The organism is Enterobacteriaceae endosymbiont of Donacia simplex, assembly GCF_012568645.1.
GTDB lineage: Bacteria > Pseudomonadota > Gammaproteobacteria > Enterobacterales > Enterobacteriaceae.
On sequence record NZ_CP046192.1, the window covers coordinates 412125 to 461708 of the forward strand.

Sequence of the window (49584 nt, forward strand, 5' to 3'; positions counted from 1 at the left end):
AATGAATTCCATTTTCATTAGCAATATGAATATTCATTTCTGATACTTCTCCTGTAATAAAAACGTCTACATTAAATTTTATAACTTCTTCAAAAAATTTTTGGCCGGCTCCACTACACCAAGCTATTTTATAAATTTTTTTGGGAGCATTTTCTCCAAAATGTAATGGTATTCTATTTAGTTTTTTTTTTATTTTAAAAAGAAAGTTTTTTATATTGATTTTATTTTTTAAATACCCGTAAAAAATAAAAGGATTAATTTTTCCTATAATATTTATATTTAATAATTTAGCTAAATAAATATTATTTCCTATTTCTTGATTAATATCTAAAGGAAGATGCCAACTATATAAATTAATATTATTTTTTAAAATTGTAGATATTCTTTTTTTTTTAAATCCTCTAATTATTGGAGATTCATGATACCAAAAATATCCATGATGGACTATAACAGCATCTGTTTTAAATTTTACAGCAATATCTAGTAATTTTTGACAAGCACTTACACCCATTATAATATTTTTTATATATTTTTTACCTTCTATTTGTAATCCATTAGGTATATAATCTTTTATATCAGTATTAGTGTTTAATTTATTATTAATAATAATTTCTAATTTTTTATTTTTTATCATATTATGTTATTAATATTTATTTTATTTATAAAATAAATTTATATTTTTTTTTTAATTTTAGGAAATTAATAATTCATTTTTTTAGATAAAAAAAGATTTTTTTAGAAAAAATAAAATTTATTTGAGGAATTTAAATGTTTGAAAATTTAAGTAATAAATTATCTAAAATATTATTAAAAATTAGAAACTATGGGCGTTTAACAGAAAAAAATATTAAAGATACTTTAAATGAAATTTATATTAATTTATTAGAATCAGATGTTGCTTTAGAAGTAATTAAAGATTTAATCAATAAAATTAAAAAAGAAGCTATTGGTAAAAAAATTAATAATAATTTTACTCCAGGACAAGAATTTATAAAATTAATACATGAAAATTTAATTAAATTAATGGATTCTTCTAATAAGAATATTAATATAGCAACTCAACCTCCAGCTATAATATTATTTGTTGGATTACAAGGAGTAGGAAAAACAACTAGTGTTGTAAAATTAGCATATTTTTTAAAAAAGAAATATAAAAAAAAAATTTTAGTAGCATCAACAGATATATATAGACCTGCTGCTATACAACAATTAAAAATTTTAGCACAAAGTGTCAAAATTAATTTTTTTAATATAGATTCAGATATTTCTCCACTAGAAATAGCTAAAAAAGCATTTTATTATGCTAAAAAAAATTTTTATGATGTATTAATTATAGATACGGCAGGTAGATTACATATTAATGATAAAATGATGGAAGAAATAAAAAATATTTCTAACTTATTATGTCCTATAGAAACTTTTTTTGTTATAGATGCAATGACTGGACAAGACTCTATTAATAGTGCTAAAAAATTTAATGAATTGTTATCAATAACAGGAATTTTTTTAACTAAAACTGATAGTGATACTAGAGGTGGTGCTGTTTTATCTGTAAAATATATAATTAAAAAACCTATAAAATTTATTGGTAATGGAGAAAAAATAAATAATATTGCAATATTTTCTCCTGAAATTATCGCTTCTAAAATACTGGGGATGTCTTCTGAATTAACTATTATTGAAAATATTAAAAATAAAATTGATTTAAAAAAAAATAAAGAATTAATTGAAAAATTAAAAAATAAAAATAAATTAAGTTTACAAGATTTTTTAGAACAATTAGAACAAATAAAAAAAATAGGTAATAAAAATATTACTTTTTTATTAAAAAAAATGCAAATCAATAATATATATTCTACTCATCCTATGATGAATATTTTAAATATAGATAATTCTACTATAAATAATCTTAAAACAATAATGAATTCTATGACTAATTTAGAAAGGAAAAATGTAGATATAATTAATTATTCTAGAAAAAAAAGAATATCATTGGGCTCTGGAGTTTCCATTTTTAAAATAAATGCTATACTAAAACAATATCATCAAATGATGTTAGTTACTAAAAAAATGAAAAAAAATAATAATATTAATAAAATAATTAAATATGTGAAAAATTTTTTTAATTTAAAACATTAGGAATAAAATATGGTTAAAATTAGATTATCTAGAAAAGGAACAAAAAAAAAACCTTTTTATCAAATAGTTGTTACTGATAGTAGAAATTCTAGAGATGGATATTTTATAGAAAAATTAGGTTATTTTAACCCATTAGGTTTAAAAAAAAATATTAAAAAAAAAATATTAAAAATTAATAAAGACAGAATAAATTTTTGGTTATCTAAAGGTGCTGTTCTTTCAAAAAGAGTTTGTAGTTTAATTAAGTAAATTAATAAATTTATTCATGAATATTTCAAAAGAAAAAATAGTTTTAGGTAAATTTGGTAAAATTTATGGTATAAAAGGGTGGATTAGATTATTTTCTTATACTCAAAATAAGAGAAATCTTTTTTCTTATAAAAAATTATTTATAATAAGTAATATGAAAGATATTTGTTTTATAAAATTTAATCAATATATAAAAAAAAAAAAGTATTTTGTTGTTAAAATTAATAATATAAATAGAACTAAAGAAGTTATTAATTTTGTTAACCATAAAATTTATATACTTAAGTATGAACTAATTAAATATAAAAATAAACAAGAATATTATTGGAATGATATAATTGGATGTTATGTATTAAATATTAATAAAATTTATTTAGGTAAAATTATAAACATAATAGAAACAAAAATATATGATATTATTATAATTAAATCTAATAAATTACATGTGAAAAATAAAAAAATATTAATTCCATTTATTGAACCTAATATAATTAAAAGTATTGATTTAATTAATCATATTATTAAAGTAAACTGGAATTTACAATTTTATAAGTAAAATAAAAAATAATTATGTGGATTAGTATTATTAGTTTATTTCCAGAAATGTTTAAAACAGTTATTAAATATGGATTAATTAATAAAAGTATAAAAAAAAAGTTATTAAATATTAGCTTTTGGAATCCTAGAAATATTATTAAAAATAAATTTAATAAGATAGATTCTACTATATATGGAGGAGGAGGAGGTGTTATATTAAAAGCAGAACCATTAATAGAATCTATTTATAAAGCAAAATTAGAAATGAAAAATAATGTTAAAATAATTTATTTATCTCCACAAGGTAAAAAAATTAATATTTCTTATATTAAAAAATTATTATCGTATAATAAAATGATATTTCTTTGTGGAAGATATAAAGGTATAGATGAACGAATTATTACTAATTTTGTAGATGAAGAAGTCTCAATTGGAGATTATATTCTTAGTGGGGGAGAATTACCTGCTATGATATTAATAGATATATTAGTTAGACAAATTCCTGGTGTATTAAATACAATGTCATCAAACAATTCTGATTCTTTTTTTAATAATGGATTATTAGGATCTCCTAATTATACTCGTCCTAGAATATTAAAAAATTTAAAAAAAAATATTGTTCCTTCTGTATTATTATCAGGAAATCATAAAAAAATAAAAGAATGGAGATTACAACAATCATTAGGAATAACATGGTTAAAAAGACCAGATTTATTTAAAAAAAAAACATTAACAAAAAAAGAAGAAATTTTATTTAATAAGTTTAAATATTCTTTTTTTAAAAAAAAATAATATTATGGAGTATGATTTAATGAATAATGTAATTAATTATTTAGAAAAAAAACAAATGAAAAATTATCAAAAATTTCCTTTATTTAGATCAGGAGATACATTAAAAATAAAAATTTGGGTAGTGGAAGGAGCAAAAAAAAGACTTCAAACTTTTGAAGGTATTGTTATTTCAGTAATGAAAAAAAATAGTTTTAATTGTTCTTTTACAATTAGGAAATTATCAAATGGCTTTGGAATTGAACGTGTCTTCCCTTTATATTCTACAATAATTCATTCTATTATAGTTAAAAAAAAAGGGCATGTAAGACAAGCAAAATTATATTATTTACGTAAATTAACTGGTAAGGCTGCGAGAATTAAGGAACGATTAATTTAAATTAAAAAATAATATTAATTAATAATTATTTTAAATAATTAATTATTTTTCTTTTTATATTTGAATATCTTTTAATTTTAATTTTTATTGCTTTATAAAAAATTGATTTTTGACTATAAATATTTATTTTTTTTTTAGCTCTTGTAATAGCAGTATAAATTAATTCTCTAGTTAATATAGAAGAAAATTTATTTGGTAAAACTAATGAAATATTATTAAATTCTGATCCTTGAGATTTATGTACAGTTATCGCATACGCTATATCATAAGAAGGTAAATTTTTAATAGATATAATTTTATATTTTCCATTAGCTAATAAGAATTTGATTTTTAGTTTTTTTTTAACTTTATCAAAAAAAGTAATTCCAATATCTCCATTAAATAAATTTAAAAAATTATTATTTTGAGTAATAATAATAGGTTTACCAATATACCAATTATTTTTTTCAATATTATGAATTAAATTTTTTTTATTAAATAATTCTTTTTCTATAATATTATTAATGGTTTTTGTACCAAATAAACCATTTTTAATAGCACATATAATTTGAAAATTATTAAAATAATGTAAAATATTTTTATAATTATTATTTTGTTTTTTTAAAAAAACAAAATATTTTTCATATTTATGAATAAATGAATCAATCATTGATATATATTTTTTTTTATTTATTACATTAATAAAATTAACATCGAAATTTTTTTTTAAAAATAATTTTTTAATTTTTTTTATATTACCTTTTTTAATCATTATAGCTAATTTATTAATGTTAGAATTTATTGAATACCTATAATTATGTTGTAATTCAGTAATAAAATTACGAAAAAAAAATTTAGGAATATTATAATTTTCTTTTAATTTATTATTATTATTAATAGAGTTTAACCATAAAAAATATTGTTTTGTAAAAAAAAATTTTTTAAAATAACATAAATCTTTTAGCATACTACCATATTCTATTGAAGGTAATTGATATTCATCTCCTAATAATATTAAATTTATTTTTTTAGGTAAAGCTTTCAAAATAATAGACATTAAGTTAAAATCAATCATAGATGCTTCATCTATTATTAATAGGTCTAAGTTTAATGAATTTTGATTATTATATAAACTTTTTTTAGTATAAATATTCATTTTTAATAAATGATGGATAGTACTTGATTTTTTAGGAATACTTTTTTTTTCCTTTTCATTCATTAAATTTAAAGATATTTTTTTAAAAAATGTATTTATAGAATGAATTAATCGAACAGATGATTTACCAGTAGTTGATACTACTTTAATTTTTAATGGTTCCTTAAAAATTTTAATAAATGTAAAAATTATTTTTGATATTATACTTGTTTTTCCTGTTCCTGGAGAACCACTAATAATACTAATTCTATGTGTTAAAGCAGCACATAATGCTTCTTTTTGAAAAATATTTTTATTATCATTATTATCAAATAAAATATTAAATATATGTTTAATTTTATTGGGTTCTATATAAAAAAAATTATTTTTAATAAAATTTTTAATTATTATATTTTCTTCTTCCCATATTTTATATAAATATAAACAATTATTTTCAAAAATTATAGGAGTAATTTTTTGACCGTAACTAATAATTTTATTATTTAAAAACAATTTTTTTTCCCAATCCTTTACTTTATTTATTTCCTTTATTTTTTTTAAAAAAGATATATCTTTAGTATGTATGTCTAAATATAATTTAGATATTGGTAAACAAATATTACCTTTACTAATACTATTACTCAGTAATGATATTGAATATTTTAAACATTCTTGTTTATTAGAAGTAAAAATAGAAGCAAAATAAAAATCAATTAGTCTAATAATACCTATTTTATATAATTTTTTTAAAAAATAACTCATATGTTTTATATTGATATTTTTAAATTAAACTTAAAAAAATAATTTATTTAATTCATTAATTAAATTTAAAGATAATTTTGTTTCCCAGATACCAGTTTTAGATCTCTTATCATAAATACCTCTAATATATAAATAAATTATTCCTCCGAAATGTTTTTTATAATTATAATTTTTAATTCGATATTTTAAGTATTTATGTAAAGACAGAGAATATATTTGATATTGTATATCATAACGTTTTAAACATATATCATTTTCAATATTTTTTTTTTTATAATCTTTATAATTATCTCCTAACCAATTTGATTTATAATCTATAATATAATATTTTTTATCCCATAGAAAAATTAAATCTATTACACCTAATAAAAATCCTTGAATTGTTTTAAATTTTAATTTGGGTAACTTACGAGAAATTACATCATATTTATTTATAATATTATTATATTTTATAGAAGAAAATGAATTTTTTATTGATAAATAAAATTTAAACTCAGTTTTTTTATTTTTATTATTTACTTGATTTAAAATAATATTTTTATTTCCTATTGGAGTTTTAATAATATTATTAAACCAATTAGTTATTATAATATGCCAAATAGGATTAATATTATTTCTTATTAATTCTTGTTTAATAAATTTTCTGGTAATATTTTGAGTAAAATCTAATTTTTCTAAAATTTTATGTATAATAATTCCCATATATTTTCCATGAGGAAAATTGTATTGTGTTTTTTTTATATTTTTTTTATTTATATTTGAAAATTCATCTTTTAAATTAATATTTAAATAATTTAAATTATTGTTTTGTTGTTTATTAATTTGAGAATAACTAGATATTATTTTATTTTTATAAAAAAAATTATTAATTTTAGAAGTAAATAATAATTTATTATTTGTTTTTTTTAAAATTTTACTATTTATTTTTATAATGTTTTTTTTTTTTATAATTTTAATAGAAATATCTTGATCTTTTAATTTTTTTAAAATTATTTTTAAATCTATATTAGAAATATTATTTTTTTTTTTTAATAAAAAATCTAAAGCATTAAAATATTTATTATATGAATTTAATTTTTTAAAATTAAAAAATTTAATATTAGAAATTCCAACACTACAATGAAAGATTGATCTTGTTAATGAAACATATAATAATCTTAAATTTTCTGCAAATGATTCTTCTAAAAATAATTTTTTACTTTCTTCTTCTATTTTAAAATCTAAAACTAATTTAAAAGTTTTTCTATCATGATAAATTACAGCATCTTTATTTATAAATTCTACAATATTAGAAGAAATAAATGGTAACCAAACAATAGGAAATTGTAAACCTTTTGATTTATATATTGTCATTATTTTAATTTTATTAATATCATTATTTAATTGTATTTGTTTATTTAATAAATTTTTATCAGTATGTGTAATTTGTTGTAATAACCATTCGATTATTTGTTTACAATTTATTATATTTATACAAGATGTTTGTATTAATTCACCTAAATACATAATATTTTTAATTTTTTTTTCCATAATATGATTAATAATATTAATTTTATAAAAAATATCATCTTTTATAAAAATTTCTTCTAACATATTTAAAATACCATATTTTTCCCAAATTAATTTATAATTAATAAATTTATCAATTATTTTTTCTATGTAAATTTTTTTTTTATTATTTTTAAAAAAAGATAAATCAATATTAAATAATGTACTAGATAAAAGATTAATAATTTTTTGTCTTTTATTTGGTTGTAAAATAGTTTTTAATAATAAAACTAATTCTTTTGCTTCTTGTTTTTCAAATATATTTTTTGAATTAGATAAATAAATAGAAGATAAATTAAACTTTATAAATTCTTTTTGTAAAATAAAAGCTTCAAAACGGTTTCGAACTAAAATTGTTATATCTGAAATATTAATTTTTTTATTTTTATTATTTTTTTGAAGAAATGCTCTATTTTTTTTTCCTAAAATTATTAATTGACATATTTCATATGCACATGTATATGCCATCTTTTGTTTATATAAATTTATATCAATAATTTCGTCAATAAACCAAAAAGTAAGGCCAGGTTTTATATTATTATTAATAATAAAATTATAATTTAATTTTTTAGTTACATATTTAATAGGATTAAATAATATATTTTTAAATAAAAAAGGATAAGATCTATAAGAAAATATTTTATTTATACTATTTACCATAGTACTAGATGAACGCCAATTATTTTTTAATGTATAACGGTTTTTTATTTCAGATGAAGCTTTTAAATAAGTAAAAATATCTGCTCCTCTAAAAGAATAAATTGCCTGTTTAGGATCTCCAATTAGTACAACAATATTGTTGTTATTAAAGTATATTTTTTTTAAAATTTTATATTGTTGTATATCTGTATCTTGAAATTCATCTACTAATATTACAGGAAACAATTTTTTTATTTCTTGTATAATTTGTATTCCAATTTTACTATTTAAATTTTTATTTAAAATAATTAATAGATCATTAAAACTAATTTCATTATTTAACTTTTTTTTTTTTGTAACATATTGATTAATATATTTAATAGCTTTAAGAATTATTAAAGATTTTAGGTTAATAAATTTTTTTAAAAAAATATCTATATCTTCAAATAAGATATATTTTGGAATTTTTGAAATATCAATAGTTTTATTATTTAATATTTTTTGAGAAAATCTGGATATTTCCTTTGGATAAAAATTATCTTCATTTTTAGTAAAACTCCATAAATCAATAATACTAATCCATGTATTTAATGTTTTTTTATTATAAATATGTTTATTAATATTAGAATTAAGAATTATATTTATTATTTTATCTTTATATTTTATCCATTTTTTTTTTATTATTTTAATATATTTTAAATTTTTATAAAATTGTATATCAAAATTTCTATCTTTAATAGAATTTTTTATAATTGGAAAAGGGTTTTTTGATAAAAATTGAGTTAAATTATCTAATAAAGTAAAAGGAGATTTCCAATAAAAAAAAATTATTTTCGCTATTTTTTTTGGTAATTTATAAAAATATTTTCTCCAAAAATGTATAGAAGCTTCTTTTTGTAAAATTGTTTCATCACTAATAATTTTTTTATTAGAAAAAAAATTATAAATTTCATAATTTTTAAAAGTTAATATTTTTTGACAAAAAGAATGTATTGTATAAATAGATGCATTATGCATATGTAATTCAGCTTGTAATAATAAATTATAAGCTATATCATGATTTTTAATTTCTTTTATAAAATTATTTATAATTTCATACTTACTTTTTTTTTTTAAACATCCTTTTCTTAAAATATGAATACTTTTTTTTATTCTTTTATATAAATCTTGAGTAGCAATATCAGTAAAAGTTACAACTAAAATTTCTTTTACAGTTAATGGAATATTACAATTTTTTTGATACATTCCTAAAAGCATTCTTAAATATAAAATAATAATAGTAAATGTTTTACCAGTACCAGCAGATGCTTCAATAAGATATTGACCTGTTAAATTTTCTTTAAAAGGATTAAACTCTTTAAATTTTATTAATTTTTTTATCATTTTATTAATTTTAAATTAACAACTATAATATAGTAAATTTACCATCCATTTATTTATTAACTTTATAATTTTTATCCAATTTTTTTCATTAAAATTAAAATTTAATTTTTTAAAATATTGATCATTACTTTCATTAAAAATATTATTATTACCATTCCAATAATAAAAAAATTTTTTTTTTGCTTGGTTTTGTAATATATAATTATCATTAATACATTTTTTATTTTTATCATAACAATGATTTATCCATATCCATGAACTTTTCATTGGTAGAAAAATAGGATTATTTATACCAGATAAATAACCATGAATATATTTTTCTAATAAAAAAATTGCTTTATCTTTTTCTAAAAATTTAAAATTATATTTTGTTTGTTTAAATCCATAAATAAATAAATTTATTTTTTTATTATTAATATTATTTGCACATAAAATTAAATGTTTAAGCCAAAGATCAATAATAGTTTTAATATCTATTATTTTTGGTTCAAATTCTATTAAATTATTTTTATAATTAAAATATTTAATTTTTCCTTCTAATATAATATTTAAAATATTTAAATTAATTGTAAATACTTTTTCTTTATATTTATTTTTTCTAAATTTATTATTGAAAATTTGATTTATTTTATATATTTTTTCCTCCCACCATATTTTCCCATAATGACCATAAGGTAAAATACCGTTATTTAAATAATAATAGTATAAATTATTAATATTTTTATTTAAAACTAATGTATGTAATATTTTTTTATTTATAATATATTCTTGTAAGTAATTAATAGTAAATGGTTCTGTATTACATATTTTTAAATTATTTAAATCTTGTAGATATATTTTTAATCCTTGATTAAAAAAACCTTTAACAGGATGTTTCCAAAAATTAATTAAATTATCAATTTTTAATTTATTGATTTTTATTAATTTTGTTTTAGTAAAAAAATTATATTTTACAATACAATTTTTTTTATTATAAAAAAATTGTTTATATTTATATTGATATTTTCTATAAAAATATTTAATAAGAATATTATTAATAAATGTTTTTTTAAAATAATAATTTTTAGAAATATATAACAATAATTTTTGAACTACACTAGATAAATTATTATTAATTAAATTATTATTAGTATAACTAATAAATAATTTATTTTCTGTCGAAATAATTAATTTTAAAAACAAACTCTTATCATTATTTGAATAATTTTTTATTAAATCAAATATAAAAGGATATTTTTTTATTGGAAAAAATTCATTATTCATTCCTATTATAAAAATATTTTTAAAAAATATATTTTGAAATTTTTTTAAAGGACAAAAATTAATTTTATTTATACAAAATAAAAATTTTTTATTTTTTTTATTAATAAAAAAATTAGCTTTTTTTATTATTATATTAATTGAAATTTTTTTATTATATTTTACATTTAATCCTTGGTTAAGAAATAAAAAAATTTTTTTTAAAATAAAATTTATATTTTGATTTATGAATTTATTTTTAGGAAAAAAATCATGACAAAATTTTATTAAAATTGTTTTCCATTTTTGTAAAACATATTTTTTCTTAAATTTTTTTTTCCATTTTTCTAATGTAAATAAAAAATAAATAAATTTTTCTAATAATTTTTGTGATAAACTAGTAGATACATTATATGGAATTAAATTTTTCCATATTCCTGAATCTTGATTTAACGAAAAACCTAAAAATATACGATGTATACCTAATTTCCATGTAAATTGATCTTTAGGAAAAGAAACACTATGAAATTTTTTAATATTTAAACTAGATTTTATACCTAAATCTTTTATCCAATATTTTAAATATTCTATGTCATTTTTATCTAAAAAAAATTTATTAGATATATGGTTGTCATCTAATAAAAAAAATATTTCTTTAGGTATCAGATCCTTATAAGGTAAATTTAATAAAAATAAAAATTTATTTAAAATATTTAAATTTTTTAAATTTTCTGAATTAGAATATATATTAATAGGTATACTTTTATTTTTAAATATTGAATTAATAAAAGGAGCATATAATTCTAATTTAGGTGATACAACAATTATATCATGTAAAAAATAATCTTGATTTTTTTTTAAAGTATATAATATATTATTATATAATAATTTTACTTCTGTATATAAATCTTCACAAATATTTATTTGAATAGATTTATCCAAATAATTAATTTTTTTTTTAAATTTTGGATTATTTTCATTTGAAAATAAAATATCGTTTTTTATATTATTTAATAAATTTAAATTATTATTTTTTATAAAAGATTCAATAGATCTAGATGATAAGTTTATTAATTTATTAATATTATTAAGGTAATAATTACCCCAAGAAGATAATAATGTATTAAAATTAACATTTTTTTTATTAAAACTGGTATATTTAGATATCCCCCCCCAATAATATTTTGAAGGACTACACATTAAAATATGTATTTCAATATATTTTTTAAATTTATCTAATAATTTTAAATATATTAAAGGAATATTTTGTATATCTAATATATATATTCTTTCCGGAAAAAAATTATATTTCAAATTTTTATATTTTTTATTTTGTTGGTAAAAATTATATAATTTACCATAATGCCATAATTTTTTATCTAAAATATTTTCATAATATATTAATATTGTTTTCCATAATTTAGCTTGCCATATTTCATTTTCTTTATTTAAAGAATTAAAAATTTTATTTTTTTCCCATAAAAATAATAATTCTGGTTTATATTTTTGATAATTATTATATAAATAAGATATTTGAGTAGATAATTGAAATAAAAAATTAAAATTTTTAATTTTAGATTCAAATCTTTTTTTAAAATTTATAAATTCTTTAGTATATATTAATTTAGGAATAAGTAATGATATTAACCAAACAATATTATCTTTATATAAAAGATCATCTTGAGATATTATATGAATAATATTTATAAATAGATCATGCATAAATTTATCTAAAGAAATAAATTCTATGTTACTATATATACCTAAAATTTTTGAAAAATTTATTTTTATTAATTGAGAAAAATTTTTACAATTTTCAAATAATATAATTTCAGAAGTCAAAGGATTTCTTAAAGGATTTTTTTCAATTTGTATTTTTATTATATTTAATAATATATTAATATTATTAGAATAGTAAGTTGTAAACATGTTAGATTATATATAATTAAATAAGTTGTTTATAAAAATAATTAACCCAATAATTATCATAATTATTGAAAATAATTGATTAATAGTTAAAATTATATGATTATGTAAAAAAGTAAATTGAATATCAGGTTCTCTAAAATATTCTATAAAAAATCTCATTATACCATAAGAAAATAAAAATAAACTAGACTTATATCCTATAAAAATATTTTTTTTTAATATTATATTTAATATTAAGAATAAAATAACTCCTTCTAAAAAACATTCATAAATTTGTGTAGGATGTCTAGGTAAATTACCATATAATATAAATATATCTTGATATTTTAAATATTTTTGAATATATATTATATCTTTTTGAGTTGAATTTGGAAATATAATAGCCCAAGGTACATTTGTAACTTTTCCCCATAATTCACTATTAATAAAATTACCTATTCTTCCCATTGTAAGTCCAATCGGTACCATAGGTGTTATAAAATCTGTTATTTGTAAAAAATTTTTTTTTTTTATATAAGAAATAACAAAAATCATTATAACAGTACCAATTAAACCTCCAAAAAATGACATTCCTCCTTTCCAAAATTGAATTAAAATAACTGGATTTTTAATAAAATCCTTTATATGATATATTAATATACATCCAATTTTTCCTCCTAATAATAATCCTAAAAAACATAAACATAATAAATTATAAATTTCTTTTTTTTTCTTAAAATTTTTTTTTTTATTTTTTATATAAGAAATTTTTTTTATAAAAATAAAACTAATTAAATACATAATTCCATACCAATAAATATTAATTTTATTTATTTTCAAAAAAATTGGATTTACATTTGGAAATATAAAATATTTTTTATACATTTTTATTATAGATTAATTTATTTTGTTATTATATTATATAATATATTTATAAATAAAAATTTTATATTATATATGAAAAAAATTTTTCCTACTTGTATTTCTAATGAAAATATTCTCTTTTTGAGAGCAAAATTAATAACAGGATATTATATAGTAGATATTTTAAGATGGTTAAATTATAAAATTTCTAATAAATTTAAAAAAGATAAAGGAATAATAGGTAAATTAATTGAATTTTATTTAATAGGTAATAAACAAAATAATTTTTCAAATCAAGATATTCCACATCTTGGTATAGAAATTAAAACTATTACGATTGATATAAATAATAAAATTATTAATGATAGTTTTATTTGTTCTTTACCTTTAATTAATAAAAATAATTTATTTTTTTATCAAAGTAAATTATATAATAAATTATCTAAAATTTTATGGATACCTATTATAATTAAAAATATAAATACTCCCATTCTTATGAGAAAAATAGGTCATCCATTTTTTTGGATACCTTCTATAAATGAAAAAAAAAAATTACATGATGATTGGGATAATTTAATGAAATTATTAATTTTAGGAAAAATAAAATATATAAATTTTTATAATGGTTATATTTTGTTAGTAAAAAATAAAGGAAATAAAAAACAATTAACTAAAACTATAAATAATATAGGTGAAATTATATCTGTAATTCCTAAATCTTTATATTTAAAAAAAAAATTTTTATATTCTTTAATAAAAAAAAATAAAAATTTTATAAAATAAATTAATAAATTTTTTATTTAAATAATTCTAAATTGATTAATTCTTGTATTTTTTGACGACGTCTAATTATTTTTGGAATGTTATTTTCAATTAAAATTTCAGGTATTAGAGGTCTACTATTATAATTAGAAGACATTGAAGCTCCATATGCTCCTGTATCATGGAAAACTAAATAATCACCAAGATTTACTATAGGTAACATAAAAAAAGAAATTTCTCCATTATCTAATTGTGTAAATATATCTCCTGATTCACACAAAGGTCCTGCAATAATAGTATTAATTTTTGGATAATTAGACATATCTTCACCTTTTTCAGAAATTGCAGATATGTAATGATAACTACCGTACATTACTGGTCTAATTAAATCATTAAAACCTGCATCTACAATAACAAATCTTTTTTTTTTTATCTTTTTTATAGCACATACTTGACAAATTAAAATTCCTGATTCTGCAACTAAAAATCTTCCTGGTTCAATTTCTAATTTTATTTTTTTTTTAAAAAAATTATTAATAATATTTCTTGTATTATCCCATAATTGAAAATAATGATTTGTATTAACTATTTGATCACTTTTTTTATAAGGTATAGACAATCCTCCGCCAGCTGATATCATATTAATTTTTGGCATATAAGGTTGTAATACATTATATAACATTGAATTACATACTTTTTGTAAATGTTGATAATTAACTCCTGAACCTATATGCATATGTATTCCAATTAAATTTAAATTATATTTTTTAATAAAAAAAATTGACTTTTCTAAGTCTGTATACCAAATACCATGTTTACTTGTTTCTCCCCCAGTATTTGTTTTTTTATTATGTCCGTGTCCAAAACCAGGATTAATTCTTAACCATATATTATGACCTGCTGAAATATGACCTAATTGATGTAACATATCTATTGATCCAATATTAACAGTAATATTAAGTTCAATAATACGTTTTAATGTTTGTTTATCAAAAATGTCTGAAGTAAACACAATATCATTTATATTTTTTGGATTATATCCAGCAATTAAAGCTCTTTCTATTTCTCCTAATGAAATAGCATCTACTTTAACTCCTTCACATTTCATAAGTTTTAAAATATTTATATTAGAACATGATTTTTGTGCAAATCTAATTATATCAAATTTTTTCAATTGTAAAATTTTATTTTTTATATTTTCAGCACAATATAACCAAAAAGGAGTTTTATATTTCTTTATTAAAAATAAAATTGTTTCAGTAGTAATATTATTTTTATTAAAATTTTTATCAAAAATTTGTATTTTCATTTTAAAAACCTTATTTTTATAAATATAACATTTTAAAAAATTTTTACAGATATTTTAATAATTAATTATATAAATATTCATATTTATATAATTAAAAAATAAGATATTAACTTATCATTATAATTATATTTTAAATTTTATTTAAATAAAATTTAACTAAAATTTAAATGTATATTATTTTAATAATACATAAAATATTTAATATAAACAAAAGCTTTAATTATTTAGTAGCCAAGATAATTTATCTATGTTATTTATAAAATAAAATATTTAAAATAATTAATAATTATCTATATAATTTACTAATATAATTTATTATAATTTAATTTGTTATTAATTAAATTAAAATTTAATTTTTTAATTATATAAAAATTTTAAAATATATTAAAATTTAGGGAAAAATAATGTTACAAAAAGAAATTATTATTCATAATACTCATGGTTTTCATACTCGTCCAGCAGCAATATTTGTAAAAGAAGCTAAAAATTTTATATCAGATATTACAATTACATCTCAAGGAAAAACTGTAAATGCTAAAAGTTTATTTAAAATACAAACTTTAGGATTAACTAAGGGAACTTTAATTATTTTAAAAACTTCAGGAATAGATGAAAAAAAAGCTATTGAATATTTAACTAAAATTATTCAAAAATTATAAAATAATATTAAAATTTTATAATTATAATCATAAAAATATTTTATTAATCAATTTAATTAATTATTAAAATTATGACTAAGGATAAATTTTTGATATAAATTATTATATAATAGGAGTAAAAAATATGATTTCAGGAATTATAGCTTCTCCTGGTATTTGTTTTGGTAAAGCTTTTTTATTAAAGAGAGATAATATTATTATTAATCGTAATAAAATAACTCATAATCAAATAAATATAGAAATTAATAAATTTTTAAATAGTCAAAAAAAATCTATAAAACAAGTAGAAGACATAAAAAAAAAATCATTACAACAAACAAATTCTGAAAAAGAATTAATTCTTGATGGATATATTCTATTTTTAGAAGATGAAGAAATGACTAAAGAAATTATTTTTTTAATAAAAAATAATTTATTATCTGCAGATGCAGCTGTAAATTCAGTTATAAATTCTCAAATTAAAAAATTAAAAAATTTAAATGATGATTATTTAAAAGAAAGAATTTTTGATATTAAAGATATTGGTGATCGTTTAATAAAAAATATTTTAAAATTAAGTATGATTAATTTAAATAAAATAAATGAAAAAGTAATCTTAATTGCAAAAGATCTTACACCATCTGAAACAGCTCAATTAAATTTAAAAAAAATTTTAGGATTTATTACTGATTTAGGAAGTAAAACTTCTCATACTGCTATAATGGCACGTTCATTAGAAATACCAGCAATTGTTGGAACTGGAAACATAACTACTAAAGTTAAAACAAATGATTATATTATTTTAGATAGTATTAATAATAATATTTATATAAACCCTTCTGTAAATATAATTAAAAAAAAAAAAATATTATTTAATAAATATATGATAGAAAAAGAAAAACTTAAAAAAATTAGTAATTTACCAGCTAAAACTAAAGATAATTATCAAATTAAAATATGTGCTAATATAGGATCATTAAAAGAGTTAAGTAATATTAAAGAAAATGGTGCTGATGGCATTGGTTTATATAGAACAGAATTTTTATTTATGAATCGTAATTCTTTACCTACAGAAGAAGAACAATTTTATATTTATAAAACTGTAGCTAAAAAAATGAAGAATAAATCAGTTATTATTAGAACAATGGATATAGGAGGTGATAAAAAAATACCATATATGAATCTACCTAAAGAGGAAAATCCATTTTTAGGTTATAGAGCTATTAGAATAAGTATCGATCGTAAAGATATTTTACACGCACAATTAAGAGCTATTTTAAGAGCATCTATATTTGGTAAATTATATATTATGTTTCCTATGATTATTTCAGTAGAAGAAGTTTTATGTTTGAAGGAAGAATTAAAATATTTAAAAACACAATTACAAAAACAAAAATATGATTTTAATACAAATATTCCTATAGGAATAATGATAGAAACACCTTCTTCGGCTATAATAGCTCATTATTTAATCAAAGAAGTAGATTTTTTTAGTATAGGTACTAATGATTTAACTCAATATACATTAGCTGTTGATCGTGGTAATGATTTAATTTCACATTTATATAATCCTATTCATCCTGCTATACTTTTTTTAATAAAAAAAGTAATAGATGCTTCACATTCAGAAGGAAAATGGACAGGTATGTGTGGAGAATTAGCAAGTGATGAATTTTTTATCCCTGTATTATTAGGTATGGGATTAAATGAATTTAGTATGAGTGCTATTTCCATTCCAAAAATTAAAAATATTATTCGTAATATAGAAATAATTAAAGCTAAAGAATTAGCTAATAATATTTTATTAGAACCTACAATTAAAAATATTAAAGATTTATTAATAAAGTTTAATAAAAAAAAAAAATTTTCTAGAAGGTAAAAAAATGAATATTTTTTCTAATTTTTTTAAAAAAAAAAAACAAATTGAAATGACTAAAATATTTGCTCCTATTTCAGGAAATATAATAGATATAAAAGAAGTTCCTGATATTGTATTTTCTGATAAAATTATAGGAGATGGTATTGCTATTAATCCAACTGGGAATATTATAGTTGCTCCTATTGATGGAGTAATTGGTAAAATATTTGAAACTAATCATGCTTTTTCAATAAAAACGTATAATAAAATTGAGTTATTTGTCCATTTTGGAATTGATACAGTAAATTTAAAAGGTAAAGGGTTTATAAGAAAATTTAATTTAAAAAAAAATAATATAGTAAAAAAAGGTGAAATAATTATTAAAATAGATTTAAATTTTTTAAAAAAAAATGCTAAATCCATATATACTCCTGTAATAATTTCTAATATTGAAAAAATTAATAAAATAAAAAAATATTCAGGAAATGTTATAGCTGGTATTGATCCTATATTAGAAGTTTATAAATAAACTTTTTTAAAAAAATTTTAATAATAAAAAATAATTAATAAAATTGTTAAAATATTTTTTTATAAATATATACGACTATGTGTAATTGCAATTGCTAAGGCATCAGCTGCATCTTGTTGAGGATAGTCATGTAGTTTTAATAATGTAAATATTGTATCTTGTACTTGTTTTTTTTTTGCATTACCAATACCTGCTACAATCATTTTTACTTTACTTGCTGAATATTCAAAAATAGTCAAATTATTATTTACAGCTGATACTATAGCTGCACTTCTTGCATGTCCTAATTTTAAAGCAGAATTTGCATTTTTAGACATAAAAATTTGTTCTATAGCAAAGATATCAGGTTTAAATTTTTTTATTATTTTATTTATATCATTATAAATTACTTTTAATCTGGTAGGAAAATCTTTAATTTTAAAAGTAATAATACAACCACTATCAATATAAATAATTTTATTTTTAAATTTTTTAATTAAACCATATCCTGTAATTCTAGAACCTGGATCAATACCTAAAATTATTGTCATAATATTTTATCTTTTAAATTTTTAAAAATATTTATTTATTAAATATCAGCATCATGATAAATATCTTTTATATCATTATTTTTTTTACATAAATATAAAAAATTTATTAATTTATTTTTTGTAAAAATATCTATTTTTTTTTTTATAAATGGTTCTATAAATAAATTAATTTTTATTGGTTCTATTTTAATTTTTTTTATTTCTTTAGTAAGAAATTTATATTTTATTTTTGAAAAAATGATTTGAATATTTTTTTTATTAAATAAAATATCATCTGCTTGTAATTTTTCTGCTATATCGATAATATAATTTAAATTATGTTTATATGAATATGAAACAAATATTTGTTTTTTAAATATATAATTAACTGCACCTTGTTGTTTTAAACTTCCTCCAATTTTATTTAGCATATTACGTATAAAAGATATAGTTCTATTATGATTATTTGTTAAACATTTAATCATTAATGCAATATTATCAGGACCAAAACCTTCATAATATATTTCTTTTAATAAATTATTATTTTTATTTTTTTTTTCTAAAATATTTTTAATAATTGATCTTTTCATATTATATGATAATGCTTTTTCTATAATTAAACGTAATTTAGAATTATATTGTGGATTAATACTATCTCCTATTTTTATTGCTGAATGTAATTCTTTAATAATTTTAGAAAAAATTTTATCTTTTTTATTATCTTGTAATTTTTTACGATGACGCATATTAGACCATTTACTGTGTCCGGACATACAATTGTATTCCTTTTATTATTAAATTACTATTATCATAAATATGATAAACCTAAATCTTTTAAAAAATTATCATTTATTGTATATGGAGATTTAGTTAATAAACAACTTGCTGATGTAGTTTTTGGAAATGCAATAACATCACGAATATTATTCGTATTAGTTAATAACATGATTAATCTATCTAATCCTAAAGCTATTCCTATATGTGGAGGTGTTCCAAATTTTAAAGCTTCTAAAAAAAAACCAAAATTTTGTTTTTGTATTATTTTATTTATTTGAAGAAAACTAAATATTTTTTTTTGAAGTTTATAATTATTTATTCTTAAAGAACCACTTCCTATTTCATAACCATTAATTACTAAATCATATGAATTAGATATTATTTGAAAAGGATCTTCTTTAAAAAGACTATCTATATTTTTTATAGAGCAGTTTTTTGGAGATGTAAATGGATGATTCATTGAAACTAATTTTCCTATTTTATTTTTTTGAAATAAAGGAAAATCTATTATCCATAATGGAGCCCATTCCTTATTTTTTATAAGATTAAAATCTTTTCCCAATTTTTTTCGTAATTGTCCCATTGAAGATATATTATCATGTATAATTTCTGTTCCAATAAAAATAATATCACCATTATAACAATTATTTTTATAAATAATATTTTTAATTATTTCATTATCTAAATTAATAATAAAATTATTTTTTATGTTTAAAATATTTATTAATTTATTATTATTTACTTGTAATATAGTTAAATCTTTTGTACCATATTTTTTAATAAAATTTATATATTTATTTAAATATTTTATCTTTGTATTATATAAATATTTATTTTTAATAGAAATTGAAATTATTCTATTCTTGTTTCTTTTTTTAAATAAGTTACTTATATTTATAAGTTTTAAATTATTTCTTAAATCAGGTTTATCTGTACCAAAATCTTCCATTGATTTTTTAAAAGTTAAAATTTTAAATTTATTTAAATATATATTTTTTATATCTTTCCATATATAAAAAATCATTTTTTCTATAAAATTTTGAAATTTCTTTAATGTAATAAAAGATACTTCTATATCAATTTGTGTAAATTCTGGTTGACGATCTGAACGTAAATCTTCATCACGGAAACATTTAGCAATTTGATAATAACGATCTAATCCAGCAATCATTAATAATTGTTTAAAAATTTGTGGAGATTGAGGTAATGCATAAAAATTATGTTTATGAATTCTACTTGGTACTAAATAATCTCTTGAACCTTCTGATGTTACATTTGTTAATATAGGAGTTTCAATATTTAAAAACTTTTTTTTTTCTAAAAAAGATCTAATATAACTCATTATATTAGATCTTTTTTTTAAAATTTTAATCATTTTTTTTTTTCTTAAATCTAAATATCTATATTTTAATCTAATTTCTTCTGAATTATTCATATTAAGATCAACAGGCAATGATTTAGATTTATTTAGTATATCTATATTAAAACTAATAATTTCTATCTCTCCAGTTAATAAATTTAAGTTTTTATTTTTTTCCTCTCTTTCTACTATTTTACCTTCTATTTTAACACAAAAATTATTACGTAATGTAGCTGCTATACTATAAGCTATTTTGTATTTAGGTTTAAAAACAGCTTGAATTATACCCTCTCTATCTTTTATATTAACAAAAATTAATTTTCCTAAATTTCTATAACTATCTACCCAACCATAAATAATTATTTCTTTATTTATATGATTTTTATTAATTTCCCCACAATAAATTTTATTTTTCATTTATAAATCCTTTATTAAAAAATAGTTATTATATAACTAAATTAGTTATATATAAAATATATTTTTATAAAATAAAATTTTATTAGATAAAATTTATTATCGTATAGAAAAAATATTAAATAAAATAATTAATAAAGTATTTTATATGTATATAATATACATTATTTTTAATTTTAATAATTTTTTATTTTAAATAATTTTTAATTAATTTAAAATATTAAATAAAATTTGAAAAAAAAATATGATATTGTAATAAATAAAAATAAATAATTTATTTTAATAATTAAATTGTTTAAAATAAAAAATAATAAATTATTTTAGAAAAATTTTTGAAGAAGATAATTTTGTTTTTTTAAATATTATTAATAACTATAATAGTTATATAAAGTGTTAAAATAATAAAATAGGAGATATATGAATATAAAAAAAATTCTTTCAGAAAAAATTCATAAATCTATGATTAAAATAGGTATCCCCGAAAAATATAGTCCAATATTACGTTCATGTAAGAAAAAAACAATAGGACACTATCAAGTTAATGGTATTATATCTGCAGCTATCTATTTAAAAATAAATCCTAATATTTTAGCTACTAAAGTAGTAAAATATTTAAATATAAAAAATATAATATCTAAAATTAAAATATCTAAATTAGGATATATTAATCTTTTTATTAACAATAAGTGGTTATCAAATCAAGTTAATTTATTAATAATGTCTAAAAAATTAGGATTAACAACAAAAATTTTATCTGAAAATATTGTTATTGATTATTCAAGTCCTAATATAGCAAAAGAAATGCATGTAGGTCATTTAAGATCTACAATTATAGGAGATTCTATTGTAAGAATTCTATCTTTTGTTGGTCATAATGTGATTAAATCAAATCATATTGGTGATTGGGGTACACATTTTGGAATAATTATAGCTTTTTTAAATCTTAAAAAAAATAAAAAAATTGATTTATTACTTTCTAATATAGAAAAATTATATAAAAAAGCTCAAAAAAAATATATTAAAGACGTCAATTTTGCAAAAAAATCTAAACTTTATGTAGTTAAATTACAACAAAAGGATATTTATTGTTTAAAAATATGGAAAAAAATAGTTGATATTACTATGAATTATAATTATCAATTATATAAAAAACTTAATGTTAAACTTACATGTCATGATACTATGGGAGAGAGTATATATAATGATATGTTATCAGATATAATCATTGATTTAAAAAAAAAGGGAATAGCCATTAATAATAATGGAGCTGTTGTTGTTCCGATAAAAGGAACAAAAAATATAAAAGGAAAATCAATGGCTGTTATTATTAAAAAAAAAGATGGAGCATATCTTTATGCAACAATAGATATTGCATGTATTAAATATCGTTATGAACAATTTAAAGCTAATAGAATTATTTATTATGTAGATTCACGTCAAAATCAATATTTAAAACAAATTTTTCAAATAGTTAAAAAAGCTAAATATGTACCTTCTAATATGAAATTAGAACATCATATGTTTGGTATGATTTTAAATAAAAAAAATAAACCTTTTAAAACAAGAGAAGGAAATAATATAAAATTAAATGATTTAATAAAAGAGTCTATTATTAGAGCTAAAAACATAATTATTAAAAAAAATCCTTTTATTAAAAAAGAAATATTAGAAGAATTGTCTCATATTATTGGTATTGGAGCAATAAAATATGCCGATCTATCTAAAAATAGAATAAACAATTATATTTTTAATTGGGATAAAATGTTATCTTTAGATGGAAATACATCTTTATATATTCAATATGCTTATGTAAGAGCTTTTTCTTTATTAAAAAAATCTAATATTAATTTAACAAAATTTTTAAATTTAGAAATTAATTTCATTACTCATTATGAATTTAATCTTGTTATATCATTTTTAGATTTTGAAGAAATTATTTTTAAAATTGTTGAAAAAGGTACTCCACATATATTATGTAATTGGTTATATAATATTACGGTATTATTTACTTCATTTTATGAAAATTGTAACATTTTAAATTTAAAAGATGATATGCTAAAAATTAGCAGATTAAAAATAGTTTTTTTAACATCTTTATTTTTAAAAAAAGGATTATATTTATTAGGAATAAAAACTACAAATAAAATATAAAAAATAGATATATTTTTTTTTAAAAAAATATTACTGTTTAATTTAGTATATAAAATTTTTTATTTTAGATAATTTATGTTAAAAAAAAAAGTTATAGTTGCAATGTCTGGTGGAATAGATTCTTCTTTTACTGCTTGGTTATTAAAAAAACAAAATTATCAAGTAGAAGGATTATTTATGAAAAATTGGGAAGAAGATGATATAAATAATACTTGTAATTTTAAAAAAGATTTGCATGACGCGGAAAACATTTGTAAAAAATTAAAAATTCGTCTACATAAAATTAATTTTTCATCTGAATATTGGGATTATGTATTTAAAAAATTTCTTCTTGAATATAAAAAAGGAAATACCCCAAACCCTGATATTTTATGTAATAAAATTATTAAATTTAAATATTTTATGAATTTTGCTATTAATAACTTAGGAGCTGATTTTATCAGTACAGGTCATTATGTACGTCGTAAAAAAATAAAAAATAATTTTTTTTTATTAAAAGGAATTGATTCTAATAAAGATCAAAGTTATTTTTTATATACAATAAAAGAAAAACAATTAAAAAAAATTTTATTTCCTATAGGTGGATTAAAAAAAACAGAAGTAAGATATTTTGCAAATAAACTAAAATTTGTTAATGCTAATAAAAAAGATTCTACTGGAATTTGTTTTATAGGTGAAAAGAATTTTCCTAATTTTTTAAATAAATATATATCTTCTCAACCAGGTAATATAGTTAATATTAATGGAAAAATTATCGGTAAACATAAAGGATTAATTCATTATACTATAGGACAAAGAAAAGGTATTGGAATAGGAGGTTCTGTTTATTTCAAAAATAAACCATGGTATGTTTATAAAAAAAATATAAAAAAAAATATCTTAGTTACAATACAAGGTAGAAAAAATTTGTATTTATATTTTATTGGATTAATAGTAAAAGAAATTAATTGGATTAACTTTATACCAAAAGATATAAAAAAAAAATATACGGTTAAAACTAGATATAGACAGAAAGAAGTTAAGTGTAAAATTATCTTTTTAAAAAAAAATAAAATTAAAGTATATTTATATAATCCTATTTCTTGTATTACAAAAGGACAATCAGCTGTATTTTATTATGGACAAATTTGTTTAGGAGGTGGAATTATTGAAAAAGGAATCCCATTAATTTAACTAAAATAAATTTTTTTAATATTTTTTATATAGAGTATTGTTATGGAAAAAAAAAATTTTAAAAAAATACTAATTAATTTAATTAATATTAATAAGTCATTTTTAGGTAAAAAAATTATTTCTAATTTAAACTTAAGTATTAATGATGGAGAATTTATTACTTTATTAGGACCTTCTGGCTCTGGTAAAACAACTATTATACGTTTAATAGCCGGTTTAGAAAAAGTTGATAGTGGTTATATTTTTCTAAATCAAAAAGAAATAACAAAATATCCAGCAGAACAAAGACAAATAAATACTGTTTTTCAAAGTTATGCATTATTTCCTCATATGTCTGTTTTTGATAATATAGCTTTTGGGTTAAGAATGCAAAAAAAGACAAATAAAGAAATAAATAATAAAGTTGCAAAAATTTTAGATATAGTACAATTAAAAAATTTTATAAATAATAAACCACACGAACTATCTGGAGGTCAACAACAAAGAGTTGCAATAGCAAGAGCTGTAATTAATAAACCAAGAATATTATTATTAGATGAATCATTATCAGCATTAGATTATAGATTACGTAAAAAAATGCAAAATGAATTAAAAGCTTTACAAAGAAAATTAGGTATTACTTTTATATTTGTTACCCATAATCAAGAAGAAGCTTTAAGTATTTCAGATCGTATTATTTTATTACGTAATGGTAAAATAGAACAAGATGGTACTCCTAGGGAAATATATGAAGAACCTAAAAATTTATTTGTTGCTAAATTTATAGGGGATATAAATATTTTTAACGCTAAAATTTTACAAAAATTTGATAATAATCAAGTATTAGCTAATTTAGAAGGTTATATATGTAATATTAAAGTTCCATTTCCAATTATTATTGGGGAAAAAATACATGTCTTATTAAGACCAGAAGATCTAAGAATTAAAAAGATTAATAATAAAACTGATTTAACTACAGGTTTAATTGGTTATATAAAAGAAAAAAATTATAAAGGAATGACTTTAGAATCTATCTTAAAACTTAATAATGGGAAAATTATTACTGTAAGTCAATTTTTTAATGAAAATGATCATTACATTGAACATTCTTTAAATCAAAAAATGTTAATTAATTGGGTAGAAACATGGGAGGTTGTATTACCTTATGAAAAAAATAATGAAATATATTAAAAAAATTATAATTTTTATAATTATTAGTTGGTTATTTTTATTTATTTTATTACCTAATATAATAATAATTATCATTAGTTTTTTAAAAAAAGGAAATTATAATTTATTTATATTTAGATTTTCTTTTAATAATTATGTAAATTTATTTAATTTTCTATACATTAAAATCTTTATAAATTCTTTATTTATTTCCTTTATTACAACATTTATATGTCTTTTAATAGGTTATCCTTTTGCATGGTGTTTAACAAAAATATCTAATAAAAAAAAATCTTTAATGTTATTTTTCTTATTTTTACCATTTTGGGTTAATTCATTAATTAGAATATATTGTTTAAAAATATTTTTAGGAGTTAATGGTTGGTTAAATAATATTTTACTTTATTTTAAAATTATTAATTCTCCTATTCATATAATTTATACTTCTACTGCCGTTATACTAGGATTAGTATATATTTTACTCCCTTTTATGATAGTACCTATATATTCTAGTCTTGAAAAATTAGATAAATTTTGTATAGAAGCAGCAAAAGATTTAGGTGCCCAATCTTGGAAAATATTTTTTCATATTATAATACCTTTAACTACATCAGGTATTATTGCAGGATGTCTTTTAGTTTTTTTACCTAGTATGGGTATGTTTTATATTTCTGATTTAATGGGGGGATCTAAAAATTTATTAATTGGAAATATTATTAAAAACCAATTTTTAAACATTAGAGATTGGCCATTAGGAGCTGCTACTAGTACAATAGTAACATTATTTACGGGTATATTTTTAATATTATATTTTAAAACTATTAATTTTTTAAATAAAAAGGAATTTAAAAAAAATGTTTAAACATATTTGTAGAATTATTTTTATAAATCTAATTTATTTTTGTTTTTATATACCTATTATTTTATTAATAATCAATTCTTTTAATTCATCACGTTTTGGTATTATATGGCAAGGATTTAGTACTAAATGGTACAAATTAATTATACATAATTATTCTTTATTAGAAGTAACATATCATTCTTTATGTATTGGTTTTATTACTGCTACTTTTACAACATTTATCGGATTATTAACTGCATTATCATTATACCATTATAATATACATATTAAATCGTTTATAAATACTTTATTATTTATAGTAATTATTTCTCCTGACATTGTAATGGGTATTTCTTTGTTATTATTATTTATTTTATTTAATTTTTCTTTAGGTTTTTGGTCTTTATTATTTTCACATATTACATTTTGTCTTCCATATGTAGTTATAACTATTCATTCTAGATTACAAGATTTTGACAATCGTATAATAGAAGTTGCAAAAGATTTAGGTGCTAGTGAAATAATTATTTTAACAAAAATTATCTTTCCAATTATATCTCCAACTATTATTTCTAGTTGGTTATTGAGTTTTGCTTTATCTATGGATGATATAACTATATCAACTTTTGTCACAGGTCCTGAATATGAAATATTACCTTTAAAAATTTATTCAATGTCAAAAATAGGTATTACACCGGAAATTAATGTTCTGGCAACAATATTAATAATTATATCTTTATTTTTAGTTATTATGAGTAGAATTATTTTAGGAAGATATAAAACATATAATCAAATTACATCTTTATTAGATTAGTTTTTTTATTTTAAAATAATTATTTTTGACATTTATAACATAGAAATGTACTTCTATTTCTTTGAAATATTCTAATAATTTTTGTTTTACATATTGGACATAATTTATCTTTTTTAGCATATACAGAAAAATATTTAGAAAAATTTCCAGTATTATTATTAGGTAATTTATAATTATTTATAGTAGAACCTCCATATTTTATGGATCTATATAAAATATATTTGATATTTTTAACTAATATGTTAATTTCTTGTAAATTTAAAGTATTTGATATACGAATCGGTGATATTTTCGATAAAAATAAAGATTCATTAGCATATATATTACCTATTCCTGTCACAATTTTATTATCCATTAATAATATTTTAATAGCAATATTTTTTTTTTTTGTATATTTATATAAATATAAACTATTAAAATTATTTTTTAATGGTTCAGGTCCTAATTTTTTTAAAAATATATTTTTTTGATAATTTTTTATTTCCCATAACCAAAATCCAAATTTTCTAATATCTGTATATCTTAAAATTAAATGATTATCTATAATTAGATCAATATGGTCATGTTTATGATATAAATTAATATTTTTATTATTAATAATAGATAATATACCTGTCATACCTAAATGTATAATAATTGTATTTTTTAATAGAATTATTATTATATATCTACCTCTTCTTTTAACATCTAAAATTTTTTGATTATTAATTGTAATAATATTATTAGGAACAACATATTTTAATTTCTTAGTTCTAATTATAGAATAATTAATTATTTTTCCTTTTAATAAAGATTTTAGCATATTTTTAATTACTTCTACTTCAGGTAATTCAGGCATAATTTTTATTTACCAATACAAAATTGAGAAAAAATATTATTTAATAGATCTTTAGAATAGAATTTTCCAGTAATAGAATCTAATTCTTTTTGTATTAATCTGAAATCTTCAGATAATAATTCTATAGAATTTGTATTTAAAAAATTATTTTTTCCTTTTATAAGATATTTATAGATATTATTTAAAGAATTTAAATGTCTTTCTTTTGCTGTAAATTGATCTTCATTTGTATTAGTATATATAATTTTTTTTTTTATAAAATTCATTAAAATTGAAATTCCTTTTTTAGTTTTAGTAGATATTTTTATAATTGTATAATTATTATTATATATTATTCCAGGAATATTATTTGTTATATCAATTTTATTACGTATTATAATTATAGGAATTTTTTTAATAAATTTTTTTAAATATTTTTTTATAATTTGAAATAAATGTTTTTCTGATATTTTATCTTCTATTATAAAAAATAAATAATTAGAATTTTTAATTTCTTTAAGAGTTTTTTGAATACCTAATATTTCAATTTGATTATCAGTATCTCTGATACCAGCAGTATCTATAATTTCAACAGGAACTGAATTTATATAAATATTTTCATGTAAAATATCTCTAGTTGTTCCAGGAATATTAGTAACTATAGAAACATTTTTATTAGTAATTAAATTCATTAAGCTAGATTTACCAGCATTAGGAGGACCAATTAATATTATTTTAATTCCTTCTTTAATTTTAATACCATTTGTTACATATTTTATAATATTTATTAAAATTTTTAATAATTTTTCTATTTTTATCAAAATTTTTTTACAAAAAAGAGCAAAATTAATTTCATAATCAAATTCAAGAAAAGATTCTATTTGACTTCTTAAATTAATAATTATTTTTTTAAGTTCTTTTAATAATAAAGAAAATTTACCATTCATTAAATTCATTGCTGAAAATACAGCTGCTTTTGAATTAGCAGAAATAATATCAGAAATTGCCTCTGCTTGAGTTAAATCAAATTTCTTATTTAAAAAAGCTCTTTTAGAAAATTCTCCTGGAGATGCCATTTTAATTCCAGAAATATTTAATATGTTATTGATTAATAAATCTAATAATATAGGGTTTCCATGACATTGAATTTCTAAAATATCTTCTCCAGTAAAAGAATTAGGTTTTGGAAACCAAATTACTATACCTTTATCTATAATCTTATTTTTATAAAAAAAAGGTAAGTAATGTGCATATCTTGGTTTAAGATAATTTAATTTTAATGTATATTTTATTACATTTATTACTTTATCTCCAGATATTCTTATAACTCCTATACTTCCCTGTCCCAAAGGAGTTGCTCTTGCAATTATCGTATATTTTTTTGTTTCCATAATTTAAATAATAAAATAGTTATGTTTAATAATATTTATTTTGTATTGTATAAAAAATCCATTTTTGTTGTAAGATAGTTATTAAGTTATTAACTATATAATATAAAACTAATCCTGAAGGAAGCCATAAAAAAAATAAACTAAAAATAATAGGTATTATATATGTAAATTTTTCTTGTATACTATCTTTATTAAAACTATTCTGAGAAATTTTTTGGATTATTAACATAGTAATACTCATTATAATTGGTAAAATATAATATGGATCTTGTGATGATAAATCTTTTATCCAAAAAATAAATGAAGCATGCCTTAATTCTACAGAATTAGTTAATGTATAATATAAAGACAAAAAAATAGGCATTTGTATAATAAAAGGTATAAATCCAGATAATGGATTTAAATTTTCTTTTTTATATAATGAAATTATTTCTTTGGTAAATTTTTCTTTGTTATCGCCAAAAATTTCTTTAATTTTTTTAATTTTTGGTTGTAAAAAATTCATTTTAGCAATAGCTATATATTGTTGTTTTGATAAAGGATATGTTAATATTCTTATAATTAGAGTAATTATAATTATTGAAAAACCCCAATTTCCTATTAAATTAAATAATAAATTCAATAATTGAAATAATGGTTTTGATAAAAAACCAAAAAAACCATAATCTATAGTTAAATCTAAAAAAGGTGCAATTTTAGACATTTTTTCTTGAATTTTAGGACCTATCCATAATTTAGATGAAAAGTTATATTTTTTCCCAGGTAAAATTAAATAATTAGCAGATTTAAAACCAATACTAATAACATTAGTAAACAATTTTTTTATATATATAGTATTTTTTTTTGGAAGTTTAGGAATAATCCAAACTGAAGTAAAATATTGTTGTAACATAGCTATCCACCCAGAATTAGCAGAAATATTTATTTTTTTATTTTTTAAAATATTAGAAAATTTATATTTTTTAAATTTATTATTTTCTGTAGAAACAGCTACATTATTAAACATATTAGTAGAAATATTATTTTGTTGGTGATCTAAATATTTTTTAGGAGTATAACTAGATTTATCTATTTGACCAAATATACCTAAACGAATAGGTTTTTTACTTTTATTAAAAATCTGATGACTAATATTTACTAAATAAGTGTCTTTTGTAAAAGAAAATATTTTTATATACAAAATATTTTTTTTTATAAAAAATAAAGGTATTTTTAATATATTTTTATTTTTTTTAAAATTAAAATTATATGATTTTGAAAAAAATTTAAAATCTTGATTAAAAAATTTATTTTTTTTTAAATTATTTTTTTGGACTATACCACTTTTTATTTGATAAATAAAATCACAATTTTTTCTTAATAAAGTAAAAAATTTTTTAGAATTTAATTTATCTAAATAATCTAATAGTTGTACTTTTTCAATAGTACCTCCATAAGGATTAATTTGTAAGAGAAATTTATTAGTTTTTACTAAAATATTATTATTTTTAGTAATATTGGAAATATTTTTATATTTATTATCTATATTTATTATATTTTCATTAATAACTGGTTTTGTGTTATTTTTAATATAACTATATATTTTTTGCCAATTACCTAAAATAACAACACTACATAAACAAAAAATAATTATAATAATATTATTTTTTGAATTCATTATTTTATGCTCATTTAAATTTATTTGATATTAAAAATAATTATAACTTAAAAATAATAATTATTTTAAAAAAAATTATTTTATTTTAAAAAAATTCCATATATTTTCTAAATATTTTTTTAAAAAAAAATTATTTATTTTTAAAATATTTTTATTATTTATAATAATAATATAATCCATAATAATAAATGAATATTGATTCAAACGAAAATATTCACGTATAGTTCTTTTAAATTTATTTCTCAAGTTTGTTTTTTGAATTATTTTTTTAGGAATAATAATACCTATACGAGAATATTGCATATAATTTATCTTACTTAAAATAGTATAATATTTATTATTTGATTTAATAGGATTATTAAATACAAAATTAAAATCTAATGAAGTTAAACGTTTTTTTTTAGAAAAATTTAAATTATTCATTTTTATTTTAATCTTTTGTCTGAAATACTTAAATACATACGATTTTTACTACGACGACGATTTATTATTTTTCTACCATTTTTTGTTTTCATTCTATTTCTAAATCCATGAGATCTTTTTTTTTTTAATACAGATGGTTGAAAAGTACGTTTCATAAAATTTATATTTATACATATTTTAAATAAATTAATTATTACATAAAATTTGTATTTTATATATCATTTTTTAATTTAGATAATTAAAAATTTAATTATGTTATAATTATAAAAAAAATTTTATTATAATTTTTTATAAAATATAAAATAATGGAAAATAATATTATTATTAATCGTGAACTATTAATTAAACCATTAAAACATGTAACAAATATTATTAATAATAAATCTATACATCCTATTATTAATAATATTTTAATAAAAATTATGGATAATGGAATAATTTTATTTAAAAGTACTAATTTAGAAATTGAAATCACATCATTTATTAAAAATAAAAATAATAAAAAAAAATATTCAGTTATACTTCAAGGAAAAAAATTTTATAATATATGTCGTAGTTTACCTAAAAATACTGAAATAACAATATTATTTAGTAATAATAAAGCAATTATATCATCAAAAAATTGTTTTTTTAAAATATCTACTTTACCGGTAGATAATTTTCCTACTATAGATTTTATAAAATATGATATAGATTTTAATATTAAAGATAAGATAATAAAAAAATTTATATATGCTACTTATTTTTCAATAGCAGATAATGATGTAAGAAAATATTTAAACGGTTTATTATTACAAATTAAAAATAATATTTTAAATATTGTATCTACTGACGGACATAGATTATCTATTTACACTTATATTATAAATAAAAAAATTATTGATTATTATGTTATAATTCCTAAAAAAAGTATTTTTGAATTATTTAAACTACTTAATAATACTGATGAACTAATTAATATTAGAATTAATCGTAATAATATTTGTTTTGTTTTTAATAATTTAAAATTTATATCTAAGTTAATTGAAAGTAATTTTCCTAATTATAAAAAAATTATACCGAAATTTTTTTATAAAGTAATAAAAATTAATCGTATAGAATTAAAAAATTCTTTAAATAGAATATCTATTCTAGTTAATGAAAGAACTAAAGGAATAACATTATTATTTAATAATAATTATTTAAAAATATTTAGTAGTAATATTAATAATGAAAGAGTTGAAGAAACATTAGAAATAGAAAAACATAATAATAGTGAAGAATATAATATTAATATATCATTAAATATTAATTATTTAATTAATGTTATTAATGTCTTAGAAAGTAGTATTATTAAAATTTCTTTTACTAATAATATTTCTAGTATTCAAATAGAAGATAATTATGAAAAAAATAAAATTTATTTAATTATGCCAATGAAAATTTAAAAATTGTATTATTTTTTATAAAAAAATGAGAGTTAAATTTGAAAAATAAATATTATGATTCATCAAGCATTCAAATTTTAAAAGGATTAGATGCAGTTAAAAAAAGACCAGGAATGTATATTGGAAATACAGATGATGGTACCGGACTCCATCATATGGTATTTGAGGTTATAGATAATGCTATAGATGAATCTCTTTCTGGTTATTGTAAAAATATAAATATTATTATTTATAACGATAATTCTATTTCTATTAGTGACGATGGAAGAGGTATCCCTACAGATATTCATAAAGAAGCTAAAATATCAGCAGCGGAAGTAATTATGACTATATTACATTCGGGCGGTAAATTTAATAATAAATCTTATAAATTATCAGGAGGATTACATGGTGTAGGTATTTCTGTAGTAAATGCATTATCTAAAAAATTAAAGTTAATTATTAAAAGAAATGGAAAATTATATAAACAATTATATTATTATGGAGTACCACAAAATAAATTACAAATTATTGGTATAAGTAAAACTACAGGCACTAAAATTAGATTTTGGCCAAATTATAATATATTTACAAATATTCAGACTTTTAACTATAAAATTTTATCTAAAAGATTAAGAGAATTATCATTTTTAAATTCAGGATTATTTATTTCAATTAATGATACTAGAAATAATAAATATAATTCATTTAAATATTATGGAGGTATAAAAGAATTTATTAAATATTTAAATCAAAATAATAGTCTTATCCATAAAAATATTTTTTATTGCCATAAAAAAAGTAATAAAGTAAATATAGAAATTGTTATGCAATGGAATAATTCTTTTAAAGAAAAAATATATTGTTTTACAAATAATATACCACAAGAAAATGGAGGAACTCATTTATCTGGATTAAAATCAGCTATAACACGTACAATTAATTTATATGTAGATAAAGAAGGTTATAATAAAAAAAAAAATATAAATATAACAGGAGAAGATACAAGAGAAGGTTTAATTGCAATTATATCTATTAAAATATCAAATCCTAAATTTTCTTCTCAAACTAAAGATAAATTAATTTCATCAGAAATAAAATCTTTAGTAGAATGTTATGTTAATCAACAACTAATGTTTTTTTTATTAGAAAATCCTAGTGATTCTAAAAAAATAATAGAAAAAATAATACATGCGGCAAAAATAAGAGATTTAGCAAGAAAAACAAAAGATATTATAAAAAATCAAAACATCCTTAGTATATCTAGATTACCAGGTAAATTATCTGATTGTCAAGAAAATAATCCAAAATTATCTGAAATTTATTTAGTAGAAGGTGATTCTGCAGGAGGATCAGCAAAACAAGGTAGAAATAGAAAAAATCAAGCAATTTTACCTTTAAAAGGTAAAATTCTTAATGTAGAAAAAGCTGGATTTAACAAAATTATTTCTTCTCAAGAAATAATTACATTAATTACTGCTTTAGGTTGTAATATCTATTCTGGAAAATATAATTTAGATAAATTAAGATATCATAATATTATTATAATGACAGATGCAGATGTAGATGGAGCACATATTCGTACTTTATTATTAACATTTTTTTATCGTCAAATGCCTAAAATTATAGAAAAAGGATATATATATATTGCACAACCTCCATTATATAGAATCAAAAAAGGTAATCAAAAATTATATATTAAAAATAATGAAGAAATGGAAATTTTTACATTAAATATAGCTTTAAATAAAGCTATATTTTTTTTTAAAAATACAAAAAAAATATTATCAGATAAAAAATTACGAATATTAGTTAATGAATATAATATTATAAAAAAAAATATAAAAACTTCAAAATATATTTTTTCTAATAAAATATTAGATGCAATATTATATAATATAAAATTAGAAAAATTAAATAATTATGATAATGTAAATTTATGGATAAATAATTTATTACTATTTTTAAATAAAAAATATAATAATGTTGATTATTCAGGAAATATATATAAAAATATACAGAAAAATATTTTTGAACCAATAATTTATGAAAATAAATATGGTAATACACATAAATATTTATTAAATTATAATTTTTTTATTAGTGATGAATATAAAAAAATATGTTTATTAGGTAATAAATTAATTTCCTTAAAGGAAAAAAAAATTTTTCGTGTAGAAAAAGGTAAAAAATATCAATATATTAACTCTTTTGAAGAAGGCTTAGAATGGTTATTAAAAGAATCAAAAAAAAGTTTTACTGTGCAAAGATATAAAGGATTAGGTGAAATGAATCCTAGTCAATTATGGGAAACTACTATGAATCCCTTAACTAGAAATATGTTAAAAGTAACAATTAAAGATGCAATAAAAGCAGATAAATTATTTTCTACTCTTATGGGTGATGAAGTTGAACCTAGAAGACTATTTATAAAAAATAATGCTTTAAAAGTAACTAATATTGATATTTAATATATTAATTTAAAGAATAATATTTATAAATAATAATAAAAATTTTTTATAAAACATAATTTATGAAAAAATAGATTAATAATTATATAAATCAACAGATTGAAATTTTTTATCTATATTTTTTTCATAATTATCTACTATTTTTTTATTTATTAATCCTTGTTCAATTTCTCTTAATGCTAAAATAGTAGTTTTATCATTTTTTTCAGGTAATAACGGAATTTTACCTCTGATTTGAATTTGTCTTGCTCTTTTAGATGCTATTATAATTAAATCAAATCTATTACCTATTTTTTTAACAGCTTTTTCTACAGTTACTCTAGCCATAACTAATAAACCATTTTATATAAAAAAATTAATAAATTAAATTATTAATTTTATTTAAAGTAATATAATATTAAATATGTTAATTATTATATCATGTTTTTTTAAAACATAAAATTTTAATATTTTAAAACATTTTTTATATTTTAAGGAAATTATTGTATGAATTTTAATAATATACCTTCTGGTAAAAATATTCCTAATGATATTAATGTAATTATTGAAATATCTTCTAATTCTAATGGGATAAAATATGAAGTTGATAAAAAATATGGAATATTATTCGTAGATCGATTTATAAATATACCTATATTTTATCCATTTAATTATGGATATATAAATAATACTTTATCTTTAGACAAAGATCCATTAGATGTATTAGTAATAACTAAATATTCAATTATACCAGGATCTGTAATAAGATGTCGTCCTATAGGTTTATTAAATATGCAGGATGAATCTGGAGATGATAAAAAAATAATTGCAGTACCACATGATAAAATTTCTCAAGAATTTGCTTTAATAAAAGATATAAATGATTTATCTATATTATTACAAAAACAGATTATATATTTTTTTAAACATTATAAAGATTTAGAACCAAAAAAATGGTGTCAAGTAAATGATTGGGGAGATATTTTTCAAGCAAAAAAGGAAATTTTACTTTCTATAAAAAGATTTCAACAGAAAAATAATATTAATTAATATTCTATAAATTTATATTATTATTTTATTAAATTAAAATTTATTATATTTATTTTATCAATATAAATATTAAGTTTGTTAATATATAAAATATTAATATACTCTTTATGAAAAATTTTTAAATAATATATTATTTATATTATTAATTTATTAAGGAAATAAGATGTCTAAAATAAAAAAAATAGTAGGTAGAGAAATTATTGATTCTAGAGGATATCCTACTATTGAAGCGGAAGTACATTTAAATAATAATATAATTGGTATGGCTTCCGTTCCTTCTGGAGCATCAACAGGTTCTAAAGAAGCAATAGAATTGCGTGATGGAAATAAAAAAAGATTTTTAGGTAAAGGAGTTTTAAAATCTGTTAAAATTATTAATACTATTTTTAATAAATATTTAATTAATCAAAATTCATTAAATCAATCAAATATTGATGAAATCATGATTAATCTAGATAATACTGAAAATAAATCTAATTTTGGAGCTAATACAATTTTAGCTGTTTCTTTAGCTAATGCTAGAGCTTCTGCATTATTTAACAATATTCCATTATTTCAATATATTAGTAATATTAATCATACAGAAAAAAAATTTTTTATGCCATTACCAATGATTAATATTATTAATGGTGGTAAACATGCTAATAATAATTTAGATATACAAGAATTTATGATTCAACCTATTAGTGCTAAAAATATAAAAGAAGCTATACGTTATGGTGCAGAAGTATTTCATCATTTATTTATTGTACTAAAAAAGAATAAATTAATTACTTCTGTTGGAGATGAAGGTGGTTATGCTCCAAATTTAAAAAATAATAGTGAAGCATTTAACATGATGTCAGAAGCAGTTAATAACGCCGGTCTTGTTCTTGGAAAAGATATTACTTTTGCAATTGATTGTGCTGCTTCAGAATTATTTTATAATAATAAATATTATTTAAATAGTGAGAATCTTAATCTTTCTTCAAAAGAATTTACAAAATTTTTATATAATTTAATTAAGAAATATCCTATTACTTCTATAGAAGATGGTTTAGATGAAAATGATTGGAATGGTTTTATATATCAAACAAAAATATTAGGTAATAAAATACAATTAGTAGGAGATGATTTATTTGTTACTAATAAAAAATATTTAAAAAAAGGTATCAAAAATAAAGTTGCTAATGCTATTTTAATAAAATTAAATCAAATTGGATCTCTTACAGAAACATTAGCAACTATTAAAATAGCTAAAAAAGCAGGGTATAAAATTATTATTTCACATAGATCTGGAGAAACAGAGGATACATTTATTTCAGATTTAGCTGTAGGAACAAATGCTGATCAAATTAAAACGGGTTCAATGAGTCGTTCGGATCGAAATGCAAAATATAATCAATTAATTAGAATTGAAGAAAAATTGTAAATTATTTTTATAAACTATGTTGTGTATATATACAACATAGTAAAATATTATTTTATTATATTTATAATTTAAAATGAAAACAACATATACAGAAAAAGAAATAATTTTATGGTTAAAAAAACAAAGTTTTTTTGCTAAAAATTTCTTAAAAATATCTTATTTATTAAATTTTATTAATATATGTATATTAATTATTCAAAATTGGATATTATCTAAACAAATACAAACTTTCTTTTTAAAAGAAAATAAAAATAAAATTTTTTATTATTATATAATATTATTTTTATGTTATATAATAAAGATATTTATAAATATTATAATAAATAAGATTAATTTTTATTATAGTCAAATAATAAAAATTTCTATTAGAAAAAAAATTTTAAAGAAGTTAACATCTATATACTATAAACACTTTACTGATCAAACATCAGGATCTGATATATCATTAATTATAAATCAAGTAGAAAATTTACAAAATTATTATAATCAATATATACCTCATTTTTTTACTACTAAAATAGTAATATTAATAATTTTAACTACTATATTTTATATTAGTTGGATTATAGATATAGTATTAATTATTGTTAGTATAATAGCATTTTTTTTTATAATATTAATTGGGAAAAAAGCAACTAAAAAAAATAAAAAAAATTTTAAAATATTATCTATTTTAAATGGATTATTTTTTGATAGATTAAAAGGCATAGAAACTATTAGATTATTTAATCTATCTATAATAGAAATAAAAAAAATTACTTTTTATATAGAAAAATATAGGCAAAAAAATATTGAAATATTAAAAATTATTTTTTTAACTTCAGCTATCTTAGAATTTTTTTCTTCTATTTCTTTAGCTTTTATTATTATGTATTTTAGTTTTACATATTTACATATCATAAATTTTGGTTTTTATAATAAAAATATTAAAATATTACATAGTTTTTTTATATTAATGTTAATTTCTGAATATTTTCAAAATTTTAGTAATTTAGGATTATTATATCATATAAAATCTAAAGCAATTGGTGCTGCTAATAATATTATAAAATTATTAAATAATAAAAAATATACTAATTTAAAAAATAAAAAAAAGATTTTCTTAAAAAAAATAAATAAATTAGTAATAAAAGCTAAAAATTTAGTTATTAAAGATAAAAACGGAAATATATTGATAGGTCCTATATCTTTTAAAATATTTTCTGGACAAAATATAGTTATTATTGGTCCAAATGGATGTGGAAAAACAACATTATTTAATGTATTTTTAGGTATATTACCTTATGATGGTTCATTTAAAATTAATAATATTGAATTTAAAGATATAGATTTATATAGTTGGTATAAACAAGTTTCATGTGTGAAACAAAACACTAAATTACCTGCTATAACAATCCGAAAAAATTTATTTTTTAAAAAAAAATTAAATAATAATAAAATACAAAAAATTATGAAAGAAATTGGTATAATAAATTTTTTAAAAAAATTACCTAGAGGAATAGATACATCTTTATATAAAGAAAATATATATTTATCAGTAGGTCAAATACAAAGAATTGCAATTGCTAGAGCGTTAATTAAAAATTATATAATATTATTATTAGATGAACCAATATCTAATATTGATATTAAAAGTCAATTTGATATTATTAAATCAATAAAACAAAATATCTCACCATTAAAAATTAGTATAACAATTACACATAAAATATATAACATTAATTATTATAATATAATTTGGTATATGAAAAATGGTAAGATTAAAAAAAATATTTTAAATCTTAAAAAAAAAATTTATTAAAATAAAGAATTTTCAAAATGTTTTATTTATTTTATTTTTTAAAAAATTATCAAAAATATATTAAAAAAATTTTTTTAGGAATTTTTTTATCTATAATAAATAATTTAATGAATTTATTTTTATCAATAATATCTGGATATTTATTATCTTCTACTTTTTTATTAAATATTCAAAATAATAATATATATTATAATTATATTATTCCTACAACTGTTATTAGATTTATTTCAATAATAAAAACTATTACTAAATATTTTGAAAAAATAGTTCAACATAATAATACTTTATATTTATTAAAAAATTTAAGGATTTTAATTTTAAAAAAAATTTTTCCCTTATATCCATCTAATTTAACTTTAATTGATAATATTGAAATCTTAAATATATTAATTTCAGATATTGAAACATTAGATTTTTTATATTTACAAATAATTACACCTTTTTTAATAATAAGTATTATTACTTTAATAATTTTAATATATTTAATTTTATTAAATAAAATTTTTTTTCTTATTTTATTTTTTAATATTATTATATTAATAATATTTTATTTTTTTTATTTTTATAAAAATGGTAAAATAATAGGAAAAAAAAATATAGATATAAAGAAAAAATATTATTATTTAGTAAATAATTTTTTATCGAATTGTATAGAATATAAAATTTTTGAAGGTATAAATTATATATCTAATAAAATTAATATTTTAGAATTAAAGTGGGAAAAAATACAATTAATAAAAAATAATTATAGTATTAATTCACAATTATTAATAAATATTATAACTGATATTAATATAATTATTATATTATTATATAATCACATATATATTGATAATGTAACATTACAATATAAAATTATAATATTTATATTATTTTTAATAACGTTTTCTAAAATATTATTCCCTTTAAGTAATATTTTTCAAAATATTCATGAAATTTTTTTTTCAGCTAAAAAAATTTTTAATATTATAAAACAAAAACCAATTATTTATTTTATAGATATAAACAAAAATCAAAATCAAAATAATATTAATTATTCTATGAATGTAAATATAAATAATTTATTTTTCTATTATAATAAAAAATATCCATATATTTTAAAAAATATATCTTTACATATAAAAAAAAAACAAAAAATAGCAATTACCGGATATAATGGAAGTGGAAAATCTACATTGTTTATGTTATTAACTCGAGCTTGGGATCCTGTGAAAGGAAACATTTATTTAAATAAATATAATTTAAAAAAATGGGATTTATGGTCATTAAGAAAAAATATAAGTGTATTACCTCAAAAAATATATTTATTTAGTGATACGTTAAAAAACAATATTTTATTAAATAATCAATATAATGTAGATATTAATCATAAATATTTAATAGAAATTTTAAAATTAGTAGGTTTAAAAAAATTATTAAATAAAAATTTAAATTTAAATCAATGGATGGGAGAAGGAGGTAGAATCCTTTCGGGAGGAGAATTAAAAAAATTAGGTATAGCAAGAATTATATTACATAATGGAAATTTAATTTTATTAGATGAACTTACAGAAGGATTAGATCAAAATTCATCTATTAAAATGATTAATTTAATTTTATCTATTTTTAAAAAAAAAACAGTTATATTTATCACACATAATATTGATATTATGAAAAGAATGGATTGTATTTATTTTATGTATAATGGTTTTTTAATTGAAAAAGGTACATATGATTATTTAATAAATAAAAAAGGATATTATTGGAATTATATAAAAAATAATATAAGATTATAATTATAATATTTTATAAATATAAGGTATAATAATGTCTAAAGAAGATAATATAGAAATGCAAGGTACAGTATTAAATACATTACCTAATACTATTTTTCATGTAAAATTAGAAAATGGACATATAATAACAGCTCATATTTCAGGTAAAATGAGAAAAAATTATATTCGTATTTTAACAGGAGATAAAGTTACTGTTGAATTAACACCTTATGATTTAGAAAAAGGTAGAATTATTTTTCGTAGTAGATAATTTAATATTAATTAAATAATCTTTTAAAAAATTTAAAATTTATATGAAATTATTAATTATTTAAAAAAATTAACTATTTATCAATATAATTTAAAAATTTTTTTGCATCTAATGCAGCCATACATCCTGTAGCTGCTGACGTGATTGCCTGTCTATAATTATTATCCATAACATCACCAGCAGCAAAAATTCCAGTAATATTTGTTTCTGTAAAGTTTAATTTTTTAAATTTATTTTTATTAGTTAATATATAACCATTTTTATCTAAATTTAATATTTTTTGAAATAAAATACTATTAGGTATAGTCCCAATTAATATAAATATACCATATACTGGTATAATTTTAATATTTCTATTATTTAAAGAGGAAATTTTTATTCCCGTTACTCCAACATCATTACCTAATATTTCTTTAACTATATAAGGAGTATGTAATATTATTTTTTTATTTTTTACTAATAATTTTAATTTTTGAAGTAATATTTTTTCGGCAATAAAATTATTTTTTCTATGAATTAAATGTATTGTAGAAGTAATTTTGGATAAATATAATGCTTCTTCTATTGCAGTATTACCACCTCCTATAATTGCAATTATTTTATTACGGTAAAAAAATCCATCACAAATAGCACAAGAAGAAACACCTTTTCCTATAAATTTTTTTTCAGAATCTAAACCTAAAAATCTTGGATATGATCCTGTAGCAATAATCATACTGTCACATTTATATGTAAATAAATTACCTTTTACAATAAAAGGTGTTTTTTTTAAACTAATAATTTTTGTTATTGTATCATTAATAATATTAGTTCCAAAATATAATGAATGATTATATAATTGATCCATTAATTTTTGTCCAGTTATATTTGGGAAAATTCCTGGCCAATTTTCTATATTATAAGTTTGTGTTAATTGTCCTCCAATTTGATTACCTGTAACTATTATAGGATTTAAATTAGCTCTTGCAGCATATATCGCTGCAGTATAACCTGCAGGACCAGATCCTAATATAAGAAGTTTTGTTTTTTTATCATCTTTCATATATATTTATCATATTAATATTTTAATTATTATATATAAAATATATGATACTCAATATCAAATATTTTTAAAAATTTAAATATGTATAAAATAATTTTTTATGTTAAAATTATATAGTATATTTATATATATGGAAAGTATTATGTTAGATATAAATTTATTACGTAATAATATTAATTATGTGTATAAAATTTTAAAAAAAAGAAATTTTTATTTGGATATTAATTTAATAAATAAATTAGAACAAAAAAGAAAAATTTTTCAAATTAAGATAGAACAATTACAGATTAAAAAAAATCAAATAACTAAAAATTTATCTAACAAAAGTATTCATAATATATCTGAATATAAAATGATAGTAATTAATATTAATAATCAAATTTCAAAAAATAAAATTATATTAGATAATATTAAAAAAAATATAAATAAAGTTTATAATATAATACCTAACTTACCATTAAGTGATGTACCAATAGGGTATGATTCTAAAGAAAATAAAGAAATAATAAAATGGGGTGAAATAATTAAATATAATTTTCCTATACGTGATCATGTAGAATTAGGTATTTTAAATAAAGGTATTGATTTAGAAGCAGGTGTTAATTTAAGTGGATCTAAATTTTTTGTTTTAAAAGGATTAATAGCATATTTATATAGGATTCTAATTCAATTTATGTTAAATATTCATATTAATAATCATAATTATAAAGAAATTTATGTTCCTTATATAGTAAAAAAAAAAGCTTTATATGGTACTGGACAATTACCTAAATTTAGTAAAGATCTTTTTCATATAAAAAATTTTAAATCTTCTAATATAGAAGATTATTTCTTAATTCCTACAGCAGAAGTTCCATTAACTAATTTAGTATATAATAAAATTATTGAAGAAAAAGAATTACCGATAAAATTAGTTTCACATAGTCCTTGTTTTAGATCTGAAGTAGGTTCATACGGGAAATATAATAAAGGATTAATAAGAACACATCAATTTGATAAAGTAGAATTAGTACAATTAGTGAAACCCAAATACTCTGTTAAAGCTTTAGAACAAATTACTGAAAATGCAGAAAAAATATTACAATTATTAAATTTACCATATAGAAAAGTATTATTATGTACAGGTGATATGAGTTTTTCATCATGTAAAACTTATGATTTAGAAGTATGGTTTCCTTCGAAAAATAAATATTATGAAATTTCTTCTTGTTCTAATATGTGGGATTTCCAAGCTAGAAGAATAAAAGCTAGATATAGAAGTATTAAACATAATAAAATTACTTTTATACATACTTTAAATGGATCTGGATTAGCAATTGGTAGAACTTTAGCAGCTATTATGGAAAATTATCAACTTAAAAATGGAAATATCAAAATACCTAAAGTTTTAAGACCATATATGCAGGGACTAAAATATATAAAATAAAAAATTTAAGTAAACTATATTCATTTTATAGTTTTTGTTCAAATAGATTTTGTATAGAATTATATAATTGAATAGTTTTAAATAAATGAGTAGGTACTACAAAAATAGTATCATCACCTGCAATTGTACCTAATATACCTTCTGCTTTTCCTAAAGAATCTAATAATCTAGCTATTAATTGAGCAGCTCCAGGACTAGTATGAATAATAATTAAAATATCATTATAATCAATATCTAACACTAGATTTTTTAATGGACTAGTAGTATTTGGAACACCTAATTCTAAAGGAAAACAATATACCATTTCCATTTTTGTATTTCTAATTCTTACAGCTCCAAATTTTGTTAACATTCTAGATACTTTAGATTGATTAATATTATGAAATCCTGCTTCTTGCAAAGCACGTACAATTTCAGTTTGAGTACCGAATTTTTCTTGTTTTATTAAATTTTTAAATATTTTAATTAAATTAGCTTCTTTTTTTTTTATAGAAATTATATTCATAAAGTTACCAAAAAACAAAAGAAAAAATATTACTTATCTAAGAAAATTATTTTTTAAATATTACAAAATATATAATATCAAAATAAAAAAGACTAATTGCATTTATAATATAACTATATTATCATATTTTAATAAAAATTTATATTTTTTTATTAAAAAATTAAAAAATAAATAATTAAATAATATAATCATATTAATTACTTATATTGTGGATATATATAAATGAGTATTTTATTAAAAAAAAAAGTTTATCGTCAATGGTATCTTATAAACGCAAAAAATAAAATTTTAGGAAGACTCTCAAGTATAATTGCCCATTATTTAATGGGAAAACATAAAATTTCATATTCTCCTCATCTTGATATAGGAGATTATATTATAATTATAAATGCAAATAAAATTAAAATAACAGGAAATAAAAAAAAAGATAAAATTTATTTTAGTCATAGTGGTTATTCTGGAGGATTAAAAAAAATTTCATTTGAAAAATTAATGATAAAAGATCCTTGTAAAATAATACAACATTCTGTTAAAGGGATGTTACCTAAGAATAAAATTGGGTTATTAATGTTAAATAGATTAAAAATTTATTCAGGAATAATACATAATCATATAGCACAAAAAAATATTTTAAATATTTAATAATATTATTAAGGATATAAATTTATGAAAAAAAATAACTATGATTATAATGCGACAGGAAGAAGAAAAAGTTCCTCTGCTAGAGTATTTATAAAAAAAGGTATTGGAAATATTTCTATTAATAAAAAAAATATAAATGTTTTTTTTCCTAGAAAAGCACATTATATTATGATAATGAAACCTTTAAAATTAATAAAAATGGATAATAAATTAGATGTATATATTACAGTTAAAGGAGGTGGAAATTCAGGACAAGCAGGAGCAATTAGACATGGAATTACAAGAGCTTTAATAAAATATGATAATTTTTTTAGAAAAAATTTTAAAAAACAAGGTTTTATAACTCGTGATGATAGAAAAGTAGAACGTAAAAAAGTAGGTTTTAAAAAAGCTAGACGTAGTCCTCAATTTTCTAAACGTTAAAATTAAATTTTATTTAATTATATAAAAAAATTTTTAGTAAAATTTAATTTATTTTTAAAATTTTATTTATTAAAAAATAATCTCTATTTTTTATTTTAATATTTTATTAATATTTTCAGAGAAAAAATGGATAAATTTATAATAAAAGGTCCAGTAAAATTAAAAGGAGAAGTTAATATTTCTGGATCTAAAAATGCAGCCTTACCTATTTTATTTTCTTCCCTTTTAATAAAAGAAATAATAGAAATTAAAAATATTCCTAAATTAAAAGATATAGATGTAACGATAAAATTACTTTTAAATTTAGGAGTAAAAATTAAAAATGGTAAATCATTAATAATTAATACAAGTAACTTATATACTAATTTTAATTTTCCTGAAAATTTAATAAAATCTATTAGAGCTTCTATTTGGTTAATTAGTCCTTTATTAGTACGTTTTAAAAAAATAAATATATCTTTACCAGGAGGTTGTTCTATTGGTATGAGACCTATTGATTTACATATTAAATATTTACAAAAATTAGGTGCTAATATTTATATTAAAAATAATCGTATTATTGCATCTATAAATAAAAAATTTATGGGTTCTCATATAATAATGAAAAAAAATAGTGTAGGAGCTACAATTAGTATTATTTTAGCTGCAATTTATGCTAAAAATGTAACTATTATTGATAATGCAGCTAAAGAACCAGAAATAAAAGATTTAATTAATTTTTTAAATACTATGGGTGCTAATATAAAAGGAGGTGGGACTAATCAAATAATAATTAAAGGTGTTTTAAAATTAAAAGGAGGTATTTATACTATAATGGATGATAGAATAGAAACAGGTACTTTTTTAGTAGCTGCTGCAATTTCTAAAGGATATATTTTATGTAAAAATACTAATCCTAAAAATTTAAAAATAATTTTAAAAAAATTAAAACATACAGGAGCAAAAATTAAAACAGGAAAAAATTGGTGTAGTATTAATATGAATAATAAAAAACCAAAAGCTGTAAATATTATAACTGGACCATATCCTAATTTTCCTACAGACATGCAACCTCAATTTACATTGTTAAATTGTATTTCTTTAGGTAAAAGTATAGTACAAGAAACTATTTTTGAAAATCGTTTTCTATATATAAATGAATTAATTAAAATGGGAGCAAAAATTTTTATAAAAAAGAATAAAGTTTTTTGTCAAGGAATAAAATCACTATATAGTGCAAAAATTAAAGCCACTGATCTAAGAGCATCGATAAGTTTAGTATTAGCTGGATGTATTGCCAAAGGAAAAACAATTGTTAATAATGTTGATTATATTGATCGTGGATATGAAAATATAGAAAGTAAATTAATTTCTTTAGGCGCAAAAATTAAAAGATTAAAAAATAAATAATTAATAATCTAAAGATAGATAATAATTAAATTATATAATAATATTATTAGTTATTTATTTTTAAAATATATTATAAGGATAATAATAAATGTATGCTATTTTTGACAGTTGTGGTAAACAATATAAAGTAATTCAAGGACAGACTATTAAATTAGAGAAGATAATAGGCAAAATTGGAGACAGAATTGAATTTAAAAATATTTTAATAATATATAACAAAAATCAATTAAATATAGGTAATCCTATTATTCCAGGAGCAAAAATAATAGCACAATTAATGTTACATGGTAAGGATAAAAAAATTAAGATAATTAAATTTCGTAGAAGAAAACATTTTCGTAAAATACAAGGACATCGTCAATTATTTACTAATATAAAAATTCTTAAAATTCAATATCTAGTATAGGAAAATATTCTATGGCGCAGAAAAAAGCTGGTGGTTCATCTAGAAATGGTAGAGATTCACATTCTAAGAGATTAGGTATTAAATGTTTTGGAGGAGAAAAAGTAAAACCAGGATTTATTCTTATAAGACAAAGAGGTAATAAATTTCATGCTGGAAATAATGTAGGATGTGGTAAAGATCATACTTTATTTTCCAAAATAAATGGAGTTGTGAAGTTTACTATTAAAGGAATTAGAAAAAAAAAATATATAAATATTATTAGTGTATAATTTTTTTATTTATTATTAATTTTAATTAAATATTAAATAATATTTTAAATTATAAAAATCTATTTTATATAAAATGGAGTTATAATGAAATTTTTTGATGAAGCAATTATACATATTAAAGCAGGTAATGGAGGAGATGGATGTATTAGTTTTCATCGTGCAAAATTTATTCCTAAAGGGGGCCCTGATGGAGGTAATGGAGGGCAGGGAGGAAATATATATTTTATATCTAATAATAATATTAATAATTTAAATAATTTCTATCGTAAACAAAATTATATATCTGAAAATGGATTAAAAGGACAAAATTATCAACGTACAGGAAAAAATGGTAAAAATTTGATTATTTACGTACCAATAGGTACAAATATTATTGATGTAAAAAAAAATATAACTCTTGTATTTTTAAAAAAAGATAAACAAAAATTTTTAGTTGCAAAAGGAGGAAAAGGAGGATTAGGTAATATTAATTTTAAATCTTCTATTAATAGAACTCCTTATAAAAGGACTAAAGGTTGTTTAGGACAAAAAAAAAAAATAAAATTAAATTTTATTTTAAAGGCGGACGTAGGTGTATTTGGTTTACCTAATTCTGGAAAATCAACATTTATAAAAAAAATATCTTCTGCTAATACTAAAATAGGTGATTATTTTTTTACAACTACAAAACCTATTTTAGGAATTATTAAAAATACATTAAATAATTCCTCTATTTCAATATTAGATGTTCCTAGTATTATAAAAAAATCTTCAGTTGGTAAAGGTTTAGGATTAAGTTTTATTAAACATTTTAAATATTGTAATTTATTATTACATTTTATAGATATATCAATTAATAATAATATTATTAGTATATCTAGTGCTATAAATATAATTAATTTTGAACTTATAAAGTATAGTAAAAAAATTCTTTTAAAAGAACAATGGCTTATTTTAAATAAAATTGATTTAATAGATAATCAAAATAATTTAATATTATATATTAATAAAATTTTAATAAAATATAAATTTATAAAAAAATTTTATTTAATTTCATCAAAAAAAAATATTGGAATAGAAATATTATGTATAGATATTTTAAAATATTTATTAAATAAAAATTTATAATATAAATTAATTTTATTAATATTAATTACATAAAATACTTATATCATTTATTTGTATTATTTTATAAAAAAATTATATTAAATTAAATTTTATTTAATTTGGATCTTAAA

At 17.7% G+C, this 49584-nt stretch carries 45 protein-coding genes (1 of these 45 cut by a window edge); 28 read left to right on the forward strand and 17 right to left on the reverse strand.

The window, feature by feature from the left end; genetic code table 11:
* On the reverse strand, positions 1-631 hold the 5' portion of the coding sequence (locus GJU00_RS02015; RefSeq protein WP_168893691.1) for a Nif3-like dinuclear metal center hexameric protein. It extends 116 nt beyond the left edge of the window; the window shows 631 of its 747 coding nt (coding positions 1-631); its start codon is at positions 629-631; its stop codon lies off the left edge, out of view.
* A 137-nt stretch (positions 632-768) separates the two neighbouring features.
* On the opposite strand from GJU00_RS02015, the gene ffh reads away from it, so the two are divergent.
* From ffh to rplS, 5 genes are read left to right on the forward strand one after another with little or no spacing between them, the layout of a single operon-like run.
* Positions 769-2139, forward strand: coding sequence for a signal recognition particle protein (gene ffh, locus GJU00_RS02020; RefSeq protein ID WP_168893636.1), 1371 nt, complete (start codon positions 769-771; stop codon positions 2137-2139).
* A gap of 9 nt (positions 2140-2148) precedes the next feature.
* Positions 2149-2388 (forward strand): 30S ribosomal protein S16, encoded by a 240-nt coding sequence (gene rpsP / locus GJU00_RS02025; protein WP_168893637.1) that lies wholly within the window; start codon positions 2149-2151, stop codon positions 2386-2388.
* A gap of 16 nt (positions 2389-2404) precedes the next feature.
* Positions 2405-2944 (forward strand): ribosome maturation factor RimM, encoded by a 540-nt coding sequence (rimM, locus tag GJU00_RS02030; protein WP_168893638.1) that lies wholly within the window; start codon positions 2405-2407, stop codon positions 2942-2944.
* A 14-nt stretch (positions 2945-2958) separates the two neighbouring features.
* On the forward strand, positions 2959-3717 hold the full coding sequence (gene trmD, locus GJU00_RS02035) for a tRNA (guanosine(37)-N1)-methyltransferase TrmD (protein ID WP_168893639.1): 759 nt from the start codon (positions 2959-2961) through the stop codon (positions 3715-3717).
* A gap of 19 nt (positions 3718-3736) precedes the next feature.
* The gene (rplS, locus tag GJU00_RS02040; RefSeq protein WP_168893692.1) at positions 3737-4093 is read left to right on the forward strand and encodes a 50S ribosomal protein L19; all 357 of its coding nucleotides are present in this window, start codon (positions 3737-3739) and stop codon (positions 4091-4093) included.
* 25 nt (positions 4094-4118) lie between these two features.
* Here rplS and recD read toward each other — a convergent pair whose 3' ends face one another.
* Genes recD through lgt form a run of 4 tightly spaced genes read right to left on the reverse strand, consistent with a single transcriptional unit; the run spans position 4119 to position 13571 of the window.
* Entirely contained in the window at positions 4119-5969 is a 1851-nt protein-coding gene (gene recD, locus GJU00_RS02045) for an exodeoxyribonuclease V subunit alpha (protein ID WP_168893640.1), read from the reverse strand.
* A 30-nt stretch (positions 5970-5999) separates the two neighbouring features.
* On the reverse strand, positions 6000-9539 hold the full coding sequence (gene recB / locus GJU00_RS02050; RefSeq protein WP_168893641.1) for an exodeoxyribonuclease V subunit beta: 3540 nt from the start codon (positions 9537-9539) through the stop codon (positions 6000-6002).
* Between the two features lie 15 nt (positions 9540-9554).
* A complete protein-coding gene (locus tag GJU00_RS02055; RefSeq protein ID WP_168893642.1) occupies positions 9555-12707 on the reverse strand; it encodes an exodeoxyribonuclease V subunit gamma in 3153 nt (1050 codons plus the stop codon).
* Between the two features lie 6 nt (positions 12708-12713).
* Entirely contained in the window at positions 12714-13571 is an 858-nt protein-coding gene (gene lgt / locus GJU00_RS02060; RefSeq protein WP_168893643.1) for a prolipoprotein diacylglyceryl transferase, read from the reverse strand.
* A 72-nt stretch (positions 13572-13643) separates the two neighbouring features.
* On the opposite strand from lgt, the gene GJU00_RS02065 reads away from it, so the two are divergent.
* Positions 13644-14333, forward strand: coding sequence for a MutH/Sau3AI family endonuclease (locus GJU00_RS02065; RefSeq protein WP_168893644.1), 690 nt, complete (start codon positions 13644-13646; stop codon positions 14331-14333).
* A 13-nt stretch (positions 14334-14346) separates the two neighbouring features.
* Here the strand turns inward: GJU00_RS02065 and lysA are convergent, their stop codons facing one another.
* The gene (gene lysA / locus GJU00_RS02070; protein WP_168893645.1) at positions 14347-15621 is read right to left on the reverse strand and encodes a diaminopimelate decarboxylase; all 1275 of its coding nucleotides are present in this window, start codon (positions 15619-15621) and stop codon (positions 14347-14349) included.
* A 404-nt stretch (positions 15622-16025) separates the two neighbouring features.
* Between lysA and GJU00_RS02075 the strand changes: the two genes are divergently transcribed.
* The 3 genes from GJU00_RS02075 to crr all read left to right on the forward strand — a co-directional run bounded on the left by GJU00_RS02075 (position 16026) and on the right by crr (position 18646).
* A complete protein-coding gene (locus GJU00_RS02075) occupies positions 16026-16280 on the forward strand; it encodes an HPr family phosphocarrier protein (RefSeq protein ID WP_168893646.1) in 255 nt (84 codons plus the stop codon).
* Positions 16281-16404: 124 nt separating this feature from the next.
* Positions 16405-18138, forward strand: a complete 1734-nt coding sequence (gene ptsI / locus GJU00_RS02080; protein ID WP_168893647.1) for a phosphoenolpyruvate-protein phosphotransferase PtsI — start codon at positions 16405-16407, stop codon at positions 18136-18138.
* Positions 18139-18142: 4 nt separating this feature from the next.
* Positions 18143-18646, forward strand: a complete 504-nt coding sequence (gene crr, locus GJU00_RS02085) for a PTS glucose transporter subunit IIA (protein WP_168893648.1) — start codon at positions 18143-18145, stop codon at positions 18644-18646.
* A 59-nt stretch (positions 18647-18705) separates the two neighbouring features.
* Here the strand turns inward: crr and ruvC are convergent, their stop codons facing one another.
* Genes ruvC through aspS form a run of 3 tightly spaced genes read right to left on the reverse strand, consistent with a single transcriptional unit; the run spans position 18706 to position 21709 of the window.
* Positions 18706-19176 (reverse strand): crossover junction endodeoxyribonuclease RuvC, encoded by a 471-nt coding sequence (gene ruvC / locus GJU00_RS02090; RefSeq protein WP_168893649.1) that lies wholly within the window; start codon positions 19174-19176, stop codon positions 18706-18708.
* Between the two features lie 38 nt (positions 19177-19214).
* The gene (locus tag GJU00_RS02095; protein WP_168893650.1) at positions 19215-19928 is read right to left on the reverse strand and encodes a YebC/PmpR family DNA-binding transcriptional regulator; all 714 of its coding nucleotides are present in this window, start codon (positions 19926-19928) and stop codon (positions 19215-19217) included.
* 35 nt (positions 19929-19963) lie between these two features.
* Positions 19964-21709, reverse strand: coding sequence for an aspartate--tRNA ligase (aspS, locus tag GJU00_RS02100; protein WP_168893651.1), 1746 nt, complete (start codon positions 21707-21709; stop codon positions 19964-19966).
* Between the two features lie 414 nt (positions 21710-22123).
* On the opposite strand from aspS, the gene argS reads away from it, so the two are divergent.
* The 5 genes from argS (at position 22124) to potC (ending at position 27834) form a co-directional block, all read left to right on the forward strand.
* Complete coding sequence (gene argS, locus GJU00_RS02105) at positions 22124-23857, forward strand: arginine--tRNA ligase (protein WP_168893652.1); 1734 nt, start codon at positions 22124-22126, stop codon at positions 23855-23857.
* 75 nt (positions 23858-23932) lie between these two features.
* The gene (gene mnmA / locus GJU00_RS02110; protein ID WP_168893653.1) at positions 23933-25030 is read left to right on the forward strand and encodes a tRNA 2-thiouridine(34) synthase MnmA; all 1098 of its coding nucleotides are present in this window, start codon (positions 23933-23935) and stop codon (positions 25028-25030) included.
* A gap of 42 nt (positions 25031-25072) precedes the next feature.
* Positions 25073-26200 carry a spermidine/putrescine ABC transporter ATP-binding protein PotA gene (gene potA, locus GJU00_RS02115; RefSeq protein WP_168893654.1) on the forward strand — a complete coding sequence of 376 codons (1128 nt, stop codon included), beginning with the start codon at positions 25073-25075 and terminating at the stop codon, positions 26198-26200.
* Positions 26175-27041 (forward strand): spermidine/putrescine ABC transporter permease PotB, encoded by an 867-nt coding sequence (gene potB, locus GJU00_RS02120; protein WP_168893655.1) that lies wholly within the window; start codon positions 26175-26177, stop codon positions 27039-27041. The genes potA and potB overlap by 26 nt, the downstream gene beginning before the upstream one ends.
* Positions 27034-27834, forward strand: a complete 801-nt coding sequence (potC, locus tag GJU00_RS02125) for a spermidine/putrescine ABC transporter permease PotC (protein WP_168893656.1) — start codon at positions 27034-27036, stop codon at positions 27832-27834. Before potB ends, potC begins: the two co-directional genes overlap by 8 nt.
* Before the next feature lie 19 nt (positions 27835-27853).
* Here the strand turns inward: potC and mutM are convergent, their stop codons facing one another.
* From mutM to rpmH, 5 genes are all read right to left on the reverse strand, one after another.
* On the reverse strand, positions 27854-28672 hold the full coding sequence (mutM, locus tag GJU00_RS02130; protein WP_168893657.1) for a bifunctional DNA-formamidopyrimidine glycosylase/DNA-(apurinic or apyrimidinic site) lyase: 819 nt from the start codon (positions 28670-28672) through the stop codon (positions 27854-27856).
* A gap of 5 nt (positions 28673-28677) precedes the next feature.
* Complete coding sequence (gene mnmE / locus GJU00_RS02135) at positions 28678-30042, reverse strand: tRNA uridine-5-carboxymethylaminomethyl(34) synthesis GTPase MnmE (protein ID WP_168893658.1); 1365 nt, start codon at positions 30040-30042, stop codon at positions 28678-28680.
* 25 nt (positions 30043-30067) lie between these two features.
* The gene (yidC, locus tag GJU00_RS02140; protein ID WP_168893659.1) at positions 30068-31699 is read right to left on the reverse strand and encodes a membrane protein insertase YidC; all 1632 of its coding nucleotides are present in this window, start codon (positions 31697-31699) and stop codon (positions 30068-30070) included.
* A 75-nt stretch (positions 31700-31774) separates the two neighbouring features.
* Positions 31775-32122, reverse strand: coding sequence for a ribonuclease P protein component (gene rnpA / locus GJU00_RS02145; protein WP_168893660.1), 348 nt, complete (start codon positions 32120-32122; stop codon positions 31775-31777).
* Between the two features lie 2 nt (positions 32123-32124).
* Entirely contained in the window at positions 32125-32277 is a 153-nt protein-coding gene (gene rpmH / locus GJU00_RS02150) for a 50S ribosomal protein L34 (RefSeq protein ID WP_168893661.1), read from the reverse strand.
* Between the two features lie 150 nt (positions 32278-32427).
* Here rpmH and dnaN point away from each other — a divergent pair, with 150 nt between their 5' ends.
* Positions 32428-33549 carry a DNA polymerase III subunit beta gene (gene dnaN, locus GJU00_RS02155; protein WP_168893662.1) on the forward strand — a complete coding sequence of 374 codons (1122 nt, stop codon included), beginning with the start codon at positions 32428-32430 and terminating at the stop codon, positions 33547-33549.
* Between the two features lie 38 nt (positions 33550-33587).
* Entirely contained in the window at positions 33588-35999 is a 2412-nt protein-coding gene (gyrB, locus tag GJU00_RS02160) for a DNA topoisomerase (ATP-hydrolyzing) subunit B (protein WP_168893663.1), read from the forward strand.
* 75 nt (positions 36000-36074) lie between these two features.
* Here gyrB and rpoZ read toward each other — a convergent pair whose 3' ends face one another.
* On the reverse strand, positions 36075-36326 hold the full coding sequence (gene rpoZ / locus GJU00_RS02165; protein WP_168893664.1) for a DNA-directed RNA polymerase subunit omega: 252 nt from the start codon (positions 36324-36326) through the stop codon (positions 36075-36077).
* Between the two features lie 159 nt (positions 36327-36485).
* Here rpoZ and ppa point away from each other — a divergent pair, with 159 nt between their 5' ends.
* From ppa to infA, 5 genes are all read left to right on the forward strand, one after another.
* A complete protein-coding gene (gene ppa, locus GJU00_RS02170; protein WP_168893665.1) occupies positions 36486-37028 on the forward strand; it encodes an inorganic diphosphatase in 543 nt (180 codons plus the stop codon).
* A gap of 163 nt (positions 37029-37191) precedes the next feature.
* The gene (gene eno / locus GJU00_RS02175; RefSeq protein WP_168893666.1) at positions 37192-38439 is read left to right on the forward strand and encodes a phosphopyruvate hydratase; all 1248 of its coding nucleotides are present in this window, start codon (positions 37192-37194) and stop codon (positions 38437-38439) included.
* Between the two features lie 73 nt (positions 38440-38512).
* The gene (locus GJU00_RS02180; RefSeq protein WP_168893667.1) at positions 38513-40240 is read left to right on the forward strand and encodes an ABC transporter transmembrane domain-containing protein; all 1728 of its coding nucleotides are present in this window, start codon (positions 38513-38515) and stop codon (positions 40238-40240) included.
* A gap of 17 nt (positions 40241-40257) precedes the next feature.
* Entirely contained in the window at positions 40258-42015 is a 1758-nt protein-coding gene (locus tag GJU00_RS02185) for an ATP-binding cassette domain-containing protein (protein WP_168893668.1), read from the forward strand.
* A gap of 31 nt (positions 42016-42046) precedes the next feature.
* Positions 42047-42265: a translation initiation factor IF-1 gene (gene infA / locus GJU00_RS02190; protein WP_168893669.1), complete on the forward strand. Its 219-nt coding sequence runs from the start codon at positions 42047-42049 to the stop codon at positions 42263-42265.
* 73 nt (positions 42266-42338) lie between these two features.
* Here infA and trxB read toward each other — a convergent pair whose 3' ends face one another.
* Entirely contained in the window at positions 42339-43307 is a 969-nt protein-coding gene (gene trxB, locus GJU00_RS02195) for a thioredoxin-disulfide reductase (RefSeq protein WP_168893670.1), read from the reverse strand.
* Positions 43308-43449: 142 nt separating this feature from the next.
* Between trxB and serS the strand changes: the two genes are divergently transcribed.
* On the forward strand, positions 43450-44733 hold the full coding sequence (serS, locus tag GJU00_RS02200; RefSeq protein ID WP_168893671.1) for a serine--tRNA ligase: 1284 nt from the start codon (positions 43450-43452) through the stop codon (positions 44731-44733).
* A 25-nt stretch (positions 44734-44758) separates the two neighbouring features.
* Here the strand turns inward: serS and argR are convergent, their stop codons facing one another.
* A complete protein-coding gene (argR, locus tag GJU00_RS02205) occupies positions 44759-45238 on the reverse strand; it encodes a transcriptional regulator ArgR (protein ID WP_168893672.1) in 480 nt (159 codons plus the stop codon).
* A 222-nt stretch (positions 45239-45460) separates the two neighbouring features.
* Here argR and rplM point away from each other — a divergent pair, with 222 nt between their 5' ends.
* The 6 genes from rplM to cgtA all read left to right on the forward strand — a co-directional run bounded on the left by rplM (position 45461) and on the right by cgtA (position 49474).
* The gene (gene rplM / locus GJU00_RS02210; protein WP_168893673.1) at positions 45461-45880 is read left to right on the forward strand and encodes a 50S ribosomal protein L13; all 420 of its coding nucleotides are present in this window, start codon (positions 45461-45463) and stop codon (positions 45878-45880) included.
* A 24-nt stretch (positions 45881-45904) separates the two neighbouring features.
* Entirely contained in the window at positions 45905-46303 is a 399-nt protein-coding gene (gene rpsI, locus GJU00_RS02215; RefSeq protein ID WP_168893674.1) for a 30S ribosomal protein S9, read from the forward strand.
* A gap of 126 nt (positions 46304-46429) precedes the next feature.
* The gene (gene murA, locus GJU00_RS02220; RefSeq protein ID WP_168893675.1) at positions 46430-47692 is read left to right on the forward strand and encodes a UDP-N-acetylglucosamine 1-carboxyvinyltransferase; all 1263 of its coding nucleotides are present in this window, start codon (positions 46430-46432) and stop codon (positions 47690-47692) included.
* 88 nt (positions 47693-47780) lie between these two features.
* Positions 47781-48098, forward strand: a complete 318-nt coding sequence (rplU, locus tag GJU00_RS02225; protein ID WP_168893676.1) for a 50S ribosomal protein L21 — start codon at positions 47781-47783, stop codon at positions 48096-48098.
* 11 nt (positions 48099-48109) lie between these two features.
* Positions 48110-48367 (forward strand): 50S ribosomal protein L27, encoded by a 258-nt coding sequence (gene rpmA / locus GJU00_RS02230; protein ID WP_168893677.1) that lies wholly within the window; start codon positions 48110-48112, stop codon positions 48365-48367.
* 84 nt (positions 48368-48451) lie between these two features.
* On the forward strand, positions 48452-49474 hold the full coding sequence (cgtA, locus tag GJU00_RS02235) for an Obg family GTPase CgtA (RefSeq protein WP_168893678.1): 1023 nt from the start codon (positions 48452-48454) through the stop codon (positions 49472-49474).
* Positions 49475-49584: the final 110 nt, after the last annotated feature.

What these genes read in the sequence shown, in the direction of transcription:
- rplS (WP_168893692.1), top strand. Translation starts at nt 3,737, where the DNA reads ATGAATAATGTAATTAATTATTTAGAAAAAAAACAAATGAAAAATTAT.
- rpsI (WP_168893674.1), top strand. Translation starts at nt 45,905, where the DNA reads ATGAAAAAAAATAACTATGATTATAATGCGACAGGAAGAAGAAAAAGT.
- eno (WP_168893666.1), top strand. Translation starts at nt 37,192, where the DNA reads ATGTCTAAAATAAAAAAAATAGTAGGTAGAGAAATTATTGATTCTAGA.
- lysA (WP_168893645.1), bottom strand. Translation starts at nt 15,621, where the DNA reads ATGAAAATACAAATTTTTGATAAAAATTTTAATAAAAATAATATTACT.
- ptsI (WP_168893647.1), top strand. Translation starts at nt 16,405, where the DNA reads ATGATTTCAGGAATTATAGCTTCTCCTGGTATTTGTTTTGGTAAAGCT.
- mnmA (WP_168893653.1), top strand. Translation starts at nt 23,933, where the DNA reads ATGTTAAAAAAAAAAGTTATAGTTGCAATGTCTGGTGGAATAGATTCT.
- rplM (WP_168893673.1), top strand. Translation starts at nt 45,461, where the DNA reads ATGAGTATTTTATTAAAAAAAAAAGTTTATCGTCAATGGTATCTTATA.
- aspS (WP_168893651.1), bottom strand. Translation starts at nt 21,709, where the DNA reads ATGAAAAATAAAATTTATTGTGGGGAAATTAATAAAAATCATATAAAT.
- rpsP (WP_168893637.1), top strand. Translation starts at nt 2,149, where the DNA reads ATGGTTAAAATTAGATTATCTAGAAAAGGAACAAAAAAAAAACCTTTT.
- rimM (WP_168893638.1), top strand. Translation starts at nt 2,405, where the DNA reads ATGAATATTTCAAAAGAAAAAATAGTTTTAGGTAAATTTGGTAAAATT.
- mnmE (WP_168893658.1), bottom strand. Translation starts at nt 30,042, where the DNA reads ATGGAAACAAAAAAATATACGATAATTGCAAGAGCAACTCCTTTGGGA.
- potB (WP_168893655.1), top strand. Translation starts at nt 26,175, where the DNA reads ATGAAAAAAATAATGAAATATATTAAAAAAATTATAATTTTTATAATT.
- potA (WP_168893654.1), top strand. Translation starts at nt 25,073, where the DNA reads ATGGAAAAAAAAAATTTTAAAAAAATACTAATTAATTTAATTAATATT.
- yidC (WP_168893659.1), bottom strand. Translation starts at nt 31,699, where the DNA reads ATGAATTCAAAAAATAATATTATTATAATTATTTTTTGTTTATGTAGT.
- rnpA (WP_168893660.1), bottom strand. Translation starts at nt 32,122, where the DNA reads ATGAATAATTTAAATTTTTCTAAAAAAAAACGTTTAACTTCATTAGAT.
- cgtA (WP_168893678.1), top strand. Translation starts at nt 48,452, where the DNA reads ATGAAATTTTTTGATGAAGCAATTATACATATTAAAGCAGGTAATGGA.
- dnaN (WP_168893662.1), top strand. Translation starts at nt 32,428, where the DNA reads ATGGAAAATAATATTATTATTAATCGTGAACTATTAATTAAACCATTA.
- recB (WP_168893641.1), bottom strand. Translation starts at nt 9,539, where the DNA reads ATGATAAAAAAATTAATAAAATTTAAAGAGTTTAATCCTTTTAAAGAA.
- trmD (WP_168893639.1), top strand. Translation starts at nt 2,959, where the DNA reads ATGTGGATTAGTATTATTAGTTTATTTCCAGAAATGTTTAAAACAGTT.
- lgt (WP_168893643.1), bottom strand. Translation starts at nt 13,571, where the DNA reads ATGTATAAAAAATATTTTATATTTCCAAATGTAAATCCAATTTTTTTG.
- ruvC (WP_168893649.1), bottom strand. Translation starts at nt 19,176, where the DNA reads ATGACAATAATTTTAGGTATTGATCCAGGTTCTAGAATTACAGGATAT.
- rpmH (WP_168893661.1), bottom strand. Translation starts at nt 32,277, where the DNA reads ATGAAACGTACTTTTCAACCATCTGTATTAAAAAAAAAAAGATCTCAT.
- GJU00_RS02075 (WP_168893646.1), top strand. Translation starts at nt 16,026, where the DNA reads ATGTTACAAAAAGAAATTATTATTCATAATACTCATGGTTTTCATACT.
- argS (WP_168893652.1), top strand. Translation starts at nt 22,124, where the DNA reads ATGAATATAAAAAAAATTCTTTCAGAAAAAATTCATAAATCTATGATT.
- crr (WP_168893648.1), top strand. Translation starts at nt 18,143, where the DNA reads ATGAATATTTTTTCTAATTTTTTTAAAAAAAAAAAACAAATTGAAATG.
- GJU00_RS02055 (WP_168893642.1), bottom strand. Translation starts at nt 12,707, where the DNA reads ATGTTTACAACTTACTATTCTAATAATATTAATATATTATTAAATATA.
- GJU00_RS02180 (WP_168893667.1), top strand. Translation starts at nt 38,513, where the DNA reads ATGAAAACAACATATACAGAAAAAGAAATAATTTTATGGTTAAAAAAA.
- rpoZ (WP_168893664.1), bottom strand. Translation starts at nt 36,326, where the DNA reads ATGGCTAGAGTAACTGTAGAAAAAGCTGTTAAAAAAATAGGTAATAGA.
- trxB (WP_168893670.1), bottom strand. Translation starts at nt 43,307, where the DNA reads ATGAAAGATGATAAAAAAACAAAACTTCTTATATTAGGATCTGGTCCT.
- ppa (WP_168893665.1), top strand. Translation starts at nt 36,486, where the DNA reads ATGAATTTTAATAATATACCTTCTGGTAAAAATATTCCTAATGATATT.
- GJU00_RS02065 (WP_168893644.1), top strand. Translation starts at nt 13,644, where the DNA reads ATGAAAAAAATTTTTCCTACTTGTATTTCTAATGAAAATATTCTCTTT.
- murA (WP_168893675.1), top strand. Translation starts at nt 46,430, where the DNA reads ATGGATAAATTTATAATAAAAGGTCCAGTAAAATTAAAAGGAGAAGTT.
- rpmA (WP_168893677.1), top strand. Translation starts at nt 48,110, where the DNA reads ATGGCGCAGAAAAAAGCTGGTGGTTCATCTAGAAATGGTAGAGATTCA.
- GJU00_RS02185 (WP_168893668.1), top strand. Translation starts at nt 40,258, where the DNA reads ATGTTTTATTTATTTTATTTTTTAAAAAATTATCAAAAATATATTAAA.
- recD (WP_168893640.1), bottom strand. Translation starts at nt 5,969, where the DNA reads ATGAGTTATTTTTTAAAAAAATTATATAAAATAGGTATTATTAGACTA.
- serS (WP_168893671.1), top strand. Translation starts at nt 43,450, where the DNA reads ATGTTAGATATAAATTTATTACGTAATAATATTAATTATGTGTATAAA.
- mutM (WP_168893657.1), bottom strand. Translation starts at nt 28,672, where the DNA reads ATGCCTGAATTACCTGAAGTAGAAGTAATTAAAAATATGCTAAAATCT.
- infA (WP_168893669.1), top strand. Translation starts at nt 42,047, where the DNA reads ATGTCTAAAGAAGATAATATAGAAATGCAAGGTACAGTATTAAATACA.
- GJU00_RS02095 (WP_168893650.1), bottom strand. Translation starts at nt 19,928, where the DNA reads ATGTCCGGACACAGTAAATGGTCTAATATGCGTCATCGTAAAAAATTA.
- argR (WP_168893672.1), bottom strand. Translation starts at nt 45,238, where the DNA reads ATGAATATAATTTCTATAAAAAAAAAAGAAGCTAATTTAATTAAAATA.
- rplU (WP_168893676.1), top strand. Translation starts at nt 47,781, where the DNA reads ATGTATGCTATTTTTGACAGTTGTGGTAAACAATATAAAGTAATTCAA.
- potC (WP_168893656.1), top strand. Translation starts at nt 27,034, where the DNA reads ATGTTTAAACATATTTGTAGAATTATTTTTATAAATCTAATTTATTTT.
- ffh (WP_168893636.1), top strand. Translation starts at nt 769, where the DNA reads ATGTTTGAAAATTTAAGTAATAAATTATCTAAAATATTATTAAAAATT.